The 56,912-nt window shown below is 69.1% G+C and carries 48 protein-coding genes and 1 tRNA gene (2 of these 49 running past the window's edge); 28 read left to right on the forward strand and 21 right to left on the reverse strand.

Translation table 11 applies throughout. The features are described 5' to 3' along the window. Window positions 1–1,181 carry the 5' portion of a S46 family peptidase gene (locus ACN469_RS33385; RefSeq protein ID WP_498774617.1) on the reverse strand. Its footprint begins 898 nt before the window's first position, so 1,181 of the gene's 2,079 nt are visible here — the first part of the coding sequence; the start codon lies at window positions 1,179–1,181; its stop codon lies beyond the left edge, outside the window. Window positions 1,182–1,289: 108 nt separating this feature from the next. Here ACN469_RS33385 and ACN469_RS33390 point away from each other — a divergent pair, with 108 nt between their 5' ends. The 4 genes from ACN469_RS33390 to ACN469_RS33405 all read left to right on the forward strand — a co-directional run bounded on the left by ACN469_RS33390 (window position 1,290) and on the right by ACN469_RS33405 (window position 5,748). After that, window positions 1,290–2,432 (forward strand): esterase/lipase family protein, encoded by a 1,143-nt coding sequence (locus ACN469_RS33390; protein WP_498774619.1) that lies wholly within the window; start codon window positions 1,290–1,292, stop codon window positions 2,430–2,432. Window positions 2,433–2,530: 98 nt separating this feature from the next. After that, entirely contained in the window at window positions 2,531–3,676 is a 1,146-nt protein-coding gene (locus tag ACN469_RS33395; protein ID WP_498774621.1) for an ATP-binding protein, read from the forward strand. 148 nt (window positions 3,677–3,824) lie between these two features. Beyond that, on the forward strand, window positions 3,825–4,709 hold the full coding sequence (locus ACN469_RS33400; RefSeq protein WP_498774623.1) for an oxidoreductase: 885 nt from the start codon (window positions 3,825–3,827) through the stop codon (window positions 4,707–4,709). A 1-nt stretch (window position 4,710) separates the two neighbouring features. Beyond that, on the forward strand, window positions 4,711–5,748 hold the full coding sequence (locus tag ACN469_RS33405; RefSeq protein ID WP_498774625.1) for an AraC family transcriptional regulator: 1,038 nt from the start codon (window positions 4,711–4,713) through the stop codon (window positions 5,746–5,748). Here ACN469_RS33405 and pdxR read toward each other — a convergent pair. After that, window positions 5,639–7,219, reverse strand: coding sequence for a MocR-like pyridoxine biosynthesis transcription factor PdxR (gene pdxR, locus ACN469_RS33410; RefSeq protein WP_498774627.1), 1,581 nt, complete (start codon window positions 7,217–7,219; stop codon window positions 5,639–5,641). The genes ACN469_RS33405 and pdxR overlap by 110 nt on opposite strands. Window positions 7,220–7,361: 142 nt before the next feature. Between pdxR and ACN469_RS33415 the strand changes: the two genes are divergently transcribed. Next, on the forward strand, window positions 7,362–7,817 hold the full coding sequence (locus ACN469_RS33415) for a rhodanese-like domain-containing protein (RefSeq protein ID WP_498774629.1): 456 nt from the start codon (window positions 7,362–7,364) through the stop codon (window positions 7,815–7,817). 40 nt (window positions 7,818–7,857) lie between these two features. Here ACN469_RS33415 and ACN469_RS33420 read toward each other — a convergent pair whose 3' ends face one another. The 3 genes from ACN469_RS33420 to ACN469_RS33430 all read right to left on the reverse strand — a co-directional run bounded on the left by ACN469_RS33420 (window position 7,858) and on the right by ACN469_RS33430 (window position 10,943). Then, a complete protein-coding gene (locus ACN469_RS33420) occupies window positions 7,858–8,445 on the reverse strand; it encodes an imm11 family protein (protein ID WP_498774631.1) in 588 nt (195 codons plus the stop codon). 10 nt (window positions 8,446–8,455) lie between these two features. Further along, window positions 8,456–9,748, reverse strand: coding sequence for an AHH domain-containing protein (locus ACN469_RS33425; RefSeq protein WP_498774633.1), 1,293 nt, complete (start codon window positions 9,746–9,748; stop codon window positions 8,456–8,458). 109 nt (window positions 9,749–9,857) lie between these two features. Beyond that, the gene (locus tag ACN469_RS33430; RefSeq protein ID WP_498774635.1) at window positions 9,858–10,943 is read right to left on the reverse strand and encodes a ferrichrome ABC transporter substrate-binding protein; all 1,086 of its coding nucleotides are present in this window, start codon (window positions 10,941–10,943) and stop codon (window positions 9,858–9,860) included. A gap of 167 nt (window positions 10,944–11,110) precedes the next feature. Between ACN469_RS33430 and ACN469_RS33435 the strand changes: the two genes are divergently transcribed. From ACN469_RS33435 to ACN469_RS33465, 7 genes are all read left to right on the forward strand, one after another. Beyond that, on the forward strand, window positions 11,111–12,874 hold the full coding sequence (locus tag ACN469_RS33435) for a carboxypeptidase-like regulatory domain-containing protein (RefSeq protein WP_498774637.1): 1,764 nt from the start codon (window positions 11,111–11,113) through the stop codon (window positions 12,872–12,874). Window positions 12,875–13,000: 126 nt separating this feature from the next. Next, window positions 13,001–13,558, forward strand: coding sequence for a DNA starvation/stationary phase protection protein Dps (dps, locus tag ACN469_RS33440; RefSeq protein ID WP_498774639.1), 558 nt, complete (start codon window positions 13,001–13,003; stop codon window positions 13,556–13,558). 107 nt (window positions 13,559–13,665) lie between these two features. Next, window positions 13,666–14,526, forward strand: a complete 861-nt coding sequence (locus tag ACN469_RS33445) for an SDR family oxidoreductase (protein WP_498774641.1) — start codon at window positions 13,666–13,668, stop codon at window positions 14,524–14,526. Continuing rightward, the gene (locus ACN469_RS33450) at window positions 14,523–15,140 is read left to right on the forward strand and encodes a glutathione S-transferase N-terminal domain-containing protein (RefSeq protein WP_498774643.1); all 618 of its coding nucleotides are present in this window, start codon (window positions 14,523–14,525) and stop codon (window positions 15,138–15,140) included. Before ACN469_RS33445 ends, ACN469_RS33450 begins: the two co-directional genes overlap by 4 nt. A 20-nt stretch (window positions 15,141–15,160) precedes the next feature. Further along, on the forward strand, window positions 15,161–16,603 hold the full coding sequence (locus ACN469_RS33455) for a protein adenylyltransferase SelO (RefSeq protein ID WP_498774645.1): 1,443 nt from the start codon (window positions 15,161–15,163) through the stop codon (window positions 16,601–16,603). 104 nt (window positions 16,604–16,707) lie between these two features. Further along, a complete protein-coding gene (locus tag ACN469_RS33460; RefSeq protein WP_498774647.1) occupies window positions 16,708–17,247 on the forward strand; it encodes an inorganic diphosphatase in 540 nt (179 codons plus the stop codon). Window positions 17,248–17,251: 4 nt separating this feature from the next. Then, the gene (locus ACN469_RS33465; protein WP_498774649.1) at window positions 17,252–18,151 is read left to right on the forward strand and encodes a CHAD domain-containing protein; all 900 of its coding nucleotides are present in this window, start codon (window positions 17,252–17,254) and stop codon (window positions 18,149–18,151) included. 55 nt (window positions 18,152–18,206) lie between these two features. Here ACN469_RS33465 and ACN469_RS33470 read toward each other — a convergent pair whose 3' ends face one another. Continuing rightward, window positions 18,207–19,790: a hypothetical protein gene (locus ACN469_RS33470; protein ID WP_498774651.1), complete on the reverse strand. Its 1,584-nt coding sequence runs from the start codon at window positions 19,788–19,790 to the stop codon at window positions 18,207–18,209. 165 nt (window positions 19,791–19,955) lie between these two features. Between ACN469_RS33470 and ACN469_RS33475 the strand changes: the two genes are divergently transcribed. After that, on the forward strand, window positions 19,956–21,209 hold the full coding sequence (locus tag ACN469_RS33475) for an Hsp70 family protein (protein ID WP_498774653.1): 1,254 nt from the start codon (window positions 19,956–19,958) through the stop codon (window positions 21,207–21,209). 108 nt (window positions 21,210–21,317) lie between these two features. On the opposite strand, the gene ACN469_RS33480 is transcribed toward ACN469_RS33475, so the two are convergent. Continuing rightward, window positions 21,318–21,746 carry a hypothetical protein gene (locus tag ACN469_RS33480; RefSeq protein ID WP_498774655.1) on the reverse strand — a complete coding sequence of 143 codons (429 nt, stop codon included), beginning with the start codon at window positions 21,744–21,746 and terminating at the stop codon, window positions 21,318–21,320. 180 nt (window positions 21,747–21,926) lie between these two features. Between ACN469_RS33480 and ACN469_RS33485 the strand changes: the two genes are divergently transcribed. Both ACN469_RS33485 and ACN469_RS33490 read left to right on the forward strand, forming a co-directional pair. After that, window positions 21,927–23,249 (forward strand): Kelch repeat-containing protein, encoded by a 1,323-nt coding sequence (locus ACN469_RS33485; protein ID WP_498774657.1) that lies wholly within the window; start codon window positions 21,927–21,929, stop codon window positions 23,247–23,249. Window positions 23,250–23,867: 618 nt separating this feature from the next. Then, window positions 23,868–23,949, forward strand: a tRNA-Asp gene (locus ACN469_RS33490). A gap of 464 nt (window positions 23,950–24,413) precedes the next feature. Here ACN469_RS33490 and ACN469_RS33495 read toward each other — a convergent pair. From ACN469_RS33495 to ACN469_RS33530, 8 genes are all read right to left on the reverse strand, one after another. Beyond that, window positions 24,414–24,992 (reverse strand): imm11 family protein, encoded by a 579-nt coding sequence (locus ACN469_RS33495; protein WP_498774659.1) that lies wholly within the window; start codon window positions 24,990–24,992, stop codon window positions 24,414–24,416. Window positions 24,993–24,996: 4 nt separating this feature from the next. Beyond that, complete coding sequence (locus ACN469_RS33500) at window positions 24,997–25,731, reverse strand: AHH domain-containing protein (protein ID WP_498774660.1); 735 nt, start codon at window positions 25,729–25,731, stop codon at window positions 24,997–24,999. Between the two features lie 248 nt (window positions 25,732–25,979). Beyond that, a complete protein-coding gene (locus ACN469_RS33505) occupies window positions 25,980–26,849 on the reverse strand; it encodes a hypothetical protein (RefSeq protein WP_498774661.1) in 870 nt (289 codons plus the stop codon). A 2-nt stretch (window positions 26,850–26,851) separates the two neighbouring features. Further along, entirely contained in the window at window positions 26,852–29,467 is a 2,616-nt protein-coding gene (locus ACN469_RS33510) for a TonB-dependent receptor domain-containing protein (RefSeq protein ID WP_498774662.1), read from the reverse strand. A 38-nt stretch (window positions 29,468–29,505) separates the two neighbouring features. After that, on the reverse strand, window positions 29,506–30,309 hold the full coding sequence (locus ACN469_RS33515) for an OmpA/MotB family protein (RefSeq protein ID WP_498774663.1): 804 nt from the start codon (window positions 30,307–30,309) through the stop codon (window positions 29,506–29,508). A 140-nt stretch (window positions 30,310–30,449) separates the two neighbouring features. Further along, window positions 30,450–31,001, reverse strand: a complete 552-nt coding sequence (locus tag ACN469_RS33520) for a chalcone isomerase family protein (protein WP_498774664.1) — start codon at window positions 30,999–31,001, stop codon at window positions 30,450–30,452. Window positions 31,002–31,310: 309 nt separating this feature from the next. Then, window positions 31,311–32,321: a 3-oxoacyl-ACP synthase III family protein gene (locus ACN469_RS33525; RefSeq protein ID WP_498774666.1), complete on the reverse strand. Its 1,011-nt coding sequence runs from the start codon at window positions 32,319–32,321 to the stop codon at window positions 31,311–31,313. Between the two features lie 143 nt (window positions 32,322–32,464). Further along, a complete protein-coding gene (locus ACN469_RS33530; RefSeq protein WP_498774668.1) occupies window positions 32,465–33,382 on the reverse strand; it encodes a hypothetical protein in 918 nt (305 codons plus the stop codon). A gap of 121 nt (window positions 33,383–33,503) precedes the next feature. Between ACN469_RS33530 and ACN469_RS33535 the strand changes: the two genes are divergently transcribed. Beyond that, a complete protein-coding gene (locus ACN469_RS33535; protein ID WP_498774670.1) occupies window positions 33,504–35,720 on the forward strand; it encodes a molybdopterin oxidoreductase family protein in 2,217 nt (738 codons plus the stop codon). Here the strand turns inward: ACN469_RS33535 and ACN469_RS33540 are convergent. After that, a complete protein-coding gene (locus ACN469_RS33540; protein WP_498774672.1) occupies window positions 35,653–36,654 on the reverse strand; it encodes a lysylphosphatidylglycerol synthase domain-containing protein in 1,002 nt (333 codons plus the stop codon). The genes ACN469_RS33535 and ACN469_RS33540 overlap by 68 nt on opposite strands. A gap of 296 nt (window positions 36,655–36,950) precedes the next feature. Between ACN469_RS33540 and ACN469_RS33545 the strand changes: the two genes are divergently transcribed. Together ACN469_RS33545 and ACN469_RS33550 are read left to right on the forward strand one after the other, a co-directional pair. Beyond that, complete coding sequence (locus ACN469_RS33545; protein WP_498774674.1) at window positions 36,951–37,937, forward strand: zinc-dependent alcohol dehydrogenase family protein; 987 nt, start codon at window positions 36,951–36,953, stop codon at window positions 37,935–37,937. 32 nt (window positions 37,938–37,969) lie between these two features. Continuing rightward, window positions 37,970–38,743: a glucose 1-dehydrogenase gene (locus ACN469_RS33550; protein ID WP_498774676.1), complete on the forward strand. Its 774-nt coding sequence runs from the start codon at window positions 37,970–37,972 to the stop codon at window positions 38,741–38,743. A 31-nt stretch (window positions 38,744–38,774) separates the two neighbouring features. Here the strand turns inward: ACN469_RS33550 and ACN469_RS33555 are convergent, their stop codons facing one another. Beyond that, on the reverse strand, window positions 38,775–41,300 hold the full coding sequence (locus tag ACN469_RS33555; RefSeq protein ID WP_498774678.1) for a hypothetical protein: 2,526 nt from the start codon (window positions 41,298–41,300) through the stop codon (window positions 38,775–38,777). A 60-nt stretch (window positions 41,301–41,360) separates the two neighbouring features. Further along, window positions 41,361–42,803 carry an ELWxxDGT repeat protein gene (locus tag ACN469_RS33560; protein ID WP_498774680.1) on the reverse strand — a complete coding sequence of 481 codons (1,443 nt, stop codon included), beginning with the start codon at window positions 42,801–42,803 and terminating at the stop codon, window positions 41,361–41,363. Between the two features lie 235 nt (window positions 42,804–43,038). Here ACN469_RS33560 and ACN469_RS33565 point away from each other — a divergent pair, with 235 nt between their 5' ends. The 3 genes from ACN469_RS33565 to ACN469_RS33575 all read left to right on the forward strand — a co-directional run bounded on the left by ACN469_RS33565 (window position 43,039) and on the right by ACN469_RS33575 (window position 45,625). Then, window positions 43,039–44,457: a galactose oxidase-like domain-containing protein gene (locus tag ACN469_RS33565; protein WP_498774682.1), complete on the forward strand. Its 1,419-nt coding sequence runs from the start codon at window positions 43,039–43,041 to the stop codon at window positions 44,455–44,457. Between the two features lie 22 nt (window positions 44,458–44,479). Further along, a complete protein-coding gene (locus ACN469_RS33570; protein WP_498774684.1) occupies window positions 44,480–45,181 on the forward strand; it encodes a TFIIB-type zinc ribbon-containing protein in 702 nt (233 codons plus the stop codon). 84 nt (window positions 45,182–45,265) lie between these two features. Beyond that, on the forward strand, window positions 45,266–45,625 hold the full coding sequence (locus tag ACN469_RS33575; RefSeq protein WP_498774782.1) for a PilZ domain-containing protein: 360 nt from the start codon (window positions 45,266–45,268) through the stop codon (window positions 45,623–45,625). A gap of 39 nt (window positions 45,626–45,664) precedes the next feature. On the opposite strand, the gene ACN469_RS33580 is transcribed toward ACN469_RS33575, so the two are convergent. Both ACN469_RS33580 and ACN469_RS33585 read right to left on the reverse strand, forming a co-directional pair. Next, window positions 45,665–46,318, reverse strand: coding sequence for a TetR/AcrR family transcriptional regulator (locus ACN469_RS33580; protein ID WP_498774686.1), 654 nt, complete (start codon window positions 46,316–46,318; stop codon window positions 45,665–45,667). After that, on the reverse strand, window positions 46,318–47,430 hold the full coding sequence (locus tag ACN469_RS33585; RefSeq protein WP_498774688.1) for a saccharopine dehydrogenase family protein: 1,113 nt from the start codon (window positions 47,428–47,430) through the stop codon (window positions 46,318–46,320). Before ACN469_RS33585 ends, ACN469_RS33580 begins: the two co-directional genes overlap by 1 nt. A 346-nt stretch (window positions 47,431–47,776) precedes the next feature. On the opposite strand from ACN469_RS33585, the gene ACN469_RS33590 reads away from it, so the two are divergent. The 6 genes from ACN469_RS33590 to ACN469_RS33615 all read left to right on the forward strand — a co-directional run bounded on the left by ACN469_RS33590 (window position 47,777) and on the right by ACN469_RS33615 (window position 53,303). Next, window positions 47,777–48,622, forward strand: coding sequence for an urease accessory protein UreD (locus ACN469_RS33590; RefSeq protein WP_498774690.1), 846 nt, complete (start codon window positions 47,777–47,779; stop codon window positions 48,620–48,622). Window positions 48,623–48,709: 87 nt separating this feature from the next. Then, the gene (ureA, locus tag ACN469_RS33595; RefSeq protein WP_498774692.1) at window positions 48,710–49,480 is read left to right on the forward strand and encodes an urease subunit gamma; all 771 of its coding nucleotides are present in this window, start codon (window positions 48,710–48,712) and stop codon (window positions 49,478–49,480) included. Further along, the gene (gene ureC, locus ACN469_RS33600; protein ID WP_498774694.1) at window positions 49,477–51,192 is read left to right on the forward strand and encodes an urease subunit alpha; all 1,716 of its coding nucleotides are present in this window, start codon (window positions 49,477–49,479) and stop codon (window positions 51,190–51,192) included. Before ureA ends, ureC begins: the two co-directional genes overlap by 4 nt. 16 nt (window positions 51,193–51,208) lie before the next feature. Next, window positions 51,209–51,871, forward strand: coding sequence for an urease accessory protein UreF (locus ACN469_RS33605; protein ID WP_498774696.1), 663 nt, complete (start codon window positions 51,209–51,211; stop codon window positions 51,869–51,871). Window positions 51,872–51,883: 12 nt separating this feature from the next. Next, the gene (ureG, locus tag ACN469_RS33610; protein ID WP_498774698.1) at window positions 51,884–52,621 is read left to right on the forward strand and encodes an urease accessory protein UreG; all 738 of its coding nucleotides are present in this window, start codon (window positions 51,884–51,886) and stop codon (window positions 52,619–52,621) included. Between the two features lie 88 nt (window positions 52,622–52,709). Next, entirely contained in the window at window positions 52,710–53,303 is a 594-nt protein-coding gene (locus tag ACN469_RS33615; protein WP_498774700.1) for an imm11 family protein, read from the forward strand. 13 nt (window positions 53,304–53,316) lie between these two features. On the opposite strand, the gene ACN469_RS33620 is transcribed toward ACN469_RS33615, so the two are convergent. Further along, complete coding sequence (locus tag ACN469_RS33620) at window positions 53,317–55,767, reverse strand: ABC transporter permease (RefSeq protein WP_498774702.1); 2,451 nt, start codon at window positions 55,765–55,767, stop codon at window positions 53,317–53,319. 270 nt (window positions 55,768–56,037) lie between these two features. Here ACN469_RS33620 and ACN469_RS33625 point away from each other — a divergent pair, with 270 nt between their 5' ends. Continuing rightward, window positions 56,038–56,912 carry the 5' portion of a hypothetical protein gene (locus tag ACN469_RS33625; protein WP_498774704.1) on the forward strand. It continues 481 nt past the right edge of the window, so the window shows 875 of its 1,356 coding nt (coding positions 1–875); the start codon lies at window positions 56,038–56,040; its stop codon lies beyond the right edge, outside the window.

Raw genomic sequence — 56,912 nt, forward strand, 5'->3', positions numbered from 1 at the left:
TCGGCGATGCGCACCAGGTGGCGCGCCAGCGTGAACAGCTCCGAGGAGAACGCGTCCCCGGCTTCCTTCATCCGGTACTCGGGCAGCATGCGGCGGTACGTGTCGAGCGCCTTCGCCGTCTCCTCCCACGCCCCCGCCGTGGCGGCCTTCACCGTGGGGTTGGCCTCCACGCGCTTGCGCAGCTCCGCCTCGTCCTCGCGCTTGCGTGCGAGCAGCGACGGGTCCGCCAGCGCCTGGTGCCGACCGCGCAGCGCCTTCAGTCCGTTCTCCACTCCGCGCAGCCGCGAGCGCGTGGTGCGGTAGCGCTCCGGCGAGCCGCTGGAGTACTCCTTCAGCTTGCCGCGCAGCTCGGAGAGCGTCAGCAGCGTGTAGGGCAGATTGACGTCGCGCTGGAACTCCAGCTCCGCGACGCTGGCCTTGCGCTCGGTGCCACCGGGGTGGCCGGAGACGAAGACGAGGTCTCCGTCCTTGGCGCCCTGCTTCGCCCACGGCAGGTAGTCCGGGCTCTTGGCCGGCGCGTCGTCCTTCCACACGCGCAGGAAGGCCACGTCGTAGCCGAAGCGCGGGAAGTGGAAGTTGTCCGGGTCCCCACCGAAGGCCGCCATGGAGAACTCGGGGGCGAAGGCCAGGCGCACGTCCTGGAAGCGGCGGTACTCGTAGAGGTGATACCTGCCGCCGTTGAACAACGTCACCACGTCACAGCGCACGTCGGTGGAGGTCGCGCACGCGGACTCCACCGCGGACATCTCCTTCTTGAGCGCGGTGTTGAAGGCCGCGCCAGTGAGGCCCTTCGTCGCCGCGTTCATCCGCTCGGTGACGTCGGTCATCTTCACCAGCTGGTTGGCCTCCACCTTGGGACAGCGGCGCTCCTCCGCGGGCGTCCGGGCCTGGAAGCCCTTGGCCAGCAGGTCCTCCTTGGGCGAGGACAGGTCCTCGATGCAGCCGCGGATGCAGTGGTGATTCGTCATCACCAGACCCTCGGGAGACACGAAGCTGGCGGAGCAGCCGCCGGCCAGCCTCACCGAGCCGAGCCGGACCTTGTCCAGCCATTGCTGCGTGGGCGTGAAACCATGGGCCTTGTTCACCGACTCCACGGGAAAGGCGTCGTAGGTCCACATGCCCTCGTCCGCGGCGGCGGGGAGGGACATGAGCAGGCCAAGTGCGAGCAATGCACGGTCCACGGAGTTCGTCCTTCTGGTTGACGGGGTGAGAAAGGCGCCGGTGAACGCCTGCTCGGAGGGTGCATTCCCGAGCGGGAATCACGCGTCGCGTCAGGTATGGTGGAGACAATGGCCGCGAAGCACCACATCTATCTGGTCCCCGGGTTTTTCGGGTTCATCAACCTGGGAGAGCTCGTCTACTTCGGACACGCGCTCGACTACCTGAAGGCGGAGCTGGCTCGTCGCGACATGGGGGAGTCGGAGGTCGTCATCGTCCTGTCTCATCCGACGGCGTCCATCCGGACACGGACCGCGGACCTGCTCCGAGCGGTGCAGGAGACGGCGAGCGGGGATGACGGACCCATCCATCTCATCGGGCACTCGACGGGAGGTCTGGACGCGCGGCTGTTCGTCAGCCCGGGCGCGCACCTGGCGGAGGGCCTGGAGCTGGAGCCCTTCGCGCGGCGGGTGCGCTCGGTGGTGACGGTGTCCGCGCCGCACGCGGGCACGCCGCTGGCGTCGTTCTTCCTGGGGCTGTTCGGACAGAAGCTCTTGTCACTCTTGTCGCTGTTCACCGTGTACGTGCTGCGCTTCGGCCGGCTGCCGCTGCGGGTGGTGTTCCGCTTCGGGCACCTGATGGCGCGCGCGGATGACCAGCTCGGGTGGAAGCAGACGCTGTTGGACCAGCTCTACGACCAGCTCCTGGGAGACTTCTCCTCCGAGCGGCGCGACGCGGTGACGAAGTTCCTGAGCGACGTGGGCCATGACACGTCGCTGATTCCGCAGCTCACGCCGGAGGGCATCGACCTGTTCAACGCGAGCACGTTGGACCGGCCGGGCGTGCGCTATGGCTCGGTGGTGACGCAGGCCCGGCCGCCGTCGCTGCGCACGCGCGTGTCGGCGGGGCTGGACCCCTACGCGCAGCTCACGCACACCATCTACGCGTTCATGTATGGGAAGACGCAGCGGATGCCGCTGACAGCGCTGCCGCTGCACTCGCCCGCGCAGACGGCGGCGCTGGTGCAGGCGTATGGCGCGATGCCGGGCCCCACGGCGTGTGACGGCATCGTCCCCACGCGCTCGCAAGTCTATGGACGCGTGCTGGCGGCGGTGCGCGCGGACCACCTGGATGCGATTGGCCACTTCGACCAGCCGGCGCACCAGCCGCCGCACGTGGACTGGCTCATCTCCGGCTCCGGCTTCCGGCGGCCCCAGTTCGAGGCCACCTGGAAGGCCATCACCGACTTCCTCTTCGAGGACGAGCCGCGCTGAGCTGAGCCCTCCGAGAACTCGGCCAGGCCCCAGCCTCCCTGCCTTGACAGCGAGCGGGCCCGCGCGCATCCCGCGCCTGGAGACCCCAGATTGGGTTCATGGGCAGCGAGCAGGAAGGACCAGAGCGACCCGAGAAAGGCTCCAGCGGGGCCTCGCGCCTGCTCGCCAACGCGGAGCGCATCCTCACCCGCTGGGAGGCGAGCGTGCGGGAGCGGGTCCCCGCCGCGGCCACCGAGAGCCACCCGGTGCTCATCGACACGCTCCCCGCGCTGCTCCAGCAAATCGCCGAGGCCCTCTCCGAAGACCACCCCCGGCGCGACGCGACCGAGGGAAACATCCTCGCGGAGGCGCACGGCGGTGAGCGTGTCCGCATGACGGGGTTCCGCCTGGAGGACATCGTCACGGAGTACCAGCTGCTTCGCGGGGTGCTCTTCTCCGTGCTCGAGGAGAAGGAGCCCTTGAGCCCTTCGGAGCGGAGCAGACTCCATGTCTCCCTGGACGAGGCCATCGGCAAGGCCTGCACGGCCTACGTCGTGGTGCAGGAGGGACTCCGGGAGCAGCTCTTCGCCACGCTCGCCCACGATTTGCGCAGCCCCCTGAGCGCCGCCAAGGTCAGCGTCAGCCTCATCCTGCGCAAGCCCTCGGGAGACCAGGTGCCGCGCTGGGCCGCGCGCATCGCCGACAACATCGACCGGGCGGACCGGCTGGTGCAGAACCTCCTGGATGCGCTCCGGGTCCATGCCGGTGGCCGGCTCTCGCTCGTGCTGGAAGAGCGCGACTTCGTCGAAGTGGTGCGTGAAGCCCTCGAGAATCAACGCACCGAGCACGGGGAGCGGTTCGTCCTCATCGCCCCGGAGCCCATCCAAGGCCACTTCGAGCCGGACACGCTGAGGCGCGCGGTGGAGAACCTGCTCAGCAACGCCGTCAAATATGGCGCGTCCACCCGGCCCATCACCGTCTCCGTGAAGCAGTCCCACGAGCGCCTCTTCATCACGGTGCACAACCACGGAAGCGTGATTCCCGTGGAGCAGCAGGCGACGCTGTTCCGGGCCTTCCACCGACTGCCAGACGCGGAGGAAGGCAACAAGCGGGGCTGGGGGCTGGGACTGGCCCAGGCCCGAGGCGCCGCCGAGGCCCACGGTGGAAGCATCGGCGTGGACAGCCTCCCCGAGATTGGAACCACCTTCGTCATCGACATCCCGAAGGATGCGCGCCCGTTCCAGAAACGCCGCCCCATGGATTGAGCCCGGGCCTGCGAACCCACGGACAAGCGCCCGGTGGCGCCATCGGATGAATCTCTGGCGCCATGCGATTGGCGCGCGCGCGGGCGGGTTCGTAACTCTTGAGCGTGGCCGAATTCACGGCGCGACGACGAAGAGAAGGACGGTCCCCATGTCGAAGGTCTGGCTCATCACTGGAAGCTCACGCGGCCTCGGACGCGATTTGGCGGAGGCCGTGCTGGCGGCCGGTCACCGGCTCGTGGCCACGGCACGCAAGCCGGAGCAACTGAAGGACCTGGTGGAGCGATATGGCGACCAGGTGCGCGCCGTCGCGCTCGACGTGACGGACCCCGCCGCGGCACAGGCGGCCGTCGCGGAGGCGACCTCCGCCTTCGGGCGGCTGGACGTCGTCGTCAACAACGCGGGCTACGCCAACGTGGCAGCCATCGAGGACGTGTACGAGGATGACTTCCGCAAGCAGTTCGAGACGAACTTCTTCGGGGTGATGAACGTCACTCGCGCCGCGCTGCCGGTGCTCCGCGCGCAGCGGGATGGACACATCATCCAGGTGTCCTCCGTCGGCGGGCGCAAGGGCACGCCCGGACTGGCGTCGTACCAGTCCGCGAAGTGGGCGGTGGAGGGGTTCTCGGAAGTGCTCGCGATGGAAGTGGCGCCGCTGGGCATCCGGGTGACCATCGTCGAGCCCGGAGGCATGCGCACCGACTGGTCCGGCTCCTCCATGAGCATCAGCGACGTCAGTGACCCCTACAAGCCCACGGTGGGAGCCATGATTGAGCACATGCGGCAGACCGAGGATGTCGCGCGAGGAGACCCCGCCAAGGCCGCGCAGGCGATTCTCAAGATCGCCGACGAGAAGCACCCGCCCCTGCGCCTGCTGCTCGGCTCCGACGCGGTGTTCCTCGCGGACGTCATCGTCCAGGAGCGCACGGCGGAGGACTCGCGGTGGAAGCCGCTCAGCCTGTCCACGGACATTGATGGGCTCATTCCCTTCGCGGAGACTCCGGTCGCCAAGATGTTGGTGACCAAGAGGAACTGACGTGCCCGCCGACCTCGTCCCCGTTCCCAGTGTGCTGCTCGACCGCCTCGAAGCGCTCGGCGTGGAGGTCGAGCGCGTGCTGCGACACGCGGGCCTGGTCCGCTCGCGCTTCCAGGAGCCCAAGGCGCGCCTGACGACGCAGGAGTTCATGGCGTTCTGGCACGCGGTGGAGGCCGTGGGTGGAGGGAGGGACGTCGGCCTGCGCGTGGGCTCCGGGGCGAGGCCTCACCACTTCGACGTCGCCTCCATGGCGGCCCTCCACACGCCTACGCTGGGCGAGGGTCTGGCGAAGCTCGCCCGCTACAAGGGCCTGGTCTGCCCGGAGGAGGTGACGGTCGAGGTCGTGAAGGGCGAGGCGCGGTTCCGGTTTCATTGGGTGCTGGCGGAGGGGCCACTGCCCTTGTTCCTCGTCGACGCGACGTTCGCCTCCACGCTAGCGCTCGCGCGGCGAGGCACAGGCAAGCCGCTGGTGCCCCGGCGTGTCGAGCTGGCGCGACGACGCTCCGACGCGGAGCTGCTCACGCGCCACTTCGGCTGCAAGGTCCGCTTCGATGCGCCCGTGGACATGCTCGTGTTCGAGGCGAGCGCGCTCGACGAGCGCTTCCTGACTCACAACGCGGACCTGCTGGCGCTGCTCGTGCCCGGACTGGAGCGGGAGATGGAGCATCGACAGCGACACACCCTGGCGGATGACGTGCGGTTGGCGTTGAGACGCCGCATGTGTGGCGAGCGTCCCTCGGTCGAGAAGGTCGCCGAGGAGCTGCACCTGAGCTCGCGCACGCTCCAGCGCAAGCTGGAGGCGGCGGGGACGACGTACCAACACCTGCTCGATGAAGTGCGCCACCAGTCCGCGCGCCAGCTGCTCGCGAGCACGGACCTGGACGCCAACGAGGTGGCGTTCCTACTGGGCTTCGAGGAGCTGAACTCCTTCAGCCGCGCGTTCCAGGGCTGGGAGGGGACGACCCCGCTGCGCTGGCGTGGGGCCGCGCGCGAAGGGGCTGACGGGGCGGTCCGTCGAGCAACCCGCGCAGCGTCCTGACAGCGGCGCGGAGCCCGGCGGGACTCGCCCCCGAGAAGCCCAGTACAAGTCCCTGCCGCCGCCCTCGTCCCAGGTAGAGCGGGGACAGTCGACGAGCACCCAGCCTCCGTGCATCCGACCGTGCAATCACAGCCACATCCTGGAGCCCGTCGGCCAGGAACGCCGTGACATGCATGCCCGCCTCCGCCGCACCGAGCCGCAACTCCCCTCGCGTCTCACGCTGTAGTGCATCCAACAGCGCGTCGCGGCGCTCCGCATAGACCAGCCGCATCTGTCGCAGGTGCGCGGCGTAGTGCCCCGATTCCATGAAGTGAGCCATCGCGGCCTGCGTCAGCGGAGGCGCATGACCATCCGTGGCGGCCCGCGCGGCGGTGAAGGCATCCACCAGCGCCTCCGGAACGACGAGGAAGGCCAGCCGCAGCGAGGGGAACATCACCTTGTTGAAGGTGCCCGCGTAGAGGACACGCCCCGCCACGTCCATGCCCTGAATCGCGGCGAGCGGCCGGGTCGCATATCGGAACTCGCTGTCGTAGTCGTCCTCGAACAGCCACATCCCGGAAGCACGCGCATGTTCGAGCAGGGCCAGCCTTCGCGACAGGCTCGTCGTCACGCCCAGCGGATACTGGTGCGAAGGCGTGACATAGGCCAGCCGGGCCTTCGGCGCCCGAGACAGCGCCACCTCCACACGCAGGCCTTCCGCATCCACGGGAACCGGGTGCGGGCGTGCGCCCGCCGACTCGAAGGCCACGCGGGCGCCCAGGTATCCCGGCTCCTCCAGCCACACCCCGTCCCCTTCATCCAGGAGCAGCCTCGCCGTCAGGTCCAAGGCCTGCTGTGTGCTCGCGAAGACCAGGACCTGGCGCCAGTCACAACGCACGCCGCGCGCCGGCCCCAGGTGCGCCGCGATGGCCTCTCGCAGCGGACGAAAGCCCTCCGGATCTCCCGCTGTCATCCGTCCTGGCTCCAGCATCCGGGCCTGCTTCGCCACCGCGCGAGCCCACAGCTTCACGGGAAAGAGCTCCAGCGCCGGCAGGCACGGCGTGAAGGGCCGCACGTCACGCGGCTCGGGAGGAAGCACGTCGCTCGCCATGCGCCGCCCCCGGCGGGACAGCCCTCCCAGGCGCGCGGCCTTCGCGTCCCCGCGAGCAGGTACGAAGCGCAGCCCGCGGGCAGGCACGGAGCGAGGCCCACGAGCGTGGTCTGGTAACGCGACGACGCTGCCCGAGCCCACGCGCCGCTCCAGGAAGCCCTCCGCGTCGAGCTGCGCGAAGGCCTCCTCCACCGTGCCTCGTGAAATCCCCAGCTCCCGGGACAGCGTGCGGGTGGACGGCAGGCGGCTTCGGGGCGCGAGCGTCCCCGCGAGGATGGCCTCGCGCAGCCGCTCGTAGAGCTGTCGATGCAGCGGGCCCGCTCCCCTGCCCGCGTCCGTCACCAGGAAAGGCAGCGACACACCCACGGAGCGCTTCGACATGCGCACTCTGTAGTCGGCGCTCTGTCACGCGGCAACCCGAGCCCGCCTGAAAGTGGTCCAGTCCACTGGCGCTGAATGGCGCTTTCCCATGGACCACTCCAGGAGCACTGTCCCTGGCATCGAAGCCCAGGGAGTCCCCGTCATGAGCGCGCCCGCCACCCCGTTCTCCTTCGTTCTCGAAACCCCCGCCGCCTCGCCCGAGGAGGCGCACCGTCACTTCCTCGCGAAGCTCTCCGTGGAGACCGACGCCGCCGACCTGCACCTAGACCTGGAGCGCGGCAAGAAGGGCTTCGTCGTCGTGGACGTCCGCTCGCCCGACGCCTACGCGGAGCGCCACATCCCCGGCGCGCTGAGCATGCCCGCGCGGACCCTCTCCGCCGCCACGACGGCGAGCCTGAGCAAGGACGACGTCATCGTCACCTATTGCTGGAGCCCCGGATGCAATGGCTCCACCAAGGCCGCCGCGCGTCTGTCCGCGCTGGGCTTCCGGGTGAAGGAGCTCATTGGCGGAATCGAGTACTGGGTGAAGGAAGGCTACGCCACCAAAGGCACCGCGCCCCAGGGCCAGCCCGTCTACGCCGAGCGCTCGCCGCGCTGACCAGGGCCTCCGCGAAACAGCGGTTCATCGGCATCGACCGTCAGTGATACTCGTGCGGCCCGGTCACGCGCTCGAACGACACCCCCAGGTTTCCGACCCGTTCGAGCGCATCTTTGATCTCCTCCGAGACGATGAACGCTGTCTTGAACTTCCTCGGCCTCAAGACGCTCACGCCCTCGGTCTTCGCGGGATCAATTCGCAGACCATTGATCCAGCGATATTGTCCTTCGTACTCTGAAAAAGGGTCGTCTTCGGCATGGCGCTGAACTTCTCGACACTTCGCTTCGTCAAGGCAATCAATCGTCATCACTGTATTGACAATAAAGTACCGCTCGGACTCCCCCTCCACCGTCACCGGAAATGCTTGAATGTCATCCGGAGCCAGCGTCTTGAAGACATTCGCGACCGCCTCGCTGACGATGGGTGTTCGCTCAATCCCCGCGAAGACAAAGGTGCGCTTCTGGCCTGGGTTTCTGACCCGAGCCTTGATGGGCCCAGGATCCGAAAGGGAGTGACCCTCTCCGAACATCCAAGGCTCTTCGAACATCCCGCCAGACGCTGGCACAGGCGTCGTGATGTACCACTGAGGTACATCAGCGATACTCACCCAATAATAGTGACGTTCCACCACGTCCCTCCTACTTCACAATGAAGCTTCGCAGCTCAGAGCCGGGCGTCAGCAATTCATTTGCAATCGTCGCGAGTTCCTTCAGCAACCTGGCACGACATGCGTCCGTGGTTCTGCAAGTTCTCACCGCCTCCTGCAGGCGATTCACCACTTGATTGTGATAAAATTCGGGATGTGGCCCCTCGTGCCCCTTGAGCCGCACTTTGTTTGCAGCATCCTCAAGCGACATACCGGCCTTCTCGAAGATTTCTTCACATGCGGGCGTCCATGGGCCGCCAGTAGTAGCCGAAGTCGGGTTCTTGTTCGTGCAGATGTGGTGAGTGGGGCCCGTGTCATCGCCAGGAAACCGCCCGTCAGAGTACATCGCGAGAGCGGCAGCACCCCCCGGAGCCAGCGCCACGTTCAGCACTCCAGCGGCGGGCAGCGCGATTGACGTCATGCCACCGTTCAGTGCCGTCCCGAGCTGGAATCCCGCCTCGGCCTGTCCTCGAAGCGCGGCTTGGGAGAAGCCCGGAAGCCTGGGCCCCTGGGACGCCATCGCGCTCTTTCCCCCGAGGGCCGCCGTGACGAGCAGCACCAGGACGCGCGTGCCATTCGTGCCGAGGACCTTCCCGAAGCGGTGGCCGATGCCCTGTAGCTCGGTGACGCTCATTGCCTTGCCCGCATCATCCCACAACTGGACGAAGCCTCGCCCTATCTCCCAGACTGGCACCACTCCGAGATAAGCCACCATCGCCGCCGTCAACGCCACCGCGATGACCTTGGTGATGGGCTCAGGCAAGGTCATCGTGAGAAGCACGCTCAGCGCCGCCGAGGTCACCATGGCCTTGAGCGCGGCCGGGTTCAGCATCTTGCCGAGTTCTCCCTCCACAGCCCCCCACACCGTATCGAGTGCGAAGGACAGGGCCATGAGCGTCCGGTCCTTTCTCGAGAACGTGAGCCCTGTCCCGCCCACCAGGGACAAGCAGCCGTCCGCGTCTGGACAGATGCGCGCGCACAAAGACTCAGGTGAACTCCCCGAGCCGGAATCCGCAAGACCGGTTGAGGAGGCAAGCAGCGTCCTGGACCGCACCCATCCTCGCTCATCTGCCGCCTCGGCCTCACGGAACGCAACGTCCATGCGCAGGTCCAGGATGAGCTGCGTGAGGGCAGACTTGAACTCCGCCTCGTTCACCTCGACTGGGCCGACCTCCACCGACTTGTGAATGACTCGCTGACCATTCCCAGCATCGATCTGGACGACACGGGTGGTCGCGCACCCCGACGCAATCAGCAGCAGGGAAACGACTGCAATCAACCGCATGGAATCCCCCGAAGGAACCCCCGGGAGTCAGGGGCGCGGCATCCTAGCTTGGGGGGCTGAACGAGGTGCGACGCGCTTCTACCCGTGGCTCCAGCACGAGCCAAGAGGCTCAGTACACACCGATGAGGATGACCTTCACGCGGGGGTTGCCCAGGTACTCCTCCAGGCGCCACCGGCTGCGAAGCTCATTCTCGGGCAGCCCCAGGCCGGACTCCGGCGGCGCGTCCGCGCTGGCCAGCGCATCGCGCAGATGCGTCACCGCCCACGCGTCGAACTTGGGGTCCCCCGAGCCCTCCAGCACCTTGAGGTCCAGCAGCTTGCCGTCTCGCGCCTGCCGCACCTCCAGCACCGTGGCGAGCGCGAGCACCGGCGCGGTGACGTCCATCATGAACATGTTCGCCGCGCGCCCCGCCTCGACGGCCGCCTGGAGGCGGTTGCGCTGCTCCAGCCGCCTGTCCCGCTTCTCCGCCACGAAGGGCGTGCCCGTCTTCCCGAAGCGCTCGGTGGCCTCCACCTGCTCGCGCTTGAGCCGCGAGCCCAGCACCTTCAGGTCCGGCGACGGCGGGTTCACCAGCTTCTTGGCGAAGCGGTCCTGCAGGTTCGTGAAGTACGGATTCACGGCGCCGCTCTCCGCGCGCGCCGTCGCGCTCGCGTCCGCCGCCCAGCCATCCACCCGCTCCTTCGCCTCCGCCGCCTCCCGCTGAGCGATGGCGCGGCGGTCCGGTGGCCGCCCGTCATTGCGCAGCGTCGTGCCCGACTGACCGGGCTTGCCCGGAGGCTCGCTGCCCCAGAGTCCCTTCGGCACGAGCGAAATCGTCGGCGGCGCGGCCCGGGTGGGCGCATCCTCCGGAGTGGCCGAGGGTTCCTGCTCCTTCGACCCGACTCCAGGCGCCTCCGAGACGGCCGAGGGCTCCTTCGACGTGGCTCCAGGCACCTCCGCGACGGCCGAGGGCTGCTCCTCCTTCTTCTTGCCCTCGGGCGCCCGTGCGATGTCCTCGGCTGGACGCTCCGCGCGACGCGGGGGCGGAGCGCGCTCGGGTTCGGGAGGCCGCGGGGTCGGGGCCGATACCGGCGCCTTGGGCTGCAGGTAGACAATCTCCAACTCGGTGGCCGTCGGGCGCGGACGCGCGGGCGCGGGCGACCGCATTCGCGACAGCGCGAAAAAGAGCGCCGCGTGCACGAGCACGGAGACCACGACCGCAATCCACCACGATGAACGCCGAGACACCTTCAGAGTCTGCCTCCTGGCTCCCCCGAGGAGAAGCACCCTGACGTCCGAGCCCGATGACGTCCAGTCGCTCCCTCCCGCCGCCTCCCCAGCGACGGAGGTAGCGTCACGAATTACCGTTAGAGTGGTTTCTCATGAGACTTCACGTCGGCCTGCTCTGGGGGCTGGTCTTCCCTTTGCTCGCCTCCAGTGCTCCCGGAACCGAGCCGTCGCCGAGCAACCCGGAGCCCCCTCCCGCGCGGCTCCAGGTCCTCGCCCTGGGTCCCGAGGGCAAGCCGCTCAAGGGAGTCTTCGTCCAGCTCGTCCCAGAGGACCTCGCGGGACTCCAGGAGCGCGGGGAAACGGATGCCCTCGGCGTCACGGAGCTGGAGAAGCCCGCACCCGGCAACTACCGGCTGCTCGCGTTCTGGCAGGAGAAGGGCCAGTTCCTCCGCTACGCCTGGCGCGACCTGACCGTCACCGACGACAAGGAGCCCGCGCGCCAGGAGCTGCGCTTCGAGGAGCCGCGCGCCACCCTCACCGGGCGCGTCTTCGGACCCGATGGCGCTCCCCTGGATGGCGTCGTCATCGAAGCCACGCAGCTCTATCCGTCCACGCCCCATGACGACGTGTTCCTGCGCAACTCGGCCTATCCTCGCGAGGGCGTCGACGCGCGCGGTGACCCTCAGGGACACTTCACGCTGAAGCTCGTGCGTCCGGGCGCCTACAGGCTTCGAGTGGAGTACAGCCAGGGCCACTCGGAGATCGTGGCGACCACCGACGCACCGTCCATCGACGTCACGCTCGGGCGCGCGTGCGCGGCCACCATCACCGGCCGCGTGGTGGACGAAAAGGGCCGCCCCGTGAAGGCGTTCAAGGTGGGCGACACGGCGGTGAAACACGCGCAAGGACGCTTCCGCCTCTCGAAAGGAGGGTGCGGTTTCAACGTCGAGGCCAAGGGCTTCGCCCCCCGGTACATCACCCTGCCTCGCCCCAACCCCGTCGACCTGACAGTCCCGGACGTCGTGCTCCAGCGAGCCCGGGTCCTCACCGGCAAGGTCGTTGGACCGACGGGAGCCCCGCTCCCAGGGGTCCACGTCTCCGCCAACGCCTCCCAGACAGGTGCCTCCCCGGCGATGACCAATGCCTCCGGACGCTTCTCCCTGGAGCCGATTCCCCTCGCCGAGCGCACCCTGCTGTACGCGCGACAGGGCTACGAGCAGGTGGGGCGCGCCATCCCGCTCTCACACAAGGGCCCCCTCCTCGTGGACCTGCCGTCGAAGGGCCTGCCCCTGGAGGTCCGCGTCCTGGACAAGGCCGGTGAGCCCATCCCCAAGGCTCGCGTCGGCGTGGAGAACACCACGAACCAGGCCGTCACGACCACGGATGACTCGGGCCGCGCCGTCTTCGGTGTCGCCGCTGGGGACTACACCGTCGAAGTCGACGCGGAGCCGGGCCGCTCCGTCCGCGAGCGCGGCGTCCCCAAGCGCTTCCCGAACCTCGGCGTCCAAATCCCACGGCCACCTGACGCCGCGCCCTTGTCGGTCCAGGCGACCCACGGCCCTGGGAGCCTGCGCCTGCTGCTCGCGAAGCCAAGCCACTATGAAGACGTCTTCGTCGTCGAGGGAGAGCGGCCCTGGCCCACCCTGGCAAAGGACCTCTGGCAGAGCGTGCGCTACACCCTCGTCGCCGACGCGCAGCAGGACGTCTGGGCCCAGCCCAACCCACCCTTCATCGGCTACACCGCGCTGAAGGACTTCACCGACCTGGTTCCCGGCACGTACACAGTGTTCGCGTACGACGTGTTCCACGACGGCCTTGGCCTGCGCCTCTTCCGGAAGGTCATCCAGGTCGACGACGCCCAGCGCGCCCTCGTCCACGTGCGCTTCGACGACGCGGACGCGCGCACCCTCCCCTGAGCGTCACGCGTCGTCGGACGGACCGCCTGGCCGCTCGCCCGCCCTCCAGCCGGGGACGCCTCGCCATGGCACATGAAGAAGGCCATCCCCACTCTCTGGAAAGCCTTCTTGGAGGGAGCGCCAACCATGAACTTTCCCAGCCATGTGAATGTCCCCAGTGAGACGCGTGAGGAGATCATCGACCTGCTGAACAACCTGCTGGCCGACTCCATCGACCTGCACTGGCAAATCAAGCAAGCGCACTGGAACATCCGGGGCACCCACTTCTACAGCCGTCACCTGCTCTTCGACGACCTGGCCAAGCACGCGCGCAAGCAGGCCGACGAGTTCGCCGAGCGCGCTGGCACCCTGGGCGGCTACGCCGAGGGCACCATCCGACTGGCCGCCAAGAACAGCGAGCTGCCCGAGTACGACCTCAAGGCCGTGGAGAGCGAGGACCACCTGAAGTGCCTCGTGGACCGCTTCGCGCGCTACGGCGCCTCCATCCGCGGCGGCATCCAGCGCTGCGACGAGCTGGAGGAGCCCATCACCGTGGACCTGCTCACCCAGGTCCTGGGCGACGTGGAGCTGGACATGTGGTTCCTGGAGAGCCACCTCAACGGCACCGCGCGCCCCACGCCGCGCACCAAGGGCGGCCGCGACGAGACGCGCTCGACCGAGCCCACCCGGCCGCCGCACGCCTGAGCCGCGGCGACCCTCAGTCCTCCCTTCCCCATGGGCCCGGCGCTTCCACGAGCGTCCGGGCCCGTGTCGGCATATAGAAGGCGTCCTCGAAATCCAGAGGACGCCACATGAGCGCTGAGACACGTTTGGACGGGAAGGTGTGCCTCATCACCGGGGCCACCGGCGGCATCGGCCTGGAGACGGCCAAGGCCCTGGGACGACTTGGCGCCACGCTGGTGCTGGTGGGCCGGGACCCAGCCCGCACCCAGGCCGCCGTGGACGCGGTGAATCAGTCCGTCGCGGGCGCGCGCGTCGACACGATTCTCGCGGACCTGAGCTCGCTTCAGGCCGTGCGTGCGCTGGCCGACACCTTCCGCTCGCGCTACTCGCGCCTGGACGTGTTGCTCAACAACGCGGGCCTCATCATCGACCGCCGCGAGGTGACGGTGGATGGGCTGGAGGCCACGTTCGCCACCAACCACCTGGCGCCCTTCCTCCTGACACATCTGCTGATGGACACGCTCAAGTCCAGCGGCCCCGCGCGCGTCATCAACGTGTCGTCGGACGCGCACTACGTCGGCAAGCTCGACCTCACCGACCTCCAGAGCGAGCGCCGCTACGACGGCTTCCGCGTCTACGCCACGTCCAAGCTGGCCAACATCCTGTTCACCCACTCGCTGGCGAAGCGACTGGAGGGCACGGGCGTGACGACGAACGCATTGCACCCCGGCACGGTGCGCTCGGGCTTCGGCCACAACACGAAGGGCTTCTTCCGCTGGATTGTGAAGCTGGGCGGGCCGTTCTTCCTGTCCGCCAAGAGCGGCGCGAGGACGTCCATCTACCTGGCGTCCTCGCCGGAGGTCGACGGAGTCTCCGGGAAGTATTTCTTCCGCTGCCGGAAGAGGAAGCCGTCCGCCGCCGCGCGGGACGACGCCCTCGCCGAGCAGCTCTGGCGTGAAAGCGCGCGGCTCACGGGAGTCCAACCATGATTGACCTGTACACGTTCGCCACGCCCAACGGGCGCAAGGTTTCCATCGCCCTGGAGGAGCTGGGGCTGGCCTACAACGCGAAGTCGGTGAACATCGGCAAGGGCGAGCAGTTCAAGCCCGAGTTCCTGGCCATCAACCCCAACAACAAGATTCCCGCCATCGTCGACTCGGACGGGCCCGGTGGCAGCCCCATCACCGTCTTCGAGTCGGGCGCCATCCTGCTCTACCTCGCGGAGAAGACGGGCAAGCTCCTGCCGTCCGGCCTGCGCGGCAAGACGGAAGTAACGCAGTGGCTGATGTTCCAGATGGGCGGAATCGGTCCCATGTTCGGCCAGCTCAACCACTTCGGCCGCTTCGCCACCACCAAGATTCCCTACGCCATCGACCGCTACACCGAGGAGTCGAAGCGACTGCTCAAGGTGCTCGACGGGCAGCTCGGCAAGGGGGACTACGTGGCGGGGACCTACTCCATCGCGGACATCGCGCTCTACCCGTGGGTCGCCGGGACGCTGGCCTACTACCCGGAGCTCAAGGCGGGCCTGGGCCAGGTGCCGCAGTGGCTCGCGCGCGTGGGTGAACGTCCCGCCGTGCAGCGCGGCATGAAGGTCCCCTGAGCGTTACGGTTTCCTCCTCCATGCCCGTGCTCGAACAGCTTCGCTTCGACAACTCGTATGCCCGCCTGCCTCCTGGCTTCGGCGCGAGAGTCTCCCCTCGCCCCTTCCCGAATGCCCGGGTGGTGAGCCTCAACCCCGCCGCACTGCGCCTCCTGGAGCTGGCGCCGGAGGAGGCTCGACGGCCGGAGTTCGTCGAGGCGCTCAGCGGTGGGCGTCCGCTGCCGGGCATGGAGCCCTTCGCCATGGTGTACGCCGGGCACCAGTTCGGCGTGTACGTGCCCCGGCTGGGAGACGGCCGCGCCCTGCTGCTGGGGCAGGTGCGCACCAGCGAGGGCGCGTCGTGGGACTTGCACCTCAAGGGCGGCGGGCCCACGCCCTTCTCGCGCGGTGGAGACGGGCGCGCGGTGCTGCGCTCCTCCATCCGCGAGTACCTGTGTGGCGAGGCCATGCACGGGCTGGGCATCCCCACCACGCGCGCGCTGTGTCTGATTGGCGGCGACGAGCGGGTGTACCGCGAGGAAGTCGAACCGGGCGCCATGCTGGTGCGGATGGCTCCGTCCCACGTGCGCTTCGGCACGTTCGAGTTCTTCCATCACTCCGAGCAGCACGAGCACGTGGCGCTGCTGGCCGACCACGTCATCGACGGGCACTTCCCGCACCTGTCCGGAGCCCCGGGGCGCCACGCGCGCTTCTACGCGGAGGTCGTCGAGCGCACCGCGCGGCTGGTGGCGCAGTGGCAGGCGGTGGGCTTCGCGCACGGGGTGATGAACACGGACAATATGTCCATCCTCGGGCTCACGCTGGACTACGGCCCCTTCGGCTTCCTGGACGAGTTCGAGCCGGGCTTCATCTGCAACCACTCCGACCACCGGGGCCGCTACGCGTTCGACCAGCAGCCGCGCATCGCGATGTGGAACCTGGCCTGTCTGGGTGAAGCGCTCCTCACGTTGATGACCGAGGACGAGGCCCGCGCGGTCCTGACCACCTTCGAGCCCACCTTCAAGGAGCACTTCCTGAAGCTGATGCGCCAGAAGCTGGGCCTCCAGGAGGCGCTCGAGGAGGACCGCGCCCTGGTGGGTGATTTGTTCGCGCGCATGGCCGAGGCCCGCGTGGACTACACCCGCTTCTTCAGCGCGCTGGGACACCTGGACACGGTGGGAGCGATGTTCGCGGACCGGACGGGCTTCGACGCGTGGGCGGAGCGCTACCGGGCGCGGCTCGCGTCGGAGGGCAGCGTGGAGGTGGAGCGCCGCACGCGGATGGAGCGCGTCAATCCCAGGTACGTGCTGCGCAACTGGATGGCGCAGGCCGCCATCACCCGCGCCCAGGAGGGCGACTTCTCGGAGGTGGACCGCCTGCTCGCCGCCCTGGAAGACCCCTTCACGCGGCGCTCGGAGTACGAGGAGTACACCGTGGAGCCGCCTGTCTGGGGCCGGCACCTGGTGGTGAGCTGTAGCTCCTGAAGTCAGGTTCGGAGCCCGCCTGCTCGCCTGGAAGGTTGGCGAGCCGAAAGTCACCCCCGAGGGCGGTTGCCGCGCGGGGGAGGCGGGCTGACCTTTCACCTTCCATGACGACGGACCTCACCCACCTGCCCTCGCGCGGGCCTCAGGGCGCCTTTCACGTCGTCGTCGAGTCGCCTCGGGGCTCGACGGTGAAGCTCAAGTACGACGCCGCGCTCCTGGCCTTCACGCTCTCCCGTCCCCTCACCCGGGGACTGCGCTATCCGTTCGACTGGGGCTTCATCCCCTCCACGAAGGGGCCGGACGGAGACCCGCTCGACGCCATGGTGTTGTGGGACGACACCACGTGGCCCGGCGTGGTGTTGCCCTGTCGTGCGCTGGGCGTCCTCCAGGTGGACCAGAAGCGCAAGGGTGGCAAGCCGGGCGAGCGCGAGCGCAATGACCGCATCATCGCGCTGCCCACGGCGGCGCCTCGCACCGAGCACCTGCGCACGTACCAGGACGTGTCCCGCCGCGAGCGTGAGGAGCTGGCGCACTTCTTCCTCACCGCCGTGCACTTCGAGGACAAGGAAGCGCGCATCCTCGGCTGGGAAGGCCCCGAGGCCGCCGAGCGGATGTTGCACACCCAGGCCATGACGGGAGGATAGCCAGATGGCCCAACCCACGCCCCTTCGAGGACTGGGCCCGGACACCGAGCTGGGCGAGGCCGCGCGGCGCATCCTCGCGGGCCGACTGGCGGATGTCCGCAAGCCGGAGGCGAAGCTCTCGGACGAACTCGACGACGACGGCGTCCACGACATGCGCGTGGCCACGCGTCGGCTGCGCGCGGCCATCCAGGTGTTCCGTCCACTCGGAGGGCTGAGCAAGCTGGAGCTGGAGGTGAAGCGGCTCCAGGACGCGCTGGGCGACGTGAGGGATTTGCACGTCCAGGCGGCCTGGTTGGAGGAGGTCGCGAAGAAGGCGCGCCGCGAGAAGCCCGACACGCGCGCGGGCATCGCCGCGCTGGGCAAGGCGCGCCTCGTGGGCCTGAAGGCGACGGAGAAGCGGCTGCGCTCGGAGCTGGAGCGGTGGGCTTCGCGCACCGTGCCCCGGCTGCTGCGCAAGGTGGACACGCTGGAGGATGACCATCGCTTCGGCGGGCGCCGGGTAAAGGAGCCGCTGCTCTGGCGGGTGCGACGGGTCCGCAAGCGGATGAAGGTCTACATGGACGCGCCCGACGCCGCGTCCGCGCATGCGCTGCGCAAGGACTTGAAGAAGCTGCGCTACGAGCTGGAGATCTTCCAGCCCGCGTTCCGCCGCACGCTGGGCGCGCTGGTGGAGGTCCTCGTCCCGCTTCAGGAAGGGCTGGGGGAGCTGCACGACGCGGACGTGCGGTTGGAGGTGTTCGAGCGACTGGCCGCGGGCGGCAAGCCCCGGGAGCGCAAGGCCGCGCGCGCCCTGCTGCCGCTCATCCGCGAGGGCCGGGCGAAGCGCTCCGCGGAGATTGCGCGCGAGCTCCAGCGCTGGCACGCCGAGGCGATTCCCCGGCGGCTCATCCAGGTCCTCACGTAGCGAGGGCACGTGGGCGCCTCGGGGGCGTCCACGTGCCTCTTCTATCGCCATCTGATTACTGCTGCTGCGTGGGTTGCTCCTGAGTGGAACCCGTCCCCGTGGTGCTTCCCTGGGAGGTCGCGTCGATGCTCACGGCCTTGGCTTCCCCTGTCTCATCGGTGGTGTACGAGGCGCGGACCTGGGCGCCTTCTTGGATGTCCTCGGCGACGGAGCGGAACCCATCCACGGTCACCTGCGTCTCGGGCTTGACCGTCAAGCGGAGCTGGGGCTCACCGCCCTGACTGAGCAGGACCTCGGTCTCGCTCGCGCGGACCACCTCGCCGGCGAACTGCTGTGGGGTGTTCTGCTGGGTCTGGGTTCCTGATGGCGTGCCGCTGCTCTGCTGTGAGCCGGAGGGGATTGGGAGCGCGACCACGGGCTGCTGGGGCTGCTGCGTCCCCGTCTGAGCCTGCGGCTGCTGGGTGGTACCCGAGGTGCCCGTCGTGGAGCCAGCGGTGCCGGAAGCCGACTGCTGCTGCTCGGTGGTCGAGGGCGCGGTGGCGATGGGCTGCTGCTCCGTGCCGGTCGAAGTCGAGGCGGAGGGCTGCTGCTCCGTTCCGCTCGTCGTCTGCCCCTGCTGCTGTCGGGCGTCGAGTTGTTCGAGGGGAGACAGCGGCTGTGTGCCCTCGTCGACCTGTTGCCCCGAGCCCCCGGAGGCCTGCCCCGAGCTGGAGTCCGTGGGCGCGCCCGTGGTGGACGGCGCAGATTGCGTGCCCGTCCCAGAGGAGGAGGCCACAGGTGACTGCGTGCCCTGCCCCGGCTGCGACTGCGTGCCTGTCGCCTGCGGATCCTGACCGGTCTGTTGTGTATCCGTGGCCTGCGGGTCCTGACCGGTCTGAGACTGCGTGCCGGTGGCCTGCGGGTCCTGACCGGTCTGCGATTGCGTACCCGTGGTGGGCGCGGAGGCCACGGGTGACTGCGGGTCCTGCCCTGCCTGCGACTGCGTGCCCGACGGTGCGGAGCCACTCTGTTCCGCGCGCTGCTCCGCGCGAAGCTCGGCTTCCCGTTCCGCTCGCAGGTCGGCCTGTCGCTCCGCCTCGCGCTCCGCGTCGGTCGCGCTGGCCCCGGCCTGCTGCGAATCCGTAGCCTGCTGTCCCGCCTGGGCGGCTTGCTGCTGAGCGTCCGTGGCCTGCTGTCCCGCCTGGGCTGCTTGCTGCTGAGCATCCGTGGCCTGCTGTCCCGCCTGGGCAGCCTGCTGTTGAGCTCCAGTCGCCTGGGCAGCCTGCTGTTGAGCATCTCCGGTCGCCTGGGCGGCCTGCTGCTGAGCCGCTCCCGTCTGCTGCGTCGCATCCGTGGCCTGCTGCTGCGCGGCCCCCGCCTGCTGCCGTGCCTGGGCGGCCTGTTGCGCGGCCTCCGTCTGCTGCTCGGTCTGGGCCTGATTCGCCTCGCCAGACTCACGCTGGGCGCGGGCCTTGGCCTCGTCCAACGCCTCCTGCTTTTGCCGCACCTCCTCCTGGGCGCTGTTCGCCTGTTGCTGTTGTTGGCTCGCGGTCGCCTCTGCGCCTTGCCCGGACTGCGCATCCTGGCCACGCTCGCGGCAGCCGGTGATGAGCAGCGCGGCGGCACCGGCGGCCACCCACCCTCTCGCGCGGAGCTTCATGAAGACCCCCTGTCGTGACTTCCAAAAAAGAAACATGGGAAGTCATCGAATCTCGCCAACCCACGCCCCCTCCGGGCGGCCGCCCACTCGCCCGTCCTCCACCGGGCAGCCCGGCTCACGACGCCCTACCCTTTCCTGGAGTTTGGCGATAAGGGGCGCACCCCCATGCATGCCTGCGGACTCGACTTCGGAACCAGCAACACCGCCGCGGCCCTGCCTGACGGCACGGTGCTGTCGCTACAACCCCATACCTCGGAGCCCCGCCTCTTCCGCTCCGTGATGTTCTTCCCGGACGACGAGCGCGAAATCTACACGGGCGCCGACGCCATCAACCGCTACATGGAGGACAACACCGGACGCTTCATCCAGTCCGTGAAGTCCTTCCTCCACTCCAACTCCTTCCGCGCCACCCAGGTGAAGGGGCGCACCTTCACCATCGAGGACCTGGTCGCCATCCTCCTGCGGCGCGTGCGCGAAGCGGCGGGCGCCCACATGGGAGGCCTCCCGGAAGCCGTCATCCTCGGCCGCCCCGCCGTCTTCACCCCGGACAAGGACGCGGACGCGCTCGCCCAGAAGCGCCTGCACCGCGCCGCGGAGCTGGCCGGCTTCCAGCACATCGAGTTCCTCATCGAGCCCATCGCCGCCGCGCTCGCGTACGAGGCGCAGCTCACCCGCGATGAGCTGGTCCTCGTGGCCGACTTCGGCGCCGGCACCACCGACCTCACGCTGATGCGCCTGGGCCCCTCGCGTCGAGGCGCCAAGGACCGCCGCCCGGACGTCGTGGGCTCCACCGGCGTGCGCATCGGCGGTGACCGCTTCGACGCCGAAATCATGCGCCACAAGCTGCTGCCCCGCTTTGGCGCGGGCTCCACCTACCGGGTGCGAGGCCTGAGCGACAAGCGCCTGCCCATGCCCCAGCACGTCATGGCCAAGCTGTTGTCCTGGCACGAGATGTCCTTCATCCGGGAGAAGTCCACCCAGGACCTGCTGGACACCATGCTGGAGACCAGTGACAAGCAGCCCGAAATCCAGGCACTCCACGACCTGGTGATGGACAACCTGGGCTACCGCCTGTTCCGCGCGATTGAAGCCGCCAAGGTGCGCCTGTCCCGCGACGAAGTGGCCACCGTGGACTTCGAGGAGGCCCGCATCAACCTCCACGAGCCCATCACCCGCAAGGAGTTCGAGGCGTTCAGCAAGCCGCTGCTCGACGAGCTGGAGCAGTGCACGGTAGGGCTGCTGTCGCGTCACCCCGAGGCGGCGAACATCGACGCCGTGTTCCTCACGGGCGGCTCCTCGCAGATTCCCGCCGTGCGACAGCTCTATGTGGATCGCTTCGGCGAGGAGCGCGTGCGCACCGCGGACGCCTTCACCTCCGTGGCCGAGGGTCTGGGACGCGCCTCCGCGACGTTCGGCTGACGTGAGGCGGGGACGCCACCACCTGACAACTGCAACCCGGTGGAGCTTCTCCACGACGACACGCCACCCGGAGCGACCGCGTTCCGGGCGGCGCGAGTCACGTCGCGACTAGTTGGCCCAGTGAACCTTGCCCAGGCCGGCGGCAACCAGGTCGCACACGTAGAAGATGTCGTCGTAGGGGTAGTTGTCGTAGACGCCCCGCGCGGCGATGCAGCGCGCGCTGTTCGGGGACGGAGCGTTCAGGTCCGCGGCCAGGATGCGGCAGTTCGCATGGTCCGTCGGGCCACCACACTCCTCGGTGCAGCTGTCGGCGTGAATCCAGGCCGGGTTGTAGAGGGGGTAGGAATCCGCCTCCACCCAGCACAGGCCGGAAGCACACTGCGTGTCGGCCGAGCAGCCCTTGCCCGTCGCCGTCAGGCTCTGCGTCTGCTCCGCGGCTTCCGGCGTGGGCTCGAGGGTCGGCTCCGCGGGCGCGGCGTTGCAGCCGAGGAACGTGAGCGAAAAGAGGGAGGCAGTCACTGCGAGGAAGTTCCGCATGGGGGAGTCCTTTCCAGGTGAAGGGAGGGGCGGAACCAACCACTCCTGGCGAACGGAACCAAGCGGACTTCTCGCGAATTCTTATTTTCAGAGACAGAACTAGGTTTAAATTGACTCGGGACACATCGGTCGTTCCAGGAAGCCCTGTCCGTGCTGTGAGGCCGCCGCACAGGATGAGGGATGCGACGAATCACCCGAGTCCTGCTCCCCGCCGCCGCGTTGGTCTGGGCCGCGGTGCTGTCCGCCGGCTGTGATGACAGCGACCCCTCCGAGGCACCGCCGCGAGCGGACGGAGGCCCCAGCGCGGACGCGGGCGACGGAGGTGACGGAGGTTCGGGCCCCGTGCCCGACGCGGGGGGAATCGAGCCGGGCCCTGTCGACGCCATCATCGCCGCCATGCCCGCGGGCTCGTGGAAGGAGCTGCCGGGGACGAACATGGCGGATGTCTGTCCCACGCCGTACTCCAGCTATCCGTGTGAAGCGGTGATGATTGCGTGGAGTGGCGGAGCCTACGACTCGCTGCGAGACAGACTGATTGTCTGGGGCGGCGGGCATGACGACTCGCCGTACAACAACGTCTTCACTTTCGACCTGGCGTCGATGAAGTGGAAGCGGTGGACGGAGTTGCCTGCGGGGATGACGGGCAACAGCGTCACGCCGGTGATGCGCGACAAGCGATTGGAGACGTGTGGCTTCTATCCGGCTGTCACGTCGCTCGACATCCCGGACACGAGCCTGACGGCCAGCGGTTATGTGCGTCCGGAGCTGTGTGACGAGCCGAGCATCCTCGCCCAGGTCGACTCGCAGCAGCCGCGCAGCGCGCACACCTACGGCAACATCGCCTTCAGCGAGGCGACGGGGCGCTTCTACGTGCTCGGCTCCGTGGGTCCGTATCCCAGCGGGCAGGCGGGCTCGAGGCTGGTGATGGGCTTCGACTTCGGGACAGGGCGCTGGGTGCGCGGCGCGAACAACCCGGTCATCGACTACGGAGCGAGCGCCGCCGATGCGCGCGGACACGTCTGGTACGTGGGGCCGAGGAAGCTGCATGAGTACGACCCGGTGGCCGACACCTGGACGGCGCATGCGGCGGACGGCGCGGGCTACTACTACGCGGGCGCGGACGTGGACACGCGGCGCAACGTCCTGGCGTTGGTGCGCGAGGGCACCACGGTGTCGACGTATGCGTTGGGTGACGTGGGGAAGACGCACGCCACTGTGACGACCACGGGGTTGAGCACGCCGGTGGGTGGAGCGCCGGGACTCGCGTACTCACCGGTGCTGGACCGGTTCGTCGCGTACCCTGGTGGGAAGAGGCTGGCGATGCTCGACCTGCCGAACGCGCGCTGGGTGGAGGTGGCGGGCACGGGGGATGACCCGGGCCCGGCTGCGTCGAATGGCACCTATGGGCGGTTCCGCTACAGCCGCGCGCGCAACGTGTTCATCGTCGTGAGCGGGACACGGCGCAACGTGTTCCTCTGGAAGCCACCCACGACGGCGCCGTAGTGGGCTGCGTCCACGTCGCGGCTGCGCCAATCCTCTCGGCCGCGTCGACATCATCCTCAACAAGAAACTTGTGTAGCGAAAGCGGCTAGCGCGGAAGCAGGAAGCGCGGGTACCGGAATTGGAAGCGCTGGTGGCGGACGACACTGGCATTCCGAAGAATGGAGCGCACAAGAAGCGCGGCGGCGTTTATGTCCTCGGCATCAAGTCACCATGACGTGGCCGAGTACTCAGTGATACTCGGGGCGCTCCTTGGCATTGTCACAGTCGAGCTGGCCGTTCGCCTTGTCAGAGCTTGCTGGAATGGAGTGGGGATTCCGCACCACTGGCGGCGGTGGGACTTGTGGTTCACCTACCGGTTGGGACGCATCTCGCCTCGGCAGTACTTCGAGCTTGGGGCCGCGTTGGACTACCAACGGCGCTGTAGCCATCTCGCACCAGAGGACCGCCCTAAGCCCCAGGTCGCATTCGTCCGTGAGGTAGTCCGATGGAGGATGAATTCCAGAAAGAAGCGAGAGGGTCGCAATAGAAGCGCCCACAAGCCGAGGCCCCCGCAGGGGACATGCAGAAACCAACGGCACCGAGACTTGACCTTCTCTGGGGTCGCGTTAATTTTGTTCCGGTCTGGCGAAATTGGTAGACGCTCCAGCCTGTCACGCCGGTGGGTGAAAGCCCGGTGCGGGTTCGATTCCCGCGACCCCCATGGCCCTCGGGTTCTTTTGAATCCGGGGGCTTTGTCGTTAATTCGTGATTTACGGTCATGCTGCAGAGCAGGCTAACTCGAATGAGGCGGGCAGAAGTGGCAGGTAGCGTGCCCCATCCAAATGGAAGCGCTCCTGCTGGCCTACGGGCGTTTCCCGCAGATCGGCGGGCGCTCAGCGCGTTGACATCATCGCTGCAGCGACCTCGTCCTCGCCATCGGCCCCACAGCACGTACGTCCACATGACGTCAGCGACGCGCTACTTCGACATGAACATCGACGCGTACGTACCGGGACGTTGGTATCTCGCAGCCGCCAACCCATCCAGGCTGCGTGAAGATTGAAAGCATTTGGTGCTTCTCTTCCGGCCAGCGCGCAGAGTTTTCCGAGCGACTGCGCGTCCCCATCCTGCGTGCCGGAACTCCGCTGGACTTGACCACCGTGGGAGCAGGGCAGACACCCACGGTCACCGGAACGCCGATGAGTCCCCCCACTCCGCCACGGGAACAAAGCGGAGCCCTTCAGGCGGAGGCGTCATCGCCAGCACCCGCTCCACCACGGTGCGGTGGAACAGCTGCACGACATGCTCCTCAAGGGCGAAGGCCAGCCGCTCCTCCAGCGGAATCTCCCGGAGGACAGCCTCATCGAGTACGAGCCGGTCGAGCAGCAGCATGAACAGCCCCGTCTCGGAGTCCTCGAAGACGGAGTGCTCACGATCCACGCAGCGAAGCTCCCGCCACATGTGGACCAGCCAATAACGATGCACTGCGTCTCCAACCTCGACGTCAGCGGGGATGAACTGGACACCTCGGAGGTCTGCGGCCTCAAGAACCTCCTTGAGCCGCGGCGACACGACGGGTGCCGGCAGACTGTGGAAGTCCACCATGACGGGCTTCTCTGGAACGGGTTCGCCGAGCCGCAGCTTGACCGGCTCACTGACCGCCACGGGCCGCGCCTTTCGGAACGCACTTCCCGACTGGTTCCACGCGAGCAGCGGATGGTGCTGCGAGCGCGCGCGCATGAGGACGAAGTACTCTCGTTGCATGGGCCTACGCCCCCACCTGAAGTGCTCGTCGTGGAAGAGTCTTCTGCGTGATGCCGTGACGTGCACCATGACGTCGACCACGCGGACATGGGAGGCGTGGCTTGCCCGAAATGCTCAGGGCGCCAGAGCAGCCGTTGCCCCCCGGAAGGTAGTCCAGGCCATCGGTGCTGAGGGTCCAAGCCCCCTTCGCGACCTTCCCCAATATGTCCCGACTGAGGCGATCCAACGTATTCGTCAGAGCCATCGGCTTCGCGCAGAAGCCCCCGCGGTCTACCGACCGCGAGACTCCTTCCAGGAGCTTGTTCACGGCCTCGGGGTAGGCCAGGTCCAGATCAAGGGCCCAGCCGCCGGAATGGGGCCCTCGGTGAACTGGGATATGAAGCTCACAGGCAACTGCGGGAACGGTGGGAAGAAAGACACCGTTCTCCGCGCGGTTGATATCGTAACCAAAGTACCAACAGGCACGCGCCCAATCCTCGTCTCCACTCATCGACTCCGAGCAGATGAGGTGATGGGCCGCAATGGAATAGGCCCCGGTGAACCAAGGGTGCGATTCAGGCCCCGCTCCGTTGAGGATGTTCCTGCTCAGCGTTCCGGAGCTGCCCTCATTCGACCCAGGCTCCTCCGCCAAGGCATGCGCTGGCTTCCCGCAGAACGCGCACGCCTGCCACCTCGCGGGCTCGGGCCACCCCGTCGAGCTTCTGACTGGAAGCGTCCTCTCCCACGTGCAGACAGGCATGGGGACAGCACATCCCCAGACGGGCCGATTGTGAATCCCTCTTGAAGAGAACTGATTCCAGACCAGACAATCAGACAGGGCCGTCCGGAACTCAGCGCCCCAACCCGGCGAAACCTCTCACAGCAGGCCCTCGAGGGCAGCATCCTCTTTGGCGGGCGCTTCGACGAAGCCTGAGCAGAAGTCCACCAACGCGAAGCCCACCCCAACGCCACACCGGGTCGCGTTGGGGTAGTCGCCGTAGCCGTGCGTTACGGCCCCACGTCCACGTCGCGGCTGAGCCAGCCCACTCCGCCGCGTCCGTCGCGCGCCACCACATAGACGGTGATGCGCTGGGGCGTGGCGGGCGTCTCGTACTTCGACGTCGGGTCTCCGGGCCTGTTGTCCACCGGCTCCTGCGAGCGGAACTCCTTCACCTCGCCGTCCCCCGTGACGAACCAGCTGTAGAAGACCTGCTCCGTGCGCGGACCGTCCTCCGCCGTGTACACCTGCATGCTCCCCTCCATGAGCAGCGGACGGAACACCACCTCCGTGTCCAGCGGCAGCGGCCCCGTCAGCGTCGCATCGTTCCAGAGGATGTCCGCCACCGACGGATTCAGGTTCGGCTCCGTCGTCGAGCGCAGCAACACCTGCCGCACGCCCCGCTCCACTCCCCCCGGCGCACCCGTGCCGTCCGACGCCTCGTAGCCCACGAAGAGCGGGATGCCCTTCTCCAGCGCCTCCCGCGTGCGCGGGTCATCCGGGTTCGGCGTCCCTCCTCCATTGGGATTCGCGGCGACCAGCGCCTCCCGGAGCACCACCTGCACGTTGGGGTCCTGCAATGACAACACACCATCCGGCAGCGCCACGCCGTTCTCACCCGGGCAGCGGCCGTCGTACGGATTGCCATTGAAGCGACACAGCGCATACGTGACGGTGACGGGACGACCCTCCGGAGCCACGCCCAGCGCGGTGAACGTCGTGGGCCCGGGCAACGCCCCCGTGTCCGGATTCAGCACCAGCTCCGGCGGCTCCGCGCGGATGCCCAGCACCCGCACCCGGCGGATTTCACTCTGAAGCTCGAAGTCGGGGCCGCAGGCGAGCAGCAGCGCGGCCAGTGTGACGAAGACTCGCGTGCGCATGCTCAGAAGCTCCCCTTGGCGCCGATGACCGGAAGGATGGGCAATCCCTTGAAGTAAGCGCTCTCGGTGTAGTTGTAGTTGTAGGCGATGCCCTCCACCGCCGCGTTGTTGTAGACGTTCGTCAAATCCAGATAGAGGTCCAGCGTCCACTTGTCGAAGACGAAAATCTTGTCCACGCGCACGTCCAGCTGATTGAACGACGGCAGCCGCTGCGAGTTCACCCCCGCGAACAGCGGCAGGAACACGTCGGTGCCGTCATCCCTCACCGAGCCCACCACCGGCGTCGTCGGATTGCCCGACGCGAAGCGGAAGCGCGCTCCCACCTCCCAGCCCTTCGGCAGCTTGTACGAGGCAATCGCAGTCAGCACGTGCGTCTGGTCGTTGTCGAACAACCGCCAGTTCGCCCCCGGCGCATCCCGGCGCTCACTCTTGCTGAGCGTGTACGCAATCCAGCCGAACAGCCGCTCCGTCAGCGAGCGACGGATGAGAATCTCCAAGCCATACACGCGGCCGATGCCCCCGTTCTTCAGCCGCTCCGGCACCAGCTCCCCGTCCCGCTCCACCAGCGCGTCCGAGCGGCTGATGAGGTTGTCCAAGTCGTTGTAGAAGACCTCGCCGCTGACAAACCACTCCTGCATCGGCTGCCACTCCGCGCCCACGCCGTACTGGAGCGAGCGCTTCGCGGCCAGGTCGGGATTGCCGAACGCCAGACTGGGCTCATCATTCACCGGAGGCCCGTGGTACACGCCCGCGCCGCCCTTCAGCGTCAGCGTGTCCGTCAGCGCGTAGCGCACCGCGAGGCGCGGGTTCAGCGTCCGCTTCGTCTCCTTCTGGTCCGTGAAGACATAGCCCTCGTACCGCACGCCCGGCACCACCAGGAGCCCCTTGAATGGACGCCAGCGGCCCTCAATCCACAGCGAGGGGAAGTACTGGAGGAAGTCGCCGTCGGTGTTGAGCAGGTCCTCGGTGATGAGCGGGCTGGGCGGCTCGCCCTCGCGCGGCGGACGCTGGATGCGCGCCCTGACGTTCGCGAAGCTGCTCGTCACGTCCACACCACCCGCCAGGGTGAAGGGCTCCACCAGCGCGTACTCCGCCGTGGCGCGCAGGTTCAGGTCCGTGGAGGCGATGCGCAGGTTGCGGTCGCCAATCTCGAACTCCACCAGCGTGTTGCCCACCAGCGCGTGCGTGTCCAACGTGAGCCGGTCCGCGCGGTACTGGTGACGCAGCCGCAGCTGGTTGAAGCCCGTGGTGACGTCCAGGCTGCCGTTGACGGTGGGGTCATTGTCCGACGGCCGGTCGAACACCAGCCCCAGCCTGTCCCGCGAGGTGATGCCCTGCAGCGTGAAGGTGTGGCGCGACAGCGGCTTCCACACCAGCTTGAGCTGCGCGTCGTAGTAGCGCGGCGCCACCTGGAGGCTCGGGCCGTCGCCCTCCGGAATCACCCCCAGCACGATGTCGATGTACGAGCGCCGGCCGCCAATCGCGAAGCCCAGCGTGTCCGTAATCGGCCCTTCAATCACCGCGTTGGACTCGATGAGGCTCACGCCCACGGTGGCGTGGAGGCGGTCCATCTTCGGCTCGCGGCTGTTCACGTTGATGACGCCGCCGGTGATGTCGCCGTAATACGAGGAGAAGTTGCCGGGCAGGTAGTCCAGCGACTCCAGCAGCTCGGAGTTGTAGACGCTCGTCAGGCCGCCGAAGTGGAACAGCAGGGGGATGCGCTGGCCGTCCAGGAAGACGCCGGACTCCTGCGGGCTGGTGCCTCGAATCACGAGCGCGCCGCCGTTGAACGCGGGCCGCGCGACGCCGGGCAGGTTCTGCACCACCTTCAGCGTGTCGCCCTGCGTGCCGGGCACTCGCTGCACCTCCGCCACCTGGAGCGTGGTGCTCGTCACTTCCTTGCGCTCACGGTCGCTGCGAACCACCGTCTCGAACGGGCTGAAGATGCGCTTCTGCACGTAGTACGTGGCGCGCGTCTCCAATCCCTCGGACAGCGTCTCCTTCGTCTTGAACCGGTCGTACCCGCCCTGCACCACCAGCACCTCGTGCGTACCCAGCGGCACGCCCCGGAAGGAGAAGCGTCCCTCCGCGTCCGCGACGGTGGACAGGTCCAGCTCCGGCAGCACGATTTCCGCGCCGTTGAGCGGCTTGCGCGTGCCTCGCTCCAGCGCCTGACCGCTGAAGTTCACCGGCGCCTCGGGCTGTGAGACGCCTCCGTCCTCCGTGGGCGTGGGCGCCACCGGCCGGAAGACGAACTGGTACGCGTACTGGATGCGCACCGGGGAGGGGACGTTGTCCACCTCCGCCGGGGAGAATTCGAACTGCTTCACCGCCTCCACCGCGGCCTCGTCGAAGCCGTTCCCCGCGGGCTGTGTGACTTCGACATTCGTGACGGCGCCCGTCTCCGAGATGTCGATGAACATCACCACCGTCCCCTCCAACTGCTGGGCGGCGGCTTCGGCGGGGTACGGCGCTTCCACCTGGCGAAGAAGCTCGGGTGGCTTCGTCAGCACCCCGGTGGGGACACCCGCATCGGGGTCGGCGACGCCGCCATCCGGGGCCTGGGCCAGCGCCCCGGTGGCGATGAGGAAACAGAAGACGGTGAAGAGCGTTTTCATGAGGGAGGGGCGCACCAACGCGCGCCCTCCCGAAGCTCTCACAACTTGGGCGCGAGGACGATTTCGATACGCCGGTTCAAGCTGCGGTTTTCCGGCGAGTCGTTGGCGGCGATCGGCTGGTACTGGCCGTACCCCGCCGCCGACAACGTCGTCGGGTCGACACCCGCGTCCTGGAGCGCCCGGACCACCGCCATCGCCCGCGCCAGGCTCAGCTCCCAGTTCGTGGGGAACTGACCGCCGGCCATGGGCACGTCGTCCGTGTGGCCCTCCACGCGCACAATCTTCCCCTGCACCGTCTTGAGCGCGGTGGCGATCTTGTTCAGCGCGTCCACGCCCTCCTTGCCCACCCGCGACGAGCCGGAGGCGAAGAGAATCTTGTCCTTGAGCTGCACCGTCATCCGGCCCTTCAGCTCGGACAACTCGATTTTGCCTTCCGAAATCTCCGACTTGAGGCTCTGCGCCAGGTTCTCGTACTCGGAGCTCTTCTTCTCCAGCTCCTCCTTCGCCTGCGCCAGCTTCTTGGAGTTGCGCGCCAGCTCGTCATTGAGCGCGGACAGCTGCGCGTTCTGCTCCTGCAGCGCCCGACGCTCGGCGGCGCCCGAGGTGAGGCGAGACTCGGAGGTGCTCAGCCGCGTCTCCAGCGCCTTCTTCTCCTGCTCCTGCGCGGTGATGGTCTCCGTCAGCTCCTTCACCTTGGCCTCGGCGGCCTCGCGCGCGCCCTTCTCGTCCGTGAGGCCCTTGGTGAGCTGCTCCGCCTCCAGGGCCTTCGCGTCGAACTTGCCCTGCGAAACGCATCCCGTGGAGAGCGCGACGAATGCCGCCAGAATCAGCCGTGTCCGCATATGTATGATTTCTCCCGACAACGATGGTTGGAGCTCCAGCCTACCGCTCGGGAGCGCCAAGGTCAGGAAGAACCCACAGGGACCTGGCCCTCGCCGGGTGCCCTGGCCGGAGGGCCAGGGGGTCCACGGCGGCACGGCCCTCAGCGCGGGAAGATGGGGTGCACGTCCAGCCAGACGGAGAAGAGCGCGTCGGCGAACGTCTTGCCGGGGATGGAGACGCCGCCGCTGGCCGCGCCGCCGATCTCCAGGCCGCCTCCGGGCGTGTAGGTGATGATGAGGTCCCCGCCCTTCTCCACGTCACGCATCGAGTCGAGCATGACGCCCAGCTGCTGGGACAAGGGGCCCTCGCGCAGCTGCGCGCTGCGGAGCAGGCCGTGGCGCAGGCTGTCCACCAGCTGCGAGCGGGTGATGTCCCGCAGGAAGCGGAAGTGCAGCCGCTTCACGGAGTTGGAGGCGATGGCCTCCGATGCACTGCGTGGACGGTCCTCCAGATAGAGGCTCCACACGTAGACCTTGAAGAGGAAGCGCTTGTGCAGCTCCATGTGGGCGAGCTCCACCGTTCGCCCCTGGAGCGTCATCGAGTCCGGCATATGGACTCCGCCCACCTGCTTCTGCCCCGCCCGCGCCGAGCCCGCCACCAACACCAGCCCCAGCACGAGCCACCGCGCGCTCTTCCACGCCTGCTCTCTCATGCGTCCAACCCCCGCCCCGTTACGGTGCCGGGATAGGTGCACACGCCTTCGCCGCGCCGCCAGCAGATCCACCTGTGCACCTGTGCCCTGGTGGACGGAAAAGACCGCCGGTGAGTCCGATGTCACGCCCGGTGTCGAACCCGTGAACGGTCCCCCAGGGCAACAGGTCGGGAACAGGAGGGGAATGTCGGGGTGATTCGGGGCCATGACGCTCGTTGGAGAACATACCAGTGCTCTCCGACGTGCGGGGCAGCAGGCTTCATGACAGGTCGGGTTCCGGGCATCCGGACTGGCCCCGCGAGGTGTCGATCAGCGGCTGGCGGGGTCCGTGCGCTCGAGCAGGGCGCCGGCCCAGGTGAGGCCGCTGCCGACGACGCTCAGCACCACCGCGTCGCCCAGGGAGGCGTCATCCCAGTGCTCGCTCAGCACGCCTGGAGCCCCGGCCGCGCCGGTGTTGCCCCGGAGGTGGACGTTGAAGCGGTGCCGGGACTCGGGCACCTCGCAGCGGCGCTGGACGGCCTCCAGCATGCGCAGGTTGGCCTGGTGGCCGATGAAGGTGACGTCCTCGTTGCCCTTGTCCGGGTGCTGGCGCAGGTAGTGGGCGCGCAAGTCGAGGAACGTCTCGCCCGCGCGGCGGATGGCGAACTTCTGCACCTCCGCGCCGTGCTGCGTGAAGTGGCCGATGCGCGGCACCCGCACCTTGTCCGCGCCCGACGGGTCTCCCGCGAGCCGCGTCTCGGTGATTCGCCAGCGCCCCGGCACGCGGGGAGAAATCACCGCCGCCGCCGAGCCGTCCCCCCACAGCACCGCGCTGGAGCGGTCCGTGTAGTCGACGACGCGCGTGGAGTTGTCCATGTTCACCACCAGCACGTAGTCCGGCAGGCGCTCCGGCCGCATGCCCGTGAGGAAGTGCAGCTGCGTGCAGAACGAGGAGCAGGCGCTCTGGAGGTCCACCGCCGGCGCGTCGATGCCCAGCACCTGCGCCACGCGGTTGGACTCGGCGGGAATGCACTCGTCGGGGCTGCACCCGCCCGCGACGACGAGGCCGATGTCGGACGGCTTCAGCCCCGCGCGCGCGAGCGCCATCCGCGCCGCCTGGGCCCCCGTCTCCGCGTTGCTGAAGAGGGCCGCTTCCTGCGCGGCCCGCACGTCCTGGTTGCGCGTCTCCCGCAGGTACTCCAGCGGCAGCACCGTGTGACGGGAGCGGATGCCCACCCGCTCCAGAATCCACGCGTCCGAGGTCTCGAGCCCCAGCTCCTCGAGGAAGGCGTTGGTCAGGAGGTTGGGCGGATGGAAATGGCCGAGCGCGTGCAGGAACATGTGAACCCTCTAACCACGAACCCTGCCCATTCTCTGTCAGCGCCCTGTCACGCCTTCGCCACTCCGCGGAGCAGCCGGCCATTCGTGCGGAGCGCCGTCCTATTCCCGTCACGTTTTCGCCACGCCGGTGACGCGCCGTGTCGTCACTTCTTGGGCGGGGGAGGCAGGACCTGGGTGGTGAGCACGAGGCGCGAGTCGCCCTTGCCCTCGATGCGCATGCCCAGCTCGTGCATCTCCGGGGCGGGGGTGAGCGTCAGGGGCCCGGACATGGAGAAGCCGAGGAGCACGGTGCCGGCGGCCAGGACGTTCATCGTTCCCTGGTAGATGATGGACATCGACACGGGGGACTCCTCTTCCGAGGGAATCTCCAGGGTGGTGGACAACGTGAAGACGCCCACGGGCCCGCGCGCCTCGTGGCGAATCTCCGAGAGCTGGATGCGGGTGTCCTTGAACTTCACCCCATCCGGGCCGCCGCCACTCTGGAGGCTGGCCTCGAACACCTTGGCGACGCGCTCCACGCTGTCGCCAATCTTGAGCGGCGCTTCGGGGAAGGCGGAGGCGAAGGAGTCCTCCTCGCCCAGCCCATCCAGGTCCGTGAGCACCGTGTCCCGCACCTGCTTCGTCACGGGCTTGCCCTGGAGGTCCGTCACCACGATGCCACCCTTCTTGAACTCCGCCAGGTAGCTCTTGCCGTTGACAGCGGACACCTCCCGCGTCTCCTTGCCGTCGGCGTCCTTCGTCACGTCCACCACGTCGCCATAGACAATCTTCCGTCGGGTGACGATGCGGCCCTTCGCCGCGAGCGTGGTGGAGACCTGCGTCTGGAGCATCGTGCTCGTCATCGCGATGGACTCCGGCTCCATCTCCGGTGCGGTGATGCGGAAGTCCTGCTTCATCTCCAGGTGGAGCCGCTGCTCCTCGGCCAGTCCCACCACCGCGTCCTTCTGGGTGAAGCGCACCGTCCTGCCGAGCTCCTCCCGGTCGCCCTTCACCTCGTCCCCCAGCGAAACGGACGACAGCGACACCCCCGCGACAACGACCCACGACCACATCCGGCGCATTTGTTCCCCTCCCGCCGCAATCCTTTCATGGGCTTGCCAGCAGCGTCAGCAGCGAATCCGCACAGCGGAACGCGGCGATGACAGGCATTGGCGATGGCATTCACGAGGTAGAGTGCCGCGCATGAGCGCGACGGCTACGTCCCGGGTCCACTTCCGTACGTGCAACCTGTGCGAGGCGATGTGCGGCCTGCGCATCGAGCTGGAGGGCGAGAAAATCACCGCCATCCGAGGTGACGACGAGGACCCGTTCAGCCGGGGCCACATCTGTCCCAAGGCGCTGGCGCTGAAGGATTTGCACGAGGACCCGGACCGGCTGCGCCACCCGATGCGTCGCACGGCGGCGGGCTGGGAGCGCGTGTCGTGGGATGACGCGCTCGACGAGGCGGCGAGACGCATCCACGCCGTGCAGAAGGAGCACGGGCGCGACTCGGTGGCCTCGTACCTGGGCAACCCCAACGTGCACAACCTGGGCAACATGCTGTTCGGCCCGGAGCTGGTGCGCGCGCTGCGCTCACGAAACCGCTTCTCCGCCACGTCCGTGGACCAGCTCCCCCACCAGCTGGTGTCGTACTTCATGTTCGGCCACCAGCTGCTCACGCCCATCCCGGACCTGGACCGCACGCAGTATCTGCTCGTCATGGGCGCCAACCCGCTCGCGTCCAACGGCAGCCTGATGACGGCGCCGGACATCCGCGCCCGGCTGCGCGCGATTCAGCAGCGCGGCGGCAAGCTCATCGTCGTGGACCCGCGCCGCACGGAGTCGGCCGCCATCGCCGACAGCCACGTCTTCATCCGCCCGGGCACGGACGCGCTCGCGCTCCTGGCCCTGCTGCACGTCGTGCTCGTGGAGAACACGCCGCGCGCAAGCCACCTGGCCGCGCACGTGGAGGGACTGGAGGCCGTGCGCGAGCTGGCGCGTGACTTCCCGCCCGAGCGCGTCGCGCCCCACACCGGCGTGCCCGCGGACACGCTGCGCGGAATCGCGCGCGACTTCCTCTCCGCCGAGCAGGCCGTCTGCTACGGGCGCATGGGCCTGTCCACGCAGCCGTTCGGCTCGCTGTGCCAGTGGCTCATCAACGTCCTCAACACGGTGACGGGAAACCTGGACCGGCAGGGCGGCGCCATGTTCACCCAGCCCGCGTTCGACATCGTCGGCGGGCCCAAGGCGATGGCGCTCGGACGCGGCAGCTACGGCCGCTGGAAGAGCCGCGTGCGCGGGCTGCCGGAGGTCGGCGGAGAGCTGCCCGCGGCCGTGCTCGCCGAGGAGATGCTCACGCCGGGTGAGGGCCGCGTGCGCGCGCTCATCACCATGGCCGGCAACCCCGTGCTGTCCACCCCCAACGGCCCGCAGCTGGAGCGCGCGCTGGAGGGCCTGGACTTCATGCTGAGCCTGGACCCGTACCTCAACGAGACGACGCGCCACGCGCACCTCATCCTCCCGCCCGTCTCTCCGTTGGAGCGCGGCCACTACGACATCGCCTTCCACGTGCTGTCGGTGCGCAACACCGCCAAGTACTCGCCGCCCCTCTTCCAGCCCGGGCCAGAGGGACGCCAGGACTGGCAGGTCGTCCTGGCGCTCCAGCACCGGCTGGAGAACCTGCGCCGGGGCCGGCCCTCGCTGCGGCAGACCTTGAAGTATCAGGCCCTCACGCGACTGGGACCGGAGCGGGTGTTGGACCTCGGCCTGCGCATGGGGCCTTACGGCGCGCGCTTCCACCCGCTGCGCGAAGGCCTGTCGCTGGCGAAGCTGCGCGCGTCACCGCACGGCGTGGACCTGGGCCCGCTCCAGCCGTGCCTGCTCGGGCGGCTCCAGACGAAGGACCGGCGCATCCAGCTGGCGCCCGCGCCGCTGATGGCGGACGTGCGCCGACTGCGAGAGACCTTCCCGGAGGGCTCCGCCCACGAGCCTCGCGACGGGGAGCTCTTGCTCATCGGCCGGCGCCACCTGCGCGACAACAACTCCTGGATGCACAACGTGGCGGGGCTGGTGAAGGGCAAGCCGCGCTGCACGTTGATGGTGCACCCGGAGGATGCCTCGCGCCTGGGCCTCGTCGACGGCGTGGTCGCCACCGTCACCTCGCGCGTGGGCGAAGTGACGGTGCCGGTGGCGGTGACGGACGACGTCATGCGCGGCGTGGTGAGCCTGCCGCACGGCTACGGCCACCGCCGTCAGGGCACGGGCCAGCGCATCGCCGCCGAGCACGCGGGCATCAGCCAGAACGACCTGACGGATGACCGCGCCGTGGACCTGCTCAGCGGCAACGCCGCCTTCAACGGTACACCGGTGAGGGTGAAGCCGGCCGAGACGCCGGGCGCGCCCGCCACACCAGGGGCGTGAGCGCGCCGGCCGCGACGAAGAGCAGCTGCACCAGGTGGCTCAGGAGCGCCACCGACATGGCGCGCGCGGTGGTGGTGTCCAGCACCCCCGCCGCCAGCGCGAAGGCGCCGTCGCTGACGCCCACCTGTCCGGGCACCAGCGAGCCCACCGCCAGCGCGCAGAGGTAGAGGCCTTGCGAGAAGAGAGCCTGCACCAGCGACGTGTCGATGCCCACCGCGTGCGTCAGCACCGCGTACTGCGCCACCTGGAGCGTGCGGCTGCCCAGGAAGGCCAGCACCGGGCCCCAGGGCAGGAGCTTGCCGTGGCACGCCGTCTCGCGGAACTGCTCCGTGTGGAGTGCCCAGCGCTGCGAGCGGCGCGCCAGCCACGCGCAGGGCTTGCGTGCGCGCATGCACGCCCGCAGGCCCGTGGACGCCACCACCAGCACCACGCCATGGCCCAGCATGGCCAGGGTGAAGGCGGACCAGCCCGTCAGCAGGAAGGACGCCGCCGCGCAGGGAAAGGAGATGAGGCCGCCCGCCGCCAGCGAGGCCGCCTGCGACGTGGCCGCCGCCGCGGTGGCCGTGGCGCCGCCCATGTGGGGCGACAGCAACGCCGCCTTGGTGGCCTCCGCCGCCGCGCGGCCCGCGGGCGCCATGCTGGACACCGCCGTGCCGATGAGCTGCGCGCGCGCCAGCACCCGCAGGGGCACGTGCTCCGCCCTCGCGCCATAGGAAGCGCGCGTCGCCAGTCCGTCCATGCCCTGCCGACCCAGCTCCAGCAACACCACCCACGGCAGCCAGGGCGCGGCGTCCAGCAGCACCCCGCCCAGCTCATGGGGGCCCACCTTTCGCATCAGCAGCGCCAGCATGCCCAGTCCGGCCACCGCGAAGACGGGCCTGAGCAGTCCCGTCAGCTTCCTTCTCCAGGGCACCGACACCGAAGGGACCGCCATCGCGGCATCCATCGGCCTGCCCAGGGTCATCTCCCCGCGCGCGTTGCTCACCATCGCCTCCCTCACCGCCCTGCGCCCCGAGTCACGGTGGAAGGTGGACAGCCCCGGCTGGGATGGCGAGGGTCGCCCGTCGCCCGGAAGCCACCTCCCTCTCTTCACGTCAGCCGGTGGACATCCGCGCTCGGTCCCCCCACCCCGGGGCGCCGGTTGCCCGAGCGACTCCGAGTGCGTGCTCGGCTCCGGCCTCGAAGGTCGCTAGGGTGCGGCCCCGATTTCCCGCGCACACGGAGCAACACATGAAAGCGGTCCGGTTTTCGAAGTTCGGGCACCCGTTGAAGGTGGTGGAGGTGGTGGAGGAGCCCGACACGGAGCTGAAGTCGGGCGAGGTCCGCATCGAAGTGTTGGCCACCCCCATCAATCCCTCGGACGTGCTCACCCTCTCCGGACAGTACGGCTCGCTGCCGAAGCTGCCGGCGGTGCCGGGCAACGAGGGCGTGGGCCGCGTGGTGGAGGTGAAGGACTCCTCGGCGGTGAAGGTGGGAGACGTCGTCTTCCTGCCGCTGGGCTCGGGGACGTGGCGCACCCACCTGGTCGCCCCCGCCGAGGGGCTGATGCCGGTGCCCAAGGGCACGGACGTGAAGCAGGCGTCCATGCTGTTCGTCAACCCGCCCACCGCGGACATCATGCTGCGCGAGTTCGTCACCCTGCAGCCCGGAGACTGGGTGCTCCAGAACGCGGCCAACTCCGCGGTGGGCCGCTACCTCATCGCCCTGGCGAAGCAGGCTGGCTACAAGACGCTCAACGTCGTGCGCCGCGAGGAGCTGGCGCCGGAGCTGCTCGCGCTGGGCGCGGACGTCGTGCTCACGGACACGGACGACCTGCGGGAGCGCGTGCGCGAGGCGACGGGCGGCGCGAAGGTGCGGCTGGCCATCGACGGCGTGGGCGGAGACTCCACGCGGCGGCTCGGCGACTCGCTCGCCACCGGCGGCACGGTGGTCAACTACGGCGTCATGAGCGGCAAGGGCCCCAAGCTGTCGGCGGAGGCCACCATCTTCAAGGACGTCACCCTGCGCGGCTTCTGGCTGGTGCTGTGGCTCAAGCGCGCCGAGCGCGAGCACCAGCGCGACACCTACGCCCGGCTGTCCAAGCTGCTGGCGGACGGCACGCTGAAGACCGCGGTGGAGGGCACCTTCTCACTGGATGCCATCCAGGACGCCCTGGCGCGCGCCATGGAAGGCGGACGCGGCGGCAAGGTGCTGCTCACGCCCAACGGTCCGGTCTGATTCCCACTCGCAGCCCCGAAAGGTACACGACGATGAAACGCGTGGAAGGCAAGGTGGCACTCATCACGGGCGCGGCGGGCGGCCTGGGCAGTGCGTCCGCACGGATGCTGGCGCGCGAGGGCGCGAAGGTCGTGGTGACGGACCGCAAGAGTCAGGAAGCGCTCGGGCGCGAAGTGGCCGCGTCCCTGGGCGAGGGCCAGGGCCTGTTCCTCCCGCTGGACGTCACCCGCGAGGAGGACTGGGTCCAGGCCATCGACACGACGCTGGAGAGGTTCGGCCGGCTGGACGTGCTCGTCAACAACGCGGGCCTGGGCATCCCCAAGGACGTGGAGCACATCTCCCTGGAGGAGTGGCGGCTGGTGCACGCCGTCAACCTGGACGGCACCTTCCTGGGCTGCAAGCACGGCATCCGCGCCATGCGTCAGTGCGGCGCCAGGGGCTCCATCATCAACATCTCCTCGCTGGCGGGCCTCATCGGCGTGCCCACGCTGCCCGCCTACGGCAGCGCCAAGGGCGCCGTGCGCATGTTCACCAAGTCGGTGGCGCTGCACTGCGCGCAGCAGGGCTACGGCATCCGCTGCAACTCCATCCACCCCACCTTCGTCGAGACGACCATGGTGAAGGCGCTGATGGAGGCCAGCGGCGTGCCGGACAAGATGCGCGAGGGCATGCGCCGCAGCATTCCCCTGGGCCACATGGGTGAGCCGGACGACATCGCCCACGCCGTCGTGTACCTCGCGTCGGACGAGTCGAAGCTGATGACGGGCTCCGAGTTCGTCCTCGACGGCGGCTCCTCCGCGCAGTAGCCCCGGCTTCAAGCCAGGTGACTGGCGGCGCTCAGGCCCAGGGCGCCGCCAGCAGCTGCGCGAAGCGCATGCCCAGCTCCGGCCTGCGCTGCATCGCCTGCATCCACGCCTGCGCCTCCGTGCTCCAGGCGGCAATCGACAGGCCGCGCGCCTCGAACACCTCCAGCGCGTTGCCCCCGTCGCTCATCGCCTTGAGCACCCGCGCGTAGTCCAAGAGCGTGCCCAGCTGTGCTCCCGGGAGGATGACCTCCGTGTCCAGGGACTGCTCATCCACCTGGGGGCTCGCCTGGAGCATCCGCGTCGGGGACGCGGGCGGGCCCATCTGAGCCACCGCGCTCATCAGCCGCGCGCGGTGTGCCTCCTGCTCCTCGCGGACCCGGTCCGCCTCGCGCTGGGCAAGCTCGGCCTCGCGCTGGGCCAGCTCGATTTGCCGCTGCTGGTCCCTGCGTCGCGACTCCTCCACGCGCCGCCGCAGCTCGTCCTGGTGCTCCTGCTCCTCCTCGTCCCGCAGGCGCTGGAGGTACTCGCCCATCATCTTCACGTCGACGTGGATGTCCTCCAGCAAGTCCCGGTGGTAGCTGGACTCGGCCTCCTGAACGGGCGCCTCGCGCACGCGCCGCTCGAAGTCCGGGAGCCACTCCAGGAAGTGCCCCACCTCGATGATGAGGAAGTCATTGCCCTGTCGCAGCGCATTGTTGAGCAGCGAGGACGCGGAGGACACCGCATGCGAGGTGGAGCGCGGCCACGCATCCACCCGCGCCTCCGCCGCCGCCCAGACGAAGGAGAGGCGATCTCCCAGCCTCTCGGCGGAGATGTCGCGCAGCAGCCAGTCCACCAACGCCGGGAGCCGGAGCTGCGAGTCCGCTCGCCACCACGTCTCGAAGATGACCATGGCATCCGGCTCCGCCGCGAGCTGACGCTCCCACAGCTCCTGTCGCCAGGGCGTGAAGGTGGCCAACAGGTCCGCGCGCTCGTCGGGGTAGCGCTGGAAGCGCAGCCACACGGCGTCGATGAGCTCCTCACGCCCGGAGATGCCGCTCCAGGAGCGCACCGCCTTCGCCAGCGGAGCCAGCACCGCCGCGCGCGCGGGCTTCTCCCACGCCGCCATCAGCAGCCGCGCCGAGCGGCCTCTTCCCACCTCCGGCGCCAGCCGGTCCATCAGCCCCGGCAGCGACACCAGCAGGTCCAGCAGCCGCTCCGCGCACGCCGCGTCCCGCGCCCACGAGTGCACCAGCGTCAGCTCCTCCACGTCGCCCAGCGCGAGGAAGGTGGTGAAGGCGCCCGTTCGCACCAGCTCCGCGCGCTCCGAGGAAGGCGCGACCCGGAGCGCCTGCACGGCGGCGGCATGGAAGGCGCGCGCGGCCGGCGTGGCCCGGGACTCGCGCTCGTCGGTGGCCCACTCCAACCACCGCATCACGTTCCGCGCGGGCCACGTGCCCAGGGTGTCGCGGGCCCACGTTCCCCAGCGGGCGTGCACGTCCGGAGACAGGCGCTCGAAGGGCATGTTGCGGGCCCAGGACTGCACCGCGTCCGCGAGCGCGTCCGGCTCCCGCGCGGTGACGGCGAGCACCGCGTCCAGCACCTCCAGCGTGGGCGGTGAGGGCAGCCGTCTCAGCACGTCCCGGACGAAGGCCGCGTCACCCGTCGTGGTGAGTCGCGAGAGCAGCGCCGACGAGCCGAGCGACGCCAGCGTCCCCCGCGCCTCCGTCACCACCTCCGCGTCCTCCGACTCCAGCGCGGCGAGCAGCCCCGGCTCGTCCTTGAGGACGAGCGCGCACTCGAAGCGGAGGTCCTCGTCCGGGGAGCGCAGCCCCTCGCGCAACGCGAAGAGCAGGTCCACCTCGGGCGGCTTGCCGGTGGCGCGCACCCAGGCCACGGCTGCGCGCGCGGTGTGCTCCGGGAAGCCCGCGAAGATGGCGCGTGCGTGACGCTCGATGAGCTCGCGCTGCTGCCGCTGCAGCCGCGTGCGGCTCCACACCCGCCAGCGCGTCAGGGCGAGCGCGGCCTCCATCGCCGCTCTCCCCTCCTCGTACAGACAGGACAGGACGGTGGAGTACATGTCCCGCGTCTCTTGTCGCAGGTGCACCTTGGCGAGCGCTGCGAGCTGGCGGACCTCGGACGCCTGGCTGTTCCGGAACATCACCGCCAACGTGTCCTCGTCCTCGTCATCCTCGGAGGAGGGCGCGGGGGCGGGCGGCTGGGCCCACGGGAGCTGCTCGGCCCAGCGGTCCTCGGCCTCCTCCGCGAAGCCCAGGAGCAGCAGGTAGGGCTCGCACCAGCTCACGTCCGCGATGACGCGCAGCACGGCCGCCCACTTCGCTGCGTACTGGGACTCCAACTGCCAGGACAGCGCGGGCTCCAGCGCCTCCAGCCGTCCCACCAGCGCGAAGCGGTCCACGCCCGCGTGGAGCAGCATGCGCGCGGCGCCATGGTGTTCGGGCGGCACCGGGCCGCACGCGCAGCTGGGACACCGGATGCCGGGCGTGTTGAAGCGGGTGCAGCCCGGACACCGCACCCGCGTGCCACGGAGGGCACCGTTCTCCCAGGGAAGGGACATGCCCCTGTCTACAACGTCCCGGCGCCGATGTGCCCGCGCGCGACGTCAGGACCCGCTGGCTCAGGGAGGACACCCCCCGTCCGGCCGGATGAGCAGGGAGTACAGCCGCCGGACCCCACCGTCGTCCTCGGCGGTGAAGAACGCATGGTCCTGGGAGCGCATGAAGTTCCTCGGGTTGGAGGAGCGGGGCCCGGGCGCGATTTCCGTCAGGGACACCGTGGAGAGGCGCACGCCGTTGCCCACCCATGGCTCCGCACCCCGGTTGCGAATGGACGCGCCGAAGAAGAGCAGGTCCTCGACGGTCGTCAGGTCGCTCGGGGACGAGCTGCCCGCGCCGGCCTCCAGGTCGCCGAACAGGCGCGTGCGTGGCTCCGTGCCATCGCTGTCCCAGGGCTCCACGCCATGAATCCCGTCATCCGCGGCGAAGAAGAGCCGGTTCTCCAGCACCGCGAAGTGCTCGGGATACGAGCCCTCGGGCCCCGGGCGGATGTCCTCCAGCAGCGTGGTGCCGGCCATGGTGCCGTCGCTGCGCCACAGCTCCATGTCCTCGGCCACCCTGTGCGGCGAGGCGCTGAACAGCAACCTCCCGCCCACCGCCGCCAGCTCTCCCAACATCCCGAAGTGGCCCAGCATCTCCGGAGTCGCGCCCGCCTCCGTCACCATCAACGTCCCGCTCCGTCCGTGGGAGCCGCCGCCGCCATGCATGCCGCCCTCGACGAAGAACAGCTTGCGGCCCACGGGCGTCAGCGGACTCGGGAAGCCCTGGTCGCTCGGCGTGCGGAACACCTCCACCGCACCGGCGCCACCCTCCGTGCGCATCAACAACGTGAAGGTGCTTCGCTCCGACCGGAGGAAATACAGCGCGCCATCTCCCCCTTGGGTGAGCTGGTACGGGGACGAGTCCTCGGGCCCCCCCTCCATGTCCGCCACCAGGACCGTGCCCGCGGCCGTGCCGTCGCTGCGCCATAGCTCCCGTCCATTCACCGGGTCTCCCGCCGCGAAGTAGAGCAGCCCCTTGAACGCGAACAGCTCGGCCGGGAACGACCCCACCGCGCCGGGCCAGATGTCCTTCACGCGCCGGGTGCCGTCCGGGGTGCCGTCACTCACGAACAGCTCGCGTCCCGCCACCGGGTCCGTGGCGGCGAAGAACACCTGCGTCCCCACCCGCGTGAACCACCGGGGGTCGGAGCTCTCCGCTCCGGGAACGAGCTCCTTCAAGAGTCGGGTGCCCGCTCCCGGCACGCCGTTGCTCACCCAGGGCTCGCGACCTCGCACGCCGTCGTCCGCGCTGAACACCATGCCCGCGGGACTGGAGGCCATGGGCGGTGAGTACGGTGTCTCCTCTATCGCCGTGACCACCAACGACACGGCGGTCCGCGAGCAAGCCTCCCAGGTGCTCATGAGCGGGGATGAGGACTTCCCCTCCGGCTCCGACGAGCCCGGAGCAGAGGAACAACCCGCGAGCAGACACACCACCCCCAGCAAACAACGCCTGTACTTCATCGGGACCTCTCCTCCATCCGCGCGTGTCGACCGAGGGTGCCCGAAGTGGCCACCGACGCCGAGACCTCAGCGCGAGCGTGAGACGAAGCCAATTCGAGACACGAGACAACAGCCCTCCGGTGGGAGGGGCCCGTCACCCAATCGGCAATGACCACGACGAGCGAACGGCTGGGCAGTTCCCGTTGCGGGCCTACGTTCTGCCTCCGCGTTCGACAAGCATCCACCCGGAGAGCTCATGAAGCCCCGCCGCGTCTCCCTCTCACCATCCCCGCATGGGGTCTGGCTCCTCGGTCTCGTGCTGCTGACGTCTTCAGCCCGCGCGCAGTCCCCCAACCAGGTCGGTCGCTGGTCCAGTGTCATGAACTGGCCCATCACCGCCACCCACCTCAGTCTGCTTCCCGACGGCAAAGTGATGTTCTTCGGCGAGTTCGAGGAAGGAAATCTGCCGCCCATGCGCTGGGACCCCACCACCCAGGCGCTCTCCACGGTCACCCTCCCCGGCTACAACATCTTCTGCGCGGGCCACTCCTTCCTCTCGAACGGGAAGCTGCTCGTCACCGGGGGACACGTCGCGACCCACGTGGGGCTCGACGACGCGAGCCTCTTCGACTTCGCCACCAACACCTGGACGCGCCTGCCGGACATGAACGCTCCGCGCTGGTACCCCACCAACACGACGCTCGCCAACGGAGACGTGGTGGTGACCTCTGGAGAAATCGCCGGGCCCGGCGACATCAACGAAATCCCCCAGCGCTTCATCGCGGGCACCAACACCTGGCGGACGCTGACCGGCGCGCAGAAGAACTTCCCCTACTACCCGAAGATGTTCCTCGCGCCCGACGGGCGGCTCTTCTACGCGGGCTCCCTGCGCCTCTCTCTCTGGCTGGACCCCACTGGCAACGGCGCCTGGACCAACGGACCCCAGAGCCTCTTCGGCGGCCGGAACTACGGCCCCGCCGTGTACATGGACGGCAAGGTGCTCATCATGGGTGGCAGCGAGCCGCCCACCGCCACCGTGGAGCAGATAGACCTCACCGCCGCGAATCCCACCTGGCAGTACCGGACCTCGATGAGCATCCGCCGACGCCAGCACAACGCGGTGCTGCTGCCGGACGGCACCGTGCTCGTCCTGGGTGGCAGCAGCGGTCCCGGCTTCGACTCGGCCGACTTTCCCGTCTACCACGCGGAGGTCTTCAACCCCGCCACCAACACCTGGACCTCGCTGGCGAGCAACGTCCGCTATCGCGGCTATCACTCCACCGCCCTGCTCCTGCCGGACGGACGCGTGCTGTCCGCGGGAGGACGGCTGGAGCGCACCGCCGAAATCTACTCCCCGCCCTACCTCTTCAAGGGCCCGCGCCCCGTCGTCACCGCGGCGCCGACGACGGGCCTGCCGGCGAGCACCATCACCATCACCACGCCCGACGCGGCCAGCATCGCCCGCGTGTCCCTCATCGCGCTCAGCTCCGTGACTCACACCTTCGACATGAACCAGCGGCTGCTCACGCTCGCCTTCACGCGCGACGCGGGCAGCCTCACCGCCACCATGCCCGCCAACCGCAACCTCGCGCCGCCCGGCTACTACCAGCTCTTCATCGTCAACGACGCGGGCGTGCCCTCGTTCGGCCGGCGGCTGCGCATCCCTCCTCCCTGATTCGTGGAAGAATGCACACCGCATGAAGAGCGACTGCCCCATCTGCCCACAACCTGCCCCCACGCTGCGCGTCATCGACCTGCGCGGTGTCTCGGTCGACACCTGCACCCGCTGTCACGGCCACTGGCTGGACGCGGGCGAGCTGGAGCGGCTGGCTCCAGGTTGGAAGACGGAGGCCCTCCAGGCGGCCCTGCCCACGGCGACCCGGCGCTGCCGTCACTCGCGACACCATGTCCCGGCGACACATGAGCAGTGCGGGCTGTGCGGCGCGCCCGCGGCGCGTTGTCCGTCCTGCGCGAAGTTCCTCTCCCAGGTCCGCACGGAGGTGTGCGCGGTGGACCTGTGTGGGAGCTGCCATGGCCTCTGGCTGGACGCGAATGAGCTCAAGGCGTTGATCGACTGGCACCAGCGCGCGAAGCGTCCGCTCGCGGTGGGCGCGGCGGTGGTGGGCACGGCTGCTGCTGCGGCGGCGGCGGTGGCGGCGCTGTCCCAGGTGACCGCGGGCAGCCCCGAGCGCTCCCGGGCCGCCGAGGTCCTGACGGCCTCACTGGAGGGGGCGGGCGACGCGGCGGACGTGGTGGAGGTCGGCGAGATGCTGGGCGTCACGGTGGAGGCGGCCAGCGAGGGCCTGGGCTCCGCCGCCGAGGCGGCCGTGGAGGGGGCGACCGTGGTGAGAGAGGCGATGGGTGGGTTGCTGGAGGTGGTGGCGGGGTTGTTCCATTGACCCACCTGCACACGGCGCCCGAATCCCCTATGCTCGTGACAGGCCCGTGAGACCCGCCGGATTGTGACGGGGGGAGTGCCGATGATGAGCCAAGTGAGCACGAAGAGCATTCCGGCGGATGACCGTCGTCTGTTTCCCCGTCTCCAGGCGCCGCTGTATGCGCGCCCGGCGCGGCTGAAATTCGGCGACAAGCGGCAGGTGTTGGACGCGAGCCTGGGAGGCGTGCGCATCTACTCCGACGAGCTGTATGCCGAGGGCACCCAGCTCGAGGTGGACCTGTATCTGGGAGACGGCTCCACGCTGGAATGTCGCGCGCGCGTGGCGTGGCTGCGCAAGCTGGAGAAGGACGCGGTGGCCCGCTACGAAGTAGGCCTCGCGTTCACGGACGTCTCCGCGGAGGCGCTGGAGCGCCTCAAGTCGGTGCTCGTCGTCGAAGAAGACTGAAAGCCCCCGGGCTTCTCGCGTCGAACGGCCACGGACGGCTCACGGCCGTCCGGTGAACTCGTCCCACAGGGCGCGCAGCTCCTGCTCCAGTCCGGGCACGGAGGAGGCGCGCAGGCTGCCTCCGCCGCGAAAGAGCGAGAGCCCCTCGAAGAAGGCCACCAGCAGCGCCGCGCGTCGCTCCCGTCTCGCGGGGGTGAGGTCGGGCGACAGCTCTCGCAACAGCTCCACCACGCCCTCGCGATAGCCGGCGTAGAAGACGCCCAGCGCGTCCGCCACCATGACGTCCCGCGCGGCCAGGGCCCACAGCTCCGCGAAGAGCTGGAAGTGCCGAGGGGACTCCTGGTCCTCCAGCAAGGCATCCAGCGCGTGCCGCAGTCGCTTCGCCGGCTCCTGTCCTCCGCCGTCCATGCGCTCGCGCACCCGACGGATGGCGGTCTCCAGGTAGCGGGCGAGCAGCGCGCGCACCACGTCCTGCTTCGTGGGGAAGTAGTACTGGAGATTGCCCAGGCTCAGCCCCGCGCGTTGAGCCACGCCGCGCAGGCTCAGCCCCGCGTAGCCGTCCTCCACCAGCACGTCCATGGCGGCGTCCAGGATGCGCTCCACGCGCTCGTGGCCCTTGGCGTGGACGGCGGTGCCCGCTCGCGGCTTCGCGGAGGGGAGCTTCCCAGGGGACTTGCTCGCGCGTGGTGACATCAGGCCGCCTTCCTCGTCGGCACCTCGGAGGACGCTACCTCTACCTCATCGAGCCGCACGGTGACGCCGCAGGCGCGCAGCGTGGCCAGCAGCGCCTCGGGCCGGGGCTCGTGCTCGGGGAACCACACGCCGGCGGACGGTGGCGGCGCGCCATCCAGGCCCAACAGTCGCTCGACGCCGAGCAGCGCGCCCACGGCCGTCAGGTGCGCCTGGCCCTTCGGGTCCACCACCTCGATGCGGGTGCGGCCGTGCTCGCCCTCCAGGTCGGCCACCCACGCGGCCTCGCCTCCAGTGCCACTGGTCGCCAGCAGCGCCCGGCGAAGCGGCGTCAGTCGGGGATGCTGGAGCAGGCGCAGGATGCCGAGCCGCTGGAGCACCACGAGCGACCACGTCGCCGAGCCCGAGTCGAACCCCAGCCGCGTCGCCACGCCGCGCGCGCCCAGCACCATGGGCAGCGTCGCCTGCTCGGGCGTGTCGAGCCGGAACACCCGCGTGCTCCGTCCGTCCGAGAACGTCACCAGTCGCCCGTCCGTCAGGGGCAACACCTGGCGCTCCTGTCCCCGCTCCGTCACGTCGAAGGACAGCCCCAACCGGTCCATGTACTCCAGGGAGTCCGGCCCCGCCTCGTCCGCGAGCGCGAAGCGGATGCCCACGTCCACGTGCTCCAGCCGTCCCAGGCGTCGCGCGGCCATCGCCACCAGCCGAGGCACCAGCCCCGCCATCCACGCCGAGCCCAGCATCACCGGCCCGCGAGGAGGCGTGCCCGACAGCCGCAACATCGCGGCCCTCACCCGCGACGTCCACCGGGTGATGTCCAGCACCGGGACGCCGTCGCGCGCCGTGGACATCAGCAGGTGGTCCTCGGGGTCATTGACCAGCGACACCACGGCCCGAGGCTTCACGCCAAGCACCGCCAGCGGTGACGGGGCACGGATATCCAGCGCCACGCCCTCGGCGTTCCCGAGCTCGGCGGCCAGCTCGCGCGCGGGCTCCAGCCTCCGTCCGGCGATGACGAGCGGCAACCCGGGATGACGCTCCCTCAACAAGCGGGCGAGCCGGACACCCACCACGCCGTAGCCCCCCACCAGCACGACACTTCCCTCGGACGCCATGACGACTCCCCTACGGGCGGACACGGGACGTCCGTGCCTCGATGAGGACAATATAGGTCACTTGACCTAATTTTCACGACAATCGCCCGGGACGCCCTGGTAGGAGCACGGAGGGTCTCGAAGTTCGACGTGCCCGCGCCACGACGCCCGTGCCCGCGCGGGTCATGCGCGTCACGTTCCCCACCCTCCAGGGACCCTCGCAAGTGGAGCTGGACAGGGTGCGGTTGCGCGACGCCACGGCGCACCCGCTGTTCCCCTCTTCTCCACCGTTTTCGAGCGCGCGCTGTCGCAGCACCTCGCGCGGCCGGGCGTTGTGCTCCGGCCGTGTTTGGCCCAGGCTGACCGCGTGAGCCGGGCCCCGCTGACACCCCTTTCCGAGACACCTCGCCGCGCGGGCTTCGCCCACCTCGCCTTCGAGCGCTCCGGCCCCCGCACCGTGGTGCGCACCGCGCTGGCGCACAGCCCGCTACGACTGCTCACCCCGCGCAACCACGGCCACGCCGCGTGGGCCTACACCAGCTCGTTCGGCGGCGGCCTCGTGGATGGAGACCACCTCTCGCTCCAGGTGGACGTGGCGCCCGGTGCCACCGCGTGGCTGTCCTCGCAGGGCGCCAACCGCGTCTACCGCTCGCCCTCCGGCTGTCGCAGCGACGTGTCGGCCCGCTTGAGTGAGGACGCGCTGCTCGCCTGGGTGCCGGACCCCACCGCGTGTTTCACCGGCGCGCGCTACAACCAGACCCTCGACTTCCGGCTCGCGCCTGGCGCGTCGCTCGTCCTCGCGGACCTCATCACCTCCGGACGCAGCGCCAGCGGTGAGCGCTGGGCCTTCTCGCACTACGCCTCCACCCTGCGCGTCCACGTGGGCGAGCGCGCCCTCGTCGACGAGCGCTGGCTGCTGGACCCTTCACACGGCACGCTCCCGGAGCGCCTGGGCCGCTTCGAGGCCATGGCCACCCTCCTCCTCGTCGGCCCCGCGCTGGCCACCGCGCGCGCGGCGCTGCACGCTCGAATCACCGCGCTGCCCGTCACCTCGCGCGCCTCCCTCGTCCCTTCCTCCAGTCCGCTGGGCACCCAGGGCTTGCTGGTGCGCGCCGCCGCCGTGTCCGTGGAGGAGCTGGTGCGCACCACCCGGGACTGGCTCTCCTTCCTCCCCGCGCTGCTCGGGGACGACCCCTGGGCCCGTCGAGTCTGAGCCCCCTCCCTGGCGACGCCCGACACCTTGCACTACTGTTGACGCGTCAAGTCATGGCGCCTTCGGGCGCGGCTGGGAGTTGGTCTCGTGCACCTGTCCCCTCGCGACGTCGACAAGCTGTTGCTGCATCAGGCGGGCGTCCTGGCCCAGAAGCGGCTCGCCCGAGGGGTGAGGCTGAGCTACCCGGAGGCCGTCGCCCTCATCGCCACGCAGTTGCTGGAGTTCATCCGTGACGGCCGGAGCGTGGCGGAGCTGATGGACCTGGGGCGGCGCTTCCTGGGACGCGCGCAGGTGATGGAGGGCGTGCCGGAGATGCTCGCGGAGGTGCAGGTGGAGGGCACCTTCCCGGACGGCTCCAAGCTGGTGACGGTGCACCACCCGGTGGTGGCCGAGCACGGCGACCTGGAGCTGGCGCTGTACGGCAGCTTCCTCCCGGTGCCCTCGTTGGAGCGCTTCAGCGAGCAGGTGTCCACGGGGGATGGAGTGCCCGGCGAGGTGCGCGTGAAGCCCGGCGACATCGAGCTCAACGCGGGGCGCGACACCCTCTCCCTCACAGTGACGCACCTGGGAGACCGTCCCATCCAGGTGGGCAGCCACTACCCCTTCTTCGAGACGAACCGCGCGCTCGCCTTCGACCGCGAGAAGGCCTACGGCCGGCGCCTGGACATTCCCGCGGGCACGGCCGTCCGCTTCGAGCCGGGTGAGCGCAAGACGGTGCAGCTGGTGGCCATCGCGGGTGAGCAGGTGGTGCGCGGCGGCAACGCGCTGGGCAGCGGCAAGGTGTCCGCCGAGAATCGCGAGCGCGGAATGGAAGCGGTCCGTGCGCGAGGCTTCGGCCATGAGGGGGAGCGCGAATGAGTCGGAAGATGGACCGGCGCCACTACGCGGACATGTTCGGGCCCACCACCGGGGACAGAGTCCGGCTGGGCGACACGGGGCTGTGGGCCGAGGTGGAGCGCGACGCCACCGTCTACGGTGACGAGTGCAAGTTCGGCGGAGGCAAGGTGCTGCGCGAGGGCATGGGCCAGCGCGCGGGGGCCGGCGACGCGGACGCGCTGGACGTCGTCCTCACCAACGCGCTCATCCTCGACTGGACGGGCATCTACAAGGCGGACATCGGAATCAAGGCGGGCCGCATCGTCGGCATCGGCAAGGCGGGCAACCCGGACATCATGGCCGGGGTGACGCCGGGCATGGTGGTGGGAGTCACCACGGAGGCCATCTCCGCGGAGGGGCACCTCGTCACGGCGGGCGGGCTGGACACGCACATCCACTTCATCTGCCCGCAGCAGGCGGACGAGGCGCTCGCCAGCGGCATCACCACCTGGGTGGGCGGAGGCACGGGCCCCGCGACGGGAACAAAAGCCACGACGTGCACGCCGGGCATCTGGAACCTGCAGCGGATGCTCCAGGCCACGGACACGATTCCGCTCAACATCGGCCTCACGGGCAAGGGCAACACGTCCATGCCGGAGGGCCTGCTCGACCAGATTCGCGCGGGCGCCATCGGCCTGAAGCTGCACGAAGACTGGGGCACCACGCCGGCCGCCATCGACACGTGCCTCACCGTGGCCGAGGACGAAGACGTCCAGGTCACCATCCACACGGACACGCTCAACGAGTCGGGCTACGTGGATGACTCGCTCGCGGCAATCAAGGGCCGCACCATCCACACGTACCACTCCGAGGGCGCGGGTGGAGGCCATGCGCCGGACATCATCCGCGTGTGCGGCGTGGACAACGTGCTGCCCTCGTCCACCAACCCCACGCGGCCGTACACGGTGAACACGCTGGACGAGCACCTCGACATGCTCATGGTCTGCCATCACCTGGACCGGGAGATTCCCGAGGACGTCGCCTTCGCGGAGAGCCGCATCCGGGGCGAGACGATTGCCGCCGAGGACATCCTTCATGACCTGGGCGCCATCAGCATCATGTCCTCGGACAGCCAGGCCATGGGGCGCGTGGGTGAGGTCATCTGTCGCACGTGGCAGACGGCGCACAAGATGCGCGAGCAGCGGGGGCGGCTGAGCCAGGAAGCGGGCGACAACGACAACCTGCGCATCCGACGGTACGTGGCGAAGTACACCATCAACCCGGCCATCGCCCATGGGCTGTCCCACGAGGTGGGCTCGGTGGAAGTGGGGAAGCTGGCGGACCTGGTGCTGTGGCGGCCAGCCTTCTTCGGCATCCGTCCGGAGCTCGTCATCAAGGGCGGCTTCATCGCCTGGGGACAGATGGGTGACGCCAACGCCTCGATTCCGACGCCGCAGCCGTACCTGATGCGGCCCATGTTCGGAGCGCGAGGACGCGCGCTCGGGGCCACCAGCGTGGTGTTCGTCTCGCCGCGTGCGCTGGCGGAGGGGACGACGCGCGAGCTGGGGTTGATGAAGCGGGTGGTCGCGGTGAAGCGGTGTCGAGGCTTGAGCAAGCGGGACATGCGGCTCAACGACGCGCTGCCGGTCATCACGGTGGACCCGGAGACGTACGAGGTGCGCGCGGATGGAGAGCTGTTGCGGTGTGAGGCCGCGGTGAAGCTGCCGCTGGCGCAGCGCTACTCGCTGTTCTGACCGGGGACCTCGCGCCATGGGCTCGTCCTGGAAGGTGCTTCAGCTCGCGGACTCGGGGTTTCCCACGGGGGGCTTCGCGCACTCGGGGGGACTGGAGGCGGCGGTGCAGGCGGGCGAGGTGCGGGGGGCGCCGGAGCTGCGCCGCTTCGCGCGCGAGCTGCTGTGGCAGGCGGGGCATGGAGCGCTGCCGTTGTTGAGCGCGGCGCATCGCGAGCCGTCGCGGTTGCCGGAGCTGGACGCGCGCGCGGAGGCGTTCCTCACCAGCCACGTGGCGCACCGGGCGAGCCGCACGCAGGGCCGCGCGTTCCTGGACACGTGCGCGCGCATCTTCCCGGGGCCGGTGGGGCCGCTGCGCGAGGCAGCGCGGGCAGCGGGGCTGGGCTTCCACCACGCGCCGGTGTTCGGGGCGGTGTTGAACGTGCTGGAGGTGGAGCTGGCGGAGGCGCAGCGGCTGCATCTGTCGCTGACGTTGAGGGGCACGCTGTCGGCGGCGGTGCGGCTGGGCATCATCGGCACGCACGAGTCGCACCAGCTCCAGCACCAGGCGACGGCGTTGTTGGACACGGTGTGGGAGCGCTGCGCGGGGCTGGGGTTGGAGGAGCTGGCGCAGCCCTCGCCGCTGTTGGACTTGCTGGGTTCCACGCACGACCGGCTCTATTCGAGACTCTTCCTGTCCTGAGGTGAAGCGCACATGCACGACGATGACCACCGCGGCCATGGCCATGACGACGAGCACGACCACACGCATGAGGAGTGGGACCATCCGGGCCACTTCGAGGAGCGGGAGGAGCCGAAGAAGCGCGACTACCAGTCCCGGGCCTTCACCATCGGCATCGGCGGGCCGGTGGGGAGCGGGAAGACTGCGCTGGTGCTGGCGCTGTGCCGCAGGCTGCGCGAGCGCTACCGGCTGGGCGTGGTGACGAACGACATCTTCACCAAGGAGGACGCGGAGTTCCTGGTCCGCAACCACGCGCTGTCGCCGGAGCGAATCAAGGCGGTGGAGACAGGAGGCTGTCCGCACGCGGCGATTCGCGAGGACATCAGCCACAACCTGCTGGCGCTGGAGCAGTTGATGGAGGAGCTGACGCCGGAGCTGCTGATTGTGGAGAGCGGCGGAGACAACCTGGCGGCGCAGTACAGCCGGGAGCTGGCGGACTACACGGTGTACGTCATCGACGTGGCGGGTGGCGACAAGGTGCCGCGCAAGGGTGGGCCGGGAATCACACAGTCGGACCTGCTCATCATCAACAAGACGGACCTGGCGCCGCACGTGGGCGCGGACCTGGGAGTGATGGAGCGCGACGCGAAGAAGATGCGCGGCAGCGGTCCCTTCGTCTTCACCCAGGTGACCAAGGATGTGGGCCTGGACGAGGTCGTCGAGCACCTGCTCACCGCGTGGAAGCAGCGCACCGGCGCCCGCGGTTCCTGACCCGGCGGTTGACGACGCGGTGAGGACGCTCGCTGGAGCGTCCGACCGCAACCGCCAGGTCACCCTGACTGAATGACGGAAGGACCTCATGCCAAAGCGGTTCTTCAAACTGACCGATGATGTGTACCTCGCCGGCCGGTGGGAGCTGGGGCATCCGCTCGACCAGGAGGGCCAGAAGCTCGAAGACCCGTGGCGATTCAGGAGCGGTCATCCAGCGGAAGCGACCGAGCACATCCAGGTTCCCATCAAGATCCCAGGCAAGCCGCTCGACTATTCCCACGCGGCATTCAGCATCCCCATCGTCCATGCAAAAGCGGCGTCCCTCTTCGCCACATTGGCACCCAACGACCTGCAGCTTGTCCCGGTGGGGCTCGACGCCCCAGAGCAACACTTCATCCTCAACGCCACTCGACTGGTGAAGTGCATCGACGATTCGGCGAGCGAAGAGGTGCGGTACTGGACTCCGGAGGATGGGTTGCCCGAGAAGGTGGGCACATACGCCTCCGTGGCCGGGATGCGAATCGACCCGACACAGGTGGGAAACGCCAAGGTCTTCCGCACCTGGGGTTGGACGGTAGCCTTGGTTGTCTCCGACGAAGTCAAGGAAGCCCTGGAGCGAGCAGGCATCACCGGTGCGAAGTTCACGGACGTGACCGCGCCCTACTCAGTGACTGGCCACTGATCTCCGCGCGCGGTCACTCGGCCCGTAAGGCGACCAGTGGAGAGACCCTTGTCGCCCGTCGCGCCGGCAGGTAGCAGGCCAGCAGCGCGCAGAACGTCAGCAGCAACGACACCGCGACGAAGGTCCACGGGTCCGTCGCGGTGATGCCGTACAGCCAGTGCTCCAGCACATTCGTGAGCACGAGAGAGCCCACCAACCCCAGGGCCACGCCCAAGCAGGTGCGTCGAATCCCCTGCCGCAACACCAGCCACAACACATCCGACGCCTGCGCGCCCAGCGCCGCCCTCACGCCGAACTCGTGCGTGCGCTGCGCCACCGTGTACGCCATCACGCCGCCCAGTCCGAGCAGCGTCAGTACCAGCGCCACCACCGCGAACGTGCCCAGCAGCAACGTCACGAAGCGCTGCGGCACCAGTGCCTCCTCGATGAAGCCCTCCACTGTCCGCGCCCCCGCGACTGGCACCCCGGCGTCAAGCGCACGCACCTCCGCGCGGACCGTGGCCAGGAGTGACAGCGGCTCGCTCGACGTCCGCAGGAACACCGTCAGCGCGTTGAGTGGGAACTGGGCGTGGGGGACATACACCTCGGGCTCCGGCAGTGCGCCGAGCCCCTGGTGCCTCACGTCCCGCACCACGCCGACAAGCTCCTTCGGCGCCTCGCCACCCCACCCCAGCTTCAGCCGACGCCCCAGCGGGGCCTGTCCGTCCAGGTATCGCCGCACGAACGCTTCATTCACCATCACCACCGCGGGCCCCGTCCGGTCATCGCCCACTGCGAAGTCCCGACCCGCGACCCGGCCGATGCCCAGGGTGCGGAAGTAGTCGAGCCCCACGAAGCGCAGCCGTGCCTCGTCCTTGCGCACGGGAGTTCCTTCCACCTGCACGCTGGTGCCGTTGTTCAGCCCGCTCAACGGGAGTCCCTCGGCGGTGCTCACGGAGAGGACTCCGGGCATCCCGCGCAGCCGGTCCACCAGCCGCGCATAGAAGTCCGTCACGCTCGCCGAGCGCATCGGATAGCGGGACACAGGCAGGTCCAGGCTCACCGCCAGCACGCCGCGCGTCTCGAACCCCGGGTCCACATGCGTGAGCCGCACCAGGCTGTTCACCAGCAGGGCGGCGCCCACGAGCAACACCAGCGCGAGCGCCGTCTGCGCCACCACCAGCGCACCGCGCAGTCGCACCGCCGAGCGCCCACCCGTGGTGCCCCGCGCCGCGTCCTTCAGCGCCTCGCGAAGCCCAGGCTCCGTGCCACTCAGCGCGGGCACCAGTCCACATGCGAGCGCCGTGAGCAGCGAGAGCAACACCGCGAAGCCCAGGGCGACGGCGTCCACGCTCACCTCGTCGAGCCGAGGCACCTCCGCCGGAGCGAACGCCTGAATCACATCCACGCCCCACACGGCGAGCAACAGGCCCAGCGCTCCGCCCAGGAAGGACAACACCAGGCTCTCCGTCAGCATCCACTGCACCACACGAGCGCGGCTCGCTCCCAGCGCGAGCCTCACCGCTACCTCGCGCCGTCGCACCGTGGCGCGAGCCAGCAGCAGATTCGCCACGTTGACGCAGCCGATGAGCAGCACACAGGCCACTGCGCCGAACAACAGCAACAGCACCGGCCGGATGGGCCCCACCAGTCGCTCCAGCCCGGAGACGACCTCGACTCCCGTGAACGTGCCGCTGTCCGGATGTGCCCGCTCGAGTTCCTTCGCGAGCGCGCTCAGCTCCTGCCGAGCTGTCTCCACGGAGACGCCCTGCTTCAGCCGACCCAGGGCCGCGTCGTAGCGCATGTAGCCACGGCTGGAGGGAATGGTGCCGCCGTACACGCTGGGCTCCGCGTCCACCGCCACGCTCACCCACAGGTCCGCGGGCTCGTGCAGCAACGGGAACCTGAAGCCCTCGGGCAACACACCGACGATGGTGAAGGGCAGGTCATCCAGCCGCACCACACGCCCCAACACGCCCGAGTCTCCCGCACCCGCGCCAGGGAAGTGCTTTCGCCAGAACGCGTGGCTCAACACCACGGGCCGCGCGCCCTCGGGCCCGCCCCCCAGGCGGTCCTCCTCGGGAAGGAAGGTGCGACCCAGCAGAGGCGACGTGCCCAGCAACGGAAACAAATCCGAGGAAGCGATGACCCCGGTGACGCGCGTGGCCTCGCCGTCGCCGCTCACCGTGAAGCGGGTGGACGTGTAGACAGCGAGCCGCTCGAAGGACGTGCTGCCGGAACGCCAGTCGAGCAGGTTCGGATACGCGACACCGCCCAGCTCGCCCGGCTTCGCCTGCTGCACGACGACCAATCGCTCCGGTTCCGAGTGCGGCAGCGGGTTGAGCAGCACGGCGTTGAGCACGGAGAAGAGGCTCACGTTCGCGCCGATGCCCAGCGCCAGCACCGCCACGGCCACCAGCGTGAAGCCAGGAGCGCGCCGCAGCCCCCGCACGGCATATCGAAGGTCCTGCCAGACTGCCGTCATGACGTGCGCTCCGTTCCGGGGATGCCTCTCCCGGCATGGAATAAGCGTGCCACGGAGCGGCCCCCAGGTGGCACTCCAGCGGGCTCCAGGAGCGCGTCACTTCTGGGACAAGCCAATCCCACCCGTGGAACACGACGCGGGTTCGCGCGGGCCCAGTCGAAGCGTTGGGATGAGACCACTTCAGCTGAAGACTCCGAGGATGGCGGATACCCACGACAGGCGATCTGCGACATACCCGTCTCCGCGACCCACTCCGTGACGACCTCCTCCATGACCCTTCTTCATCTCGCGCGATGTGCCCTGCTTGGAACGCTGCTCCTGCTCACCGCCTGTGGTGACGAGGAGGACCCGTCACCCGGTGACCCTGTCGACGCGGGACCCCAGGGGCGCGACGCTGGAACGGATGCGGGAAGCGACGCCGGGACCGATGCGGGCCCTCCCATCGAGGTGGTCTCGATTCCCGCGCAGACGGTGACGCTGGGTGGGCAGTCCTACGTCGCCTATCAGCGCGCCGGGGACACGTTCCGCATCGTCTGTCAGGCGCCCTGCCCCATCGAGGAGTCGTACATCTTCGCTCGCTACGCGGGCTTCCGCGCGGTGAAGGACGACCTGCTGTCACTCACGGGGCTCGACGTGACACCGAAGATGATACCGGTCGACATCCACCTCGCCTCGGACAGCGTGTGTGGGAGTCCAGGCAACCTCGCGGGCGCGTCGTTCATGAACTCCACCCCGGAGGGCCCGGGGCCCGGATCGAACGTCTGCCTGTGGGATTTGGAGGCATCGCGAGCACAGCCGCCCAACGTCCCGCGTCCCCTGACGGTGGAGAACGCACTGGCTCGCGGGAACCAGGTGCTGGTGGCACACGAGTACGCGCACATCGTGTTCTTCCTGCGCCATGAGCTCTCGCACGAGTGGTTCGTGCGCGCGGTCTCCTACCGCATCGGCGGAGACGCCCAGAGTCTGTGTGATGCGACGAACGAGCTGTTCGCGCCGACGGCCTGGAATCTGTGCCAGCAACACGGGCTCGACTATCCACAGCTCGCGGAGAGCGTTCGGCGAATCGACGCGCTGTGGTCGAGCGGTCAAGGCACGGAGTCCCTCTACCTGGGCGTTCCGCTCGCCACATCCATGTACCAGTATCA

It is taken from the genome of Corallococcus terminator, assembly GCF_049194865.1.
GTDB classification, from domain to species: domain Bacteria; phylum Myxococcota; class Myxococcia; order Myxococcales; family Myxococcaceae; genus Myxococcus; species Myxococcus terminator_A.

Bases quoted from the DNA above. Each gene is read 5' to 3' on its own strand.
- ACN469_RS33390 (WP_498774619.1), top strand. From the start codon at position 1,290: ATGGCCGCGAAGCACCACATCTATCTGGTCCCCGGGTTTTTCGGGTTC.
- ACN469_RS33395 (WP_498774621.1), top strand. From the start codon at position 2,531: ATGGGCAGCGAGCAGGAAGGACCAGAGCGACCCGAGAAAGGCTCCAGC.
- ACN469_RS33400 (WP_498774623.1), top strand. From the start codon at position 3,825: ATGTCGAAGGTCTGGCTCATCACTGGAAGCTCACGCGGCCTCGGACGC.
- pdxR (WP_498774627.1), bottom strand. From the start codon at position 7,219: ATGTCGAAGCGCTCCGTGGGTGTGTCGCTGCCTTTCCTGGTGACGGAC.
- ACN469_RS33415 (WP_498774629.1), top strand. From the start codon at position 7,362: ATGAGCGCGCCCGCCACCCCGTTCTCCTTCGTTCTCGAAACCCCCGCC.
- ACN469_RS33425 (WP_498774633.1), bottom strand. From the start codon at position 9,748: ATGCGGTTGATTGCAGTCGTTTCCCTGCTGCTGATTGCGTCGGGGTGC.
- ACN469_RS33435 (WP_498774637.1), top strand. From the start codon at position 11,111: ATGAGACTTCACGTCGGCCTGCTCTGGGGGCTGGTCTTCCCTTTGCTC.
- dps (WP_498774639.1), top strand. From the start codon at position 13,001: ATGAACTTTCCCAGCCATGTGAATGTCCCCAGTGAGACGCGTGAGGAG.
- ACN469_RS33445 (WP_498774641.1), top strand. From the start codon at position 13,666: ATGAGCGCTGAGACACGTTTGGACGGGAAGGTGTGCCTCATCACCGGG.
- ACN469_RS33450 (WP_498774643.1), top strand. From the start codon at position 14,523: ATGATTGACCTGTACACGTTCGCCACGCCCAACGGGCGCAAGGTTTCC.
- ACN469_RS33455 (WP_498774645.1), top strand. From the start codon at position 15,161: ATGCCCGTGCTCGAACAGCTTCGCTTCGACAACTCGTATGCCCGCCTG.
- ACN469_RS33460 (WP_498774647.1), top strand. From the start codon at position 16,708: ATGACGACGGACCTCACCCACCTGCCCTCGCGCGGGCCTCAGGGCGCC.
- ACN469_RS33465 (WP_498774649.1), top strand. From the start codon at position 17,252: ATGGCCCAACCCACGCCCCTTCGAGGACTGGGCCCGGACACCGAGCTG.
- ACN469_RS33470 (WP_498774651.1), bottom strand. From the start codon at position 19,790: ATGAAGCTCCGCGCGAGAGGGTGGGTGGCCGCCGGTGCCGCCGCGCTG.
- ACN469_RS33475 (WP_498774653.1), top strand. From the start codon at position 19,956: ATGCATGCCTGCGGACTCGACTTCGGAACCAGCAACACCGCCGCGGCC.
- ACN469_RS33480 (WP_498774655.1), bottom strand. From the start codon at position 21,746: ATGCGGAACTTCCTCGCAGTGACTGCCTCCCTCTTTTCGCTCACGTTC.
- ACN469_RS33485 (WP_498774657.1), top strand. From the start codon at position 21,927: ATGCGACGAATCACCCGAGTCCTGCTCCCCGCCGCCGCGTTGGTCTGG.
- ACN469_RS33495 (WP_498774659.1), bottom strand. From the start codon at position 24,992: ATGCAACGAGAGTACTTCGTCCTCATGCGCGCGCGCTCGCAGCACCAT.
- ACN469_RS33500 (WP_498774660.1), bottom strand. From the start codon at position 25,731: ATGCCTGTCTGCACGTGGGAGAGGACGCTTCCAGTCAGAAGCTCGACG.
- ACN469_RS33505 (WP_498774661.1), bottom strand. From the start codon at position 26,849: ATGCGCACGCGAGTCTTCGTCACACTGGCCGCGCTGCTGCTCGCCTGC.
- ACN469_RS33510 (WP_498774662.1), bottom strand. From the start codon at position 29,467: ATGAAAACGCTCTTCACCGTCTTCTGTTTCCTCATCGCCACCGGGGCG.
- ACN469_RS33515 (WP_498774663.1), bottom strand. From the start codon at position 30,309: ATGCGGACACGGCTGATTCTGGCGGCATTCGTCGCGCTCTCCACGGGA.
- ACN469_RS33520 (WP_498774664.1), bottom strand. From the start codon at position 31,001: ATGAGAGAGCAGGCGTGGAAGAGCGCGCGGTGGCTCGTGCTGGGGCTG.
- ACN469_RS33525 (WP_498774666.1), bottom strand. From the start codon at position 32,321: ATGTTCCTGCACGCGCTCGGCCATTTCCATCCGCCCAACCTCCTGACC.
- ACN469_RS33530 (WP_498774668.1), bottom strand. From the start codon at position 33,382: ATGCGCCGGATGTGGTCGTGGGTCGTTGTCGCGGGGGTGTCGCTGTCG.
- ACN469_RS33535 (WP_498774670.1), top strand. From the start codon at position 33,504: ATGAGCGCGACGGCTACGTCCCGGGTCCACTTCCGTACGTGCAACCTG.
- ACN469_RS33540 (WP_498774672.1), bottom strand. From the start codon at position 36,654: ATGGCGGTCCCTTCGGTGTCGGTGCCCTGGAGAAGGAAGCTGACGGGA.
- ACN469_RS33545 (WP_498774674.1), top strand. From the start codon at position 36,951: ATGAAAGCGGTCCGGTTTTCGAAGTTCGGGCACCCGTTGAAGGTGGTG.
- ACN469_RS33550 (WP_498774676.1), top strand. From the start codon at position 37,970: ATGAAACGCGTGGAAGGCAAGGTGGCACTCATCACGGGCGCGGCGGGC.
- ACN469_RS33555 (WP_498774678.1), bottom strand. From the start codon at position 41,300: ATGTCCCTTCCCTGGGAGAACGGTGCCCTCCGTGGCACGCGGGTGCGG.
- ACN469_RS33560 (WP_498774680.1), bottom strand. From the start codon at position 42,803: ATGAAGTACAGGCGTTGTTTGCTGGGGGTGGTGTGTCTGCTCGCGGGT.
- ACN469_RS33565 (WP_498774682.1), top strand. From the start codon at position 43,039: ATGAAGCCCCGCCGCGTCTCCCTCTCACCATCCCCGCATGGGGTCTGG.
- ACN469_RS33570 (WP_498774684.1), top strand. From the start codon at position 44,480: ATGAAGAGCGACTGCCCCATCTGCCCACAACCTGCCCCCACGCTGCGC.
- ACN469_RS33575 (WP_498774782.1), top strand. From the start codon at position 45,266: ATGAGCCAAGTGAGCACGAAGAGCATTCCGGCGGATGACCGTCGTCTG.
- ACN469_RS33580 (WP_498774686.1), bottom strand. From the start codon at position 46,318: ATGTCACCACGCGCGAGCAAGTCCCCTGGGAAGCTCCCCTCCGCGAAG.
- ACN469_RS33585 (WP_498774688.1), bottom strand. From the start codon at position 47,430: ATGGCGTCCGAGGGAAGTGTCGTGCTGGTGGGGGGCTACGGCGTGGTG.
- ureC (WP_498774694.1), top strand. From the start codon at position 49,477: ATGAGTCGGAAGATGGACCGGCGCCACTACGCGGACATGTTCGGGCCC.
- ACN469_RS33605 (WP_498774696.1), top strand. From the start codon at position 51,209: ATGGGCTCGTCCTGGAAGGTGCTTCAGCTCGCGGACTCGGGGTTTCCC.
- ureG (WP_498774698.1), top strand. From the start codon at position 51,884: ATGCACGACGATGACCACCGCGGCCATGGCCATGACGACGAGCACGAC.
- ACN469_RS33615 (WP_498774700.1), top strand. From the start codon at position 52,710: ATGCCAAAGCGGTTCTTCAAACTGACCGATGATGTGTACCTCGCCGGC.
- ACN469_RS33620 (WP_498774702.1), bottom strand. From the start codon at position 55,767: ATGACGGCAGTCTGGCAGGACCTTCGATATGCCGTGCGGGGGCTGCGG.